The sequence below is a fragment of the Planktothrix serta PCC 8927 genome (assembly GCF_900010725.2).
Classification (GTDB): Bacteria; Cyanobacteriota; Cyanobacteriia; order Cyanobacteriales; family Microcoleaceae; genus Planktothrix; species Planktothrix serta.
In genome coordinates this window covers 19,013-76,683 of the sequence record NZ_LR734876.1, presented here as the reverse complement: position 1 = coordinate 76,683, position 57,671 = coordinate 19,013, and the positions used below count along the sequence as shown (strand labels likewise).

Annotated in this window: 47 protein-coding genes (1 of these 47 cut by a window edge); 24 read left to right on the top strand and 23 right to left on the bottom strand. The window is 40.2% G+C overall.

The window, feature by feature from the left end; genetic code table 11:
• The 4 genes from PL8927_RS16280 to PL8927_RS16265 all read left to right on the top strand — a co-directional run.
• Nucleotides 1-475 carry the 3' portion of a PD-(D/E)XK nuclease family protein gene (locus PL8927_RS16280; protein WP_083623548.1) on the top strand. The gene continues 335 nt to the left of window position 1, outside the view, so only the last 475 of its 810 coding nucleotides appear in the window; its start codon lies off the left edge, out of view; it ends in the stop codon at nucleotides 473-475.
• A gap of 60 nt (nucleotides 476-535) precedes the next feature.
• Nucleotides 536-2,920, top strand: a complete 2,385-nt coding sequence (recJ, locus tag PL8927_RS16275; protein ID WP_083623547.1) for a single-stranded-DNA-specific exonuclease RecJ — start codon at nucleotides 536-538, stop codon at nucleotides 2,918-2,920.
• Between the two features lie 80 nt (nucleotides 2,921-3,000).
• The gene (locus tag PL8927_RS16270; protein WP_083623542.1) at nucleotides 3,001-5,052 is read left to right on the top strand and encodes a serine/threonine phosphatase; all 2,052 of its coding nucleotides are present in this window, start codon (nucleotides 3,001-3,003) and stop codon (nucleotides 5,050-5,052) included.
• 71 nt (nucleotides 5,053-5,123) lie between these two features.
• On the top strand, nucleotides 5,124-6,335 hold the full coding sequence (locus PL8927_RS16265) for a protein kinase domain-containing protein (RefSeq protein WP_083623539.1): 1,212 nt from the start codon (nucleotides 5,124-5,126) through the stop codon (nucleotides 6,333-6,335).
• 163 nt (nucleotides 6,336-6,498) lie between these two features.
• On the opposite strand, the gene PL8927_RS16260 is transcribed toward PL8927_RS16265, so the two are convergent.
• Nucleotides 6,499-6,723 (bottom strand): DUF4327 family protein, encoded by a 225-nt coding sequence (locus tag PL8927_RS16260; RefSeq protein ID WP_072721045.1) that lies wholly within the window; start codon nucleotides 6,721-6,723, stop codon nucleotides 6,499-6,501.
• A gap of 786 nt (nucleotides 6,724-7,509) precedes the next feature.
• Entirely contained in the window at nucleotides 7,510-8,133 is a 624-nt protein-coding gene (locus PL8927_RS16255; protein WP_156093215.1) for a hypothetical protein, read from the bottom strand.
• 138 nt (nucleotides 8,134-8,271) lie between these two features.
• On the opposite strand from PL8927_RS16255, the gene PL8927_RS16250 reads away from it, so the two are divergent.
• Together PL8927_RS16250 and PL8927_RS16245 are read left to right on the top strand one after the other, a co-directional pair.
• Complete coding sequence (locus PL8927_RS16250) at nucleotides 8,272-9,132, top strand: EndoU domain-containing protein (protein ID WP_083623534.1); 861 nt, start codon at nucleotides 8,272-8,274, stop codon at nucleotides 9,130-9,132.
• A gap of 126 nt (nucleotides 9,133-9,258) precedes the next feature.
• A complete protein-coding gene (locus PL8927_RS16245) occupies nucleotides 9,259-10,632 on the top strand; it encodes a 2-succinylbenzoate--CoA ligase (RefSeq protein WP_083623531.1) in 1,374 nt (457 codons plus the stop codon).
• On the opposite strand, the gene PL8927_RS16240 is transcribed toward PL8927_RS16245, so the two are convergent.
• Both PL8927_RS16240 and menA read right to left on the bottom strand, forming a co-directional pair.
• Nucleotides 10,610-11,026 carry a DoxX family protein gene (locus PL8927_RS16240; RefSeq protein WP_231506038.1) on the bottom strand — a complete coding sequence of 139 codons (417 nt, stop codon included), beginning with the start codon at nucleotides 11,024-11,026 and terminating at the stop codon, nucleotides 10,610-10,612. The two genes, PL8927_RS16245 and PL8927_RS16240, sit on opposite strands and share 23 nt — an antisense overlap.
• Nucleotides 11,027-11,208: 182 nt before the next feature.
• Complete coding sequence (gene menA / locus PL8927_RS16235; RefSeq protein WP_083623527.1) at nucleotides 11,209-12,108, bottom strand: 2-carboxy-1,4-naphthoquinone phytyltransferase; 900 nt, start codon at nucleotides 12,106-12,108, stop codon at nucleotides 11,209-11,211.
• Between the two features lie 655 nt (nucleotides 12,109-12,763).
• Between menA and PL8927_RS16230 the strand changes: the two genes are divergently transcribed.
• Together PL8927_RS16230 and thiL are read left to right on the top strand one after the other, a co-directional pair.
• The gene (locus PL8927_RS16230) at nucleotides 12,764-14,221 is read left to right on the top strand and encodes an isochorismate synthase (protein ID WP_083623525.1); all 1,458 of its coding nucleotides are present in this window, start codon (nucleotides 12,764-12,766) and stop codon (nucleotides 14,219-14,221) included.
• Between the two features lie 320 nt (nucleotides 14,222-14,541).
• Nucleotides 14,542-15,537: a thiamine-phosphate kinase gene (gene thiL / locus PL8927_RS16225; protein ID WP_083623727.1), complete on the top strand. Its 996-nt coding sequence runs from the start codon at nucleotides 14,542-14,544 to the stop codon at nucleotides 15,535-15,537.
• 153 nt (nucleotides 15,538-15,690) lie between these two features.
• Here the strand turns inward: thiL and PL8927_RS16220 are convergent, their stop codons facing one another.
• From PL8927_RS16220 to apcA, 6 genes are all read right to left on the bottom strand, one after another.
• Nucleotides 15,691-16,710 (bottom strand): type I glyceraldehyde-3-phosphate dehydrogenase, encoded by a 1,020-nt coding sequence (locus PL8927_RS16220; protein WP_083623523.1) that lies wholly within the window; start codon nucleotides 16,708-16,710, stop codon nucleotides 15,691-15,693.
• 212 nt (nucleotides 16,711-16,922) lie between these two features.
• Nucleotides 16,923-20,480 carry a WD40 domain-containing protein gene (locus tag PL8927_RS16215; protein ID WP_083623521.1) on the bottom strand — a complete coding sequence of 1,186 codons (3,558 nt, stop codon included), beginning with the start codon at nucleotides 20,478-20,480 and terminating at the stop codon, nucleotides 16,923-16,925.
• 62 nt (nucleotides 20,481-20,542) lie between these two features.
• Entirely contained in the window at nucleotides 20,543-22,669 is a 2,127-nt protein-coding gene (locus PL8927_RS16210; RefSeq protein ID WP_083623519.1) for a hypothetical protein, read from the bottom strand.
• A 184-nt stretch (nucleotides 22,670-22,853) separates the two neighbouring features.
• Nucleotides 22,854-23,057 carry a phycobilisome linker polypeptide gene (locus PL8927_RS16205; protein ID WP_072720266.1) on the bottom strand — a complete coding sequence of 68 codons (204 nt, stop codon included), beginning with the start codon at nucleotides 23,055-23,057 and terminating at the stop codon, nucleotides 22,854-22,856.
• A 675-nt stretch (nucleotides 23,058-23,732) separates the two neighbouring features.
• The gene (gene apcB / locus PL8927_RS16200) at nucleotides 23,733-24,218 is read right to left on the bottom strand and encodes an allophycocyanin subunit beta (protein WP_083623514.1); all 486 of its coding nucleotides are present in this window, start codon (nucleotides 24,216-24,218) and stop codon (nucleotides 23,733-23,735) included.
• 68 nt (nucleotides 24,219-24,286) lie between these two features.
• Nucleotides 24,287-24,772, bottom strand: coding sequence for an allophycocyanin subunit alpha (apcA, locus tag PL8927_RS16195; RefSeq protein ID WP_083623510.1), 486 nt, complete (start codon nucleotides 24,770-24,772; stop codon nucleotides 24,287-24,289).
• A 768-nt stretch (nucleotides 24,773-25,540) separates the two neighbouring features.
• On the opposite strand from apcA, the gene PL8927_RS16190 reads away from it, so the two are divergent.
• The 12 genes from PL8927_RS16190 to PL8927_RS16135 all read left to right on the top strand — a co-directional run bounded on the left by PL8927_RS16190 (nucleotide 25,541) and on the right by PL8927_RS16135 (nucleotide 34,381).
• Complete coding sequence (locus tag PL8927_RS16190; RefSeq protein WP_083623725.1) at nucleotides 25,541-26,065, top strand: thylakoid membrane photosystem I accumulation factor; 525 nt, start codon at nucleotides 25,541-25,543, stop codon at nucleotides 26,063-26,065.
• 120 nt (nucleotides 26,066-26,185) lie between these two features.
• Entirely contained in the window at nucleotides 26,186-26,368 is a 183-nt protein-coding gene (locus tag PL8927_RS16185) for a DUF3285 domain-containing protein (protein WP_083623507.1), read from the top strand.
• A gap of 37 nt (nucleotides 26,369-26,405) precedes the next feature.
• Complete coding sequence (gene ybeY / locus PL8927_RS16180) at nucleotides 26,406-26,960, top strand: rRNA maturation RNase YbeY (protein WP_083623722.1); 555 nt, start codon at nucleotides 26,406-26,408, stop codon at nucleotides 26,958-26,960.
• Between the two features lie 98 nt (nucleotides 26,961-27,058).
• Nucleotides 27,059-27,574 carry a diacylglycerol kinase family protein gene (locus tag PL8927_RS16175; RefSeq protein ID WP_083623504.1) on the top strand — a complete coding sequence of 172 codons (516 nt, stop codon included), beginning with the start codon at nucleotides 27,059-27,061 and terminating at the stop codon, nucleotides 27,572-27,574.
• Nucleotides 27,575-27,577: 3 nt separating this feature from the next.
• On the top strand, nucleotides 27,578-28,165 hold the full coding sequence (locus PL8927_RS16170; protein WP_083623501.1) for an anthranilate synthase component II: 588 nt from the start codon (nucleotides 27,578-27,580) through the stop codon (nucleotides 28,163-28,165).
• Nucleotides 28,162-28,965 carry an MBL fold metallo-hydrolase gene (locus tag PL8927_RS16165; RefSeq protein WP_083623498.1) on the top strand — a complete coding sequence of 268 codons (804 nt, stop codon included), beginning with the start codon at nucleotides 28,162-28,164 and terminating at the stop codon, nucleotides 28,963-28,965. Before PL8927_RS16170 ends, PL8927_RS16165 begins: the two co-directional genes overlap by 4 nt.
• A gap of 307 nt (nucleotides 28,966-29,272) precedes the next feature.
• Nucleotides 29,273-29,833 (top strand): fasciclin domain-containing protein, encoded by a 561-nt coding sequence (locus PL8927_RS16160; protein WP_083623720.1) that lies wholly within the window; start codon nucleotides 29,273-29,275, stop codon nucleotides 29,831-29,833.
• 27 nt (nucleotides 29,834-29,860) lie between these two features.
• Nucleotides 29,861-30,457, top strand: a complete 597-nt coding sequence (locus PL8927_RS16155) for a fasciclin domain-containing protein (protein WP_083623496.1) — start codon at nucleotides 29,861-29,863, stop codon at nucleotides 30,455-30,457.
• A 48-nt stretch (nucleotides 30,458-30,505) separates the two neighbouring features.
• Nucleotides 30,506-31,699: a tetratricopeptide repeat protein gene (locus PL8927_RS16150; RefSeq protein WP_083623494.1), complete on the top strand. Its 1,194-nt coding sequence runs from the start codon at nucleotides 30,506-30,508 to the stop codon at nucleotides 31,697-31,699.
• 144 nt (nucleotides 31,700-31,843) lie between these two features.
• Entirely contained in the window at nucleotides 31,844-32,905 is a 1,062-nt protein-coding gene (argC, locus tag PL8927_RS16145; RefSeq protein WP_083623491.1) for an N-acetyl-gamma-glutamyl-phosphate reductase, read from the top strand.
• A gap of 177 nt (nucleotides 32,906-33,082) precedes the next feature.
• A complete protein-coding gene (locus PL8927_RS16140) occupies nucleotides 33,083-33,601 on the top strand; it encodes a DUF262 domain-containing protein (RefSeq protein ID WP_083623489.1) in 519 nt (172 codons plus the stop codon).
• Nucleotides 33,602-33,634: 33 nt separating this feature from the next.
• Entirely contained in the window at nucleotides 33,635-34,381 is a 747-nt protein-coding gene (locus PL8927_RS16135; RefSeq protein WP_083623487.1) for an MAE_28990/MAE_18760 family HEPN-like nuclease, read from the top strand.
• A 43-nt stretch (nucleotides 34,382-34,424) separates the two neighbouring features.
• Here PL8927_RS16135 and PL8927_RS16130 read toward each other — a convergent pair whose 3' ends face one another.
• From PL8927_RS16130 to PL8927_RS16120, 3 genes are all read right to left on the bottom strand, one after another.
• A complete protein-coding gene (locus tag PL8927_RS16130) occupies nucleotides 34,425-35,207 on the bottom strand; it encodes an SDR family NAD(P)-dependent oxidoreductase (protein ID WP_083623483.1) in 783 nt (260 codons plus the stop codon).
• Nucleotides 35,208-35,389: 182 nt separating this feature from the next.
• The gene (locus PL8927_RS16125; protein WP_083623481.1) at nucleotides 35,390-37,165 is read right to left on the bottom strand and encodes a sensor histidine kinase; all 1,776 of its coding nucleotides are present in this window, start codon (nucleotides 37,163-37,165) and stop codon (nucleotides 35,390-35,392) included.
• Complete coding sequence (locus PL8927_RS16120; protein WP_083623478.1) at nucleotides 37,162-38,097, bottom strand: phosphate/phosphite/phosphonate ABC transporter substrate-binding protein; 936 nt, start codon at nucleotides 38,095-38,097, stop codon at nucleotides 37,162-37,164. Before PL8927_RS16120 ends, PL8927_RS16125 begins: the two co-directional genes overlap by 4 nt.
• Nucleotides 38,098-38,375: 278 nt before the next feature.
• On the opposite strand from PL8927_RS16120, the gene PL8927_RS16115 reads away from it, so the two are divergent.
• Nucleotides 38,376-38,780, top strand: a complete 405-nt coding sequence (locus tag PL8927_RS16115; RefSeq protein WP_083623475.1) for a hypothetical protein — start codon at nucleotides 38,376-38,378, stop codon at nucleotides 38,778-38,780.
• A 50-nt stretch (nucleotides 38,781-38,830) separates the two neighbouring features.
• Here PL8927_RS16115 and PL8927_RS16110 read toward each other — a convergent pair whose 3' ends face one another.
• The gene (locus PL8927_RS16110; RefSeq protein ID WP_083623473.1) at nucleotides 38,831-39,883 is read right to left on the bottom strand and encodes a glycosyltransferase family 2 protein; all 1,053 of its coding nucleotides are present in this window, start codon (nucleotides 39,881-39,883) and stop codon (nucleotides 38,831-38,833) included.
• Between the two features lie 308 nt (nucleotides 39,884-40,191).
• The gene (locus PL8927_RS16105; protein WP_083623470.1) at nucleotides 40,192-41,820 is read right to left on the bottom strand and encodes a glycosyltransferase family 39 protein; all 1,629 of its coding nucleotides are present in this window, start codon (nucleotides 41,818-41,820) and stop codon (nucleotides 40,192-40,194) included.
• A gap of 1,505 nt (nucleotides 41,821-43,325) precedes the next feature.
• Between PL8927_RS16105 and PL8927_RS16095 the strand changes: the two genes are divergently transcribed.
• Nucleotides 43,326-44,297, top strand: a complete 972-nt coding sequence (locus PL8927_RS16095; RefSeq protein ID WP_197047444.1) for a SinI family restriction endonuclease — start codon at nucleotides 43,326-43,328, stop codon at nucleotides 44,295-44,297.
• A 4-nt stretch (nucleotides 44,298-44,301) separates the two neighbouring features.
• Here PL8927_RS16095 and PL8927_RS16090 read toward each other — a convergent pair whose 3' ends face one another.
• From PL8927_RS16090 to PL8927_RS16050, 8 genes are all read right to left on the bottom strand, one after another.
• Nucleotides 44,302-45,555, bottom strand: a complete 1,254-nt coding sequence (locus PL8927_RS16090) for a DNA cytosine methyltransferase (protein ID WP_407947423.1) — start codon at nucleotides 45,553-45,555, stop codon at nucleotides 44,302-44,304.
• Nucleotides 45,556-46,542: 987 nt separating this feature from the next.
• Nucleotides 46,543-47,385: an ABC transporter permease gene (locus PL8927_RS16080; protein WP_083623461.1), complete on the bottom strand. Its 843-nt coding sequence runs from the start codon at nucleotides 47,383-47,385 to the stop codon at nucleotides 46,543-46,545.
• Nucleotides 47,386-47,404: 19 nt separating this feature from the next.
• The gene (locus PL8927_RS16075; protein ID WP_083623459.1) at nucleotides 47,405-48,316 is read right to left on the bottom strand and encodes an ABC transporter permease; all 912 of its coding nucleotides are present in this window, start codon (nucleotides 48,314-48,316) and stop codon (nucleotides 47,405-47,407) included.
• A gap of 202 nt (nucleotides 48,317-48,518) precedes the next feature.
• The gene (locus PL8927_RS16070) at nucleotides 48,519-49,562 is read right to left on the bottom strand and encodes a polyamine ABC transporter substrate-binding protein (protein WP_083623716.1); all 1,044 of its coding nucleotides are present in this window, start codon (nucleotides 49,560-49,562) and stop codon (nucleotides 48,519-48,521) included.
• 295 nt (nucleotides 49,563-49,857) lie between these two features.
• Nucleotides 49,858-51,423: a B12-binding domain-containing radical SAM protein gene (locus PL8927_RS16065; RefSeq protein WP_083623457.1), complete on the bottom strand. Its 1,566-nt coding sequence runs from the start codon at nucleotides 51,421-51,423 to the stop codon at nucleotides 49,858-49,860.
• 52 nt (nucleotides 51,424-51,475) lie between these two features.
• Nucleotides 51,476-52,801 carry an aminotransferase class I/II-fold pyridoxal phosphate-dependent enzyme gene (locus PL8927_RS16060; RefSeq protein WP_083623455.1) on the bottom strand — a complete coding sequence of 442 codons (1,326 nt, stop codon included), beginning with the start codon at nucleotides 52,799-52,801 and terminating at the stop codon, nucleotides 51,476-51,478.
• The gene (locus tag PL8927_RS16055) at nucleotides 52,794-53,270 is read right to left on the bottom strand and encodes an acyl carrier protein (RefSeq protein ID WP_083623453.1); all 477 of its coding nucleotides are present in this window, start codon (nucleotides 53,268-53,270) and stop codon (nucleotides 52,794-52,796) included. Before PL8927_RS16055 ends, PL8927_RS16060 begins: the two co-directional genes overlap by 8 nt.
• Before the next feature lie 121 nt (nucleotides 53,271-53,391).
• On the bottom strand, nucleotides 53,392-55,197 hold the full coding sequence (locus PL8927_RS16050) for a fatty acyl-AMP ligase (RefSeq protein ID WP_083623451.1): 1,806 nt from the start codon (nucleotides 55,195-55,197) through the stop codon (nucleotides 53,392-53,394).
• A 71-nt stretch (nucleotides 55,198-55,268) separates the two neighbouring features.
• Here PL8927_RS16050 and PL8927_RS16045 point away from each other — a divergent pair, with 71 nt between their 5' ends.
• Nucleotides 55,269-56,627, top strand: a complete 1,359-nt coding sequence (locus tag PL8927_RS16045) for an SGNH/GDSL hydrolase family protein (protein ID WP_083623447.1) — start codon at nucleotides 55,269-55,271, stop codon at nucleotides 56,625-56,627.
• Nucleotides 56,628-56,791: 164 nt separating this feature from the next.
• The gene (locus PL8927_RS16040) at nucleotides 56,792-57,382 is read left to right on the top strand and encodes a PRC-barrel domain-containing protein (RefSeq protein WP_083623445.1); all 591 of its coding nucleotides are present in this window, start codon (nucleotides 56,792-56,794) and stop codon (nucleotides 57,380-57,382) included.
• The last annotated feature ends 289 nt before the right edge of the window (nucleotides 57,383-57,671 follow it).

Genomic DNA, 57,671 nt, shown 5'->3' with positions numbered 1-57,671 from the left:
AGTTGTTATTTATGATTTAATTAAAGCCGAGGAACAACAGGCGCAAATTTTTGATTGGAAAACCTATCCTCGACCTCAAAATCACCAAATTTTAGAACAAAGTTGGCAAACTCGTTTATATCTTTATACTTTAGTCGAAACCAGTCAATATTTACCCGAACAAGTTTCGATGACCTATTGGTTTGTCAAGTCTCCTCAGAAAAAACCTCCTCAATCTTTATATTTTCCCTATAATAAACAACAACATCAAAAAAATCACGAGGATTTAACCCAACTTGTTGATCAATTTCATCAGAATTTAGATTGTTATCAACAAGGTGAACCTTTTCCCCAAGTTGATATTAATCAAGGATGTTGTAAATCCTGTCAATTTGCCATCCGTTGTCAACGAGTTCCTGAAGAATTATCTCTTTCTCAACCCTTAGAGGCTATAAATTTATATAATATTGATCAAATTCAAGAGGTTACAATTTAAGGGAATAATCTTTTTTCCCTGTTCCCTGTTCCCTGTTCCCTGTTCCCTGTTCCCTGCTATATGTGGCAAATTCAACCCAATTTAGATATTCCTGAGTGGATGATTCCTATCATTCAAGAGTATGCACCTCAAATTTCAGGAAAATATATTGCTCAATTATTATTAAATAGAGGAATAAAAACCCCTGAACAATTAATCGGGTTTTTAAATCCTCAATGCTATCAACCTGCGAGTCCTTTTGAATTTGGCATTGAGATCGAAAGGGCAATAGATCGATTAATTTTAGCCCGAAATCGTCAAGAAATTGTCATAATTTGGGGGGATTTTGATGCCGATGGCATTACGGCAACTTCTGTATTATGGGATGGATTAGGACAATTTTTTAATCGAGAAAATCAGCAATTATCTTATTATATCCCCAACAGATTAACGGAATCTCATGGGTTAAATTGTGCCGGAATTGATCAATTATATCACCAGGGATGTCAGTTAATTGTTACTTGTGATACTGGAAGTACAAACTTAAAAGAAATTGAATATGCTAACCAATTAGGCATTGATATTATTGTTACCGATCATCATACTTTACTTGAAGAAAGACCTCCGGTTATTGCGATTATTAATCCCCGTTATTTATCCCCAGATCATCCTTTATATCATTTATCAGGAGTTGCGGTTGCTTATAAATTAATTGAAGCTTTATATGAAACCTTACCCCATATTCCCCAACGTCCCTTAGAAGATTTATTAGATTTAGTTGCGATTGGTTTAATTGCCGATTTAGTTCAACTCAAAGGAGATTGTCGATATTTAGCTCAAGTTGGAATCGAAAAATTACAACAACAATTGCATAAACCTACCCGTCCAGGGGTCGCTAAACTGTTAGATTTATGTAAACGAACAGGCGATCGCCCAACGGATATTTCCTTTGGTCTTGGCCCCAGAATTAACGCTGTGAGTCGCATTTATGGGGATGCTAAATTCTGTGTTGAATTGCTAACGAGCCGAGATCAAAAACGCTGTCAACAATTAGCCTTAGAAACCGAATTAGCCAATACTCGCCGCAAAGCATTACAACAGGATGTTACCCGTGATGTCACGGCAAAATTAAGAAAAATTGACCTATCCACAACCCAGGTAATTGTATTATCCGATGCTCAATGGCCGGGAGGCGTTTTAGGTTTAGTGGCCGGTCAAGTGGCTCAAATATACTGCCGACCGACGATTTTATTAAGTACAGAAGGAACCCTTGATTTAGGCAGTTATGAGGATCAAAATCAGCAAGATTTAGAAGTTAAATTAGCTAGAGGTTCGGCTCGATCTGTTAATCAAATTGATCTCTATGAATTAGTCAAAAGTCAATCCCATCTTTTACATCAATTTGGGGGTCATCCCTTAGCAGCCGGGTTAAGTTTACCGATCAAAAATCTTCCGATATTTATTGATGCGATTAATCGCCAAATGCGAGAACAATTAGAATCGAGTTTAGAGGAAGTGGGTCAACGAAATATTGAAATTGATTTAGTTTGTACCGTTTCAGAATTAGGATTTGATTTATTTCAAGAGTTAAAACTCTTAGAACCCTGTGGAATGGGAAATCCGGTTCCTAAAATATTAATTCAAAATTGTTGGTTTGTTAATCCTTGGCATTCTTTAGAACAAGATTTAAGAGGGCGAAAAGTTCAATATATTAAAACTACTTTTGAACTCTGGGACAAGTCCACCTCAACGGGATTTTCGGGGGTTTGGTGGGGACATTATAAAGATGACTTACCCGATGGACGATGGGATATTATTGTGGAACTGGATTTTAATACTTTTAAAAAACAATATGAGATTCGCTTATTAGAGTTACGTTCTGCTCAAGATCACGCTCCTCTATCGTCAATTAATCTTGCTGATCACCCAATTTTAGATTATCGAAATCAAAACCTTGATGAAATTTTATCTGATTCTGGAATAAGTGAAAATTCATTAATTCTCAAAGACTGTCCGACTTGCTGGGAAGATTTACAAGCTTGGTTTCGACGTGCTTATATTCAAAAACGACCCTTAGCGATCGCTTATACGATACCCGAATTATTACCTCCTCAAAAAATTTGGGAACAACTGATCGGAATTGCTAAATATCTCAGTCGTACCCATCAACCCGTTACTCGTCAACAACTCCGAACTCAATTAAATTTAGGAGAAATCCCCCTAAAAATTGGTTTTGAAAGCTTAAAATTATTAGGATTTAAGATAGAATATCGAGATCATGCCTTTTATATCACCTGGCAAAATTCACAAACTTTAAATTCTTCCCCAACCCTGGCTGAATTAATCCCAACCTTCTTAGCTACCGTTCAAGAAGAACAGTTTCGCCGCCAATATTTTTGTCATATTCCTCTATCGACTCTGGAATCAATCGCTGTTCAAACCATTAGAAATGAAGGATTTCAGTGAATTGATGCTATTATAGACTTAACTATAAATAAAAAGCCCTCCTACAAAGACGTGGCTTTAAACCCATTTTTTTGGTAACTATGGTTGTTTGTCCCCAGTGTCAATTTGAAAACCCCAATCTCAACAAGTTTTGTCAACGCTGTGGTACTTCTCTCACCCAGAAACCTTGTCCTGAATGTGGAACAACGGTTCCCTTGGATACGCTTCAATGTCAAAACTGCGGGACATTAACCGGAACGGTTTATCTAGCGGTGGTTCTCCCTTCGTCTTTAGCTACTTCTCAACCTGAACCCGCCGCCGAGTCCTTAAATAATGACCATTTAGAGGGGGCTAACACAGCCTCTGACCCTACCGCCGAATCGGTTTTAGATCGGATTGATACCGAACCCCCCGCCTCCCTTCCAGACGCTCAGGAGCCAGATTCAACCCCATCCCCAGATCAACCCGGAGAAGAAATTTTCTCCCCAACAGACCTCGAATCCATCACCATTCCGGCTAAGGATGCCCTGGAACCCCCCCAAGAGCTACCCCCCGACCCCCCCGGTATTGAACCCCTGGAACAGCCCAGTGAGGCTTATTTAGACCCCCAGGAACGTTATCAACTTTTAGACCCTCTCCCCCCCCTAAAAGCGGGTGAAACTCTCACTGTTAAGGTTTTAGATACTCAACCGTTGCAGGTTTCCCCGTTAAAAGCTTTACAAGACCAAACTTCTACCCCCTCAAATCCAGAGGTAGAGACGTTTATTATTGCGGCGGCTCAACCCTATTTTTCCTTAACCTCTCAAAAGCCGAACTATTTCCCTCGGTTACAAGATGCTTGGGAAAATCCATCTTATAGTGTGATTCTATTAGAAAATTTTGCTGATTTTCCCCTATTATCTGACCTGTGGAGTAACAGAAAAACTACACCCCAACAAATTGTTTATTGGTTAGGGGATTTAGTTGAATTGTGGGTATTGTTAGAACCTTGGGGCTGTCGTCAAAGTTTACTAGAAATCTCAAATTTACGAGTCTTTTCTCAAAATTCTCAACAGTTATGTTTACAACAACTGTATTTTGAAAAGCTTGATGATCCCCTGAATTTATCAGATTTAGGGCGAATGTGGCAGGAGTTATTTCAACAATCTCAACGAACTTTGGTCGGTTCCTTAACAGAAGTATTACGGGATTTAATTGAAGGAAAAACTCAAACCGTTGAACAACTCCGAACCGATTTAATGGTCGTTTTAGATGAAATTAATTTTCCCTCTACCTCGACTCCTCTACAAGCAGACTGTCAGGAACTCCCCAAACCCTCTTTAAATCAGGCTCCAACGGTGATTCCAGTTCAACAACTCAGACATTTAGAAGCCATTGGACGCACGGATGTTGGACGTCAACGCGATCATAATGAAGACTGTTTTGGCATGGAAACCCACATCAAGATTCAAGAAACCCCCAGGGGACAGATATTGTCAGCACGGGGTTTATATATTCTTTGTGATGGCATGGGAGGACACGCCGGAGGAGAAGTGGCGAGTCAAATGGCCGTTGATACCCTGAAGAACTATTTCCAAAATCAAGGTTTACAAGCACTTCCGACGGAGGAAACTTTACAAGATGCCATTTTACAAGCCAACGCAGCGATTTATACTGAAAATCAACAAGGGGTACGTTCCGGGAGTGGCCGCATGGGAACTACATTAGTGATGGCGCTAGTGGTTAATCATCAAGTCGCCGTTGCCCATGTTGGTGATAGTCGATTATATCGTTTAACCCGCAAACAAGGGTTACAACAAATTACCGTTGATCATGAAGTTGGACAACGAGAAATTCAACGGGGAATTGATCCCGCTCTCGCCTATTCTCGCCCCGATGCCTATCAGTTAACACAAGCATTAGGCCCTAGAGAACAACAGTTTGTTCACCCCGATATTCAATTTTTGGAAATCGAGGAAGATACAGTTTTAATATTAGCCTCCGATGGTTTAACCGATCATGATGTCCTCGAAAGATTCCGTGAAACTCAGCTTGACCCTTTATTAAATCCTGAAACCGATTTAGCCACAGGAGTAGACGATTTAATTGCTTTGGGTAATCAATATAATGGTCACGATAATATTACGGCTGTTGTGGTTCGAGCTTGGGTGTAGGTGGGTGTCGGGTGTCGGGGAAGAATACAGCCAATAGTCAACAGCCAACAGTCAACCGCTAACCATAATCAATGCTAACCCTAACGTTGTTAGATCCCCAACAAAAAACGCCCCTGAGACAGTGGACATTTGCACAGGAAGCAATTATCCGCATTGGACGAGCAGCAGATAATCAGGTTGTCATTGTTGATCCCTTAGTCTCCCGGTATCATCTGGAGTTACATCATCCCTCAGACGAAACCCAGAGTTCTCCTTGGTTAATCGTGAGTAAGGGAACCAATGGTACTTTTATTAATGGTATTCTCACGACTCAGGGATTAGTGGGAGATGGAGCTTTAATTGAATTGGCCAAAGGTGGCCCTCTATTACAAGTTAAACTCCAAGCCAGCGTGATTGTGATTCCAGCTAACGCCCCTGCTTGTAACCATGAGGGCAACACGGGGGGAAATCTATTTTGTATCCATTGTGGGTTTCCAATTCAGGTAGAACGCACGGTACGACAATATCAAGTGTTGAGAACCATCGGACGAGGAGGGATGGGAACAACAACTTTGGCGTGGGACTCCACCACCGCCAAATCTGCCGTGCCTGTTGTCGTCGTTCTCAAAGAAATGAACGCGGATATGGCACAAATTGCCAAAGCGCAAGAATTATTTGAACGAGAAGCCCGTACCCTAAAAGCCTTAAACCATCCGGGTATTCCCAAGTTTTACGACTTTTTCGTGGAAGAGGGTAAAAAATATTTAGTGATGGAAATGATCCATGGAACGGATCTCGAACAGTACATCCATCAACGGGGGCCAGTGATTCCCCAACAAGCCATTCAGTGGATGATGCAAACCTGTGAGGTATTGGACTATATTCACTCACTCGATCCGCCCATTATCCACCGAGATATCAAACCTGCCAATTTACTCTTGCGACGACGAGATCACCGCATTGTGGTTTTGGACTTTGGAGCCGTGAAAGAAATTGGAACCCCTCCGGGAACCCGAATTGGTGCAGAAGGATACAGCGCTCCTGAACAGGATCGGGGACAACCGATGATCCAGTCGGACTTATATGCGATCGGTACAACGTTAATTTTTTTACTGACCGCCGAAACACCCTTAAAATTTTATGGCAAACGGGGGAATAGTTATGGTTTTGAACTCGATAACGTTCCCACGATTACACCGCAACTGCGAAAAGTTATTGAACAAGCCACAGAATATCGACCCAAAGATCGGTATCAAACGGCTTCAGATCTATCTCAAGCTTTAGCCCATTGCCTAAATTCATGAAATCATGAGGAACAATTACGCAAAGGAAGGGGAAAGGGCAATGGACTAAAAGCTTATAGAAAGAAATACAAAACTTGAAACAGCAGATTTAATTTAATTACAGGGTAAATTCGAGATTGAGTGCAGACCGACTGACATCAGGAAGGGTTTGAGAAATAGGCTTCTACTCTTCGTCTTCATCCCAGGCTTCAACGGCTAATAACTCGCTGATGGGATCTTGCATGGAGAAACCAAACTCTAACAATTCCTGCTTCCAAAATTTCCATTCATCGCCATAGAGAAGGGCAATTTTCCACAGACTCTCGGAAGGTTTGATAATGTCAGACTTGACCAGGGAATGCACCTGACGTTGAAACTTATCCATCGGGTGTATAACCTTTTGGCTCATAATACCTCTTAAGTTGTTCTAATTCTAAAGTGTTAACGCTTTCCCGCCTGAACGTTTGCCTTTGCGTAGATGGTCGATGCCGTTAAAAGCAACTTCCTCATTTTTCAATATAGCATAAGCTGGGAAAAATGGAATCTTTTTTTGCAAAATCCAGGGGTTGATTCCAGTAACGAAGGAGGAAGGGTTCCTGCTTGTATTCGTCTGAGTGCCTTCAGCAGCAGGATTAAGGGATCGGATTGACCCTTAGATCCAATGGGTGCTCCCGCCTCAGAGGACTGAAATCCTCAAAATTCCCTTGAACTGAATTCAGGATTACAACGTCAGGGTCACTGGATAGGAAAATTTTTTCCCTAGAAAATTGACATTGCAGCCCTAATTCCAGATCGGGAAAAATTGCTCTAATCTGACTCTGGAGCCTATCATAATTGGGAAAAGCATTGACTGTAATCCCTATATGGACAGATTAAATTTACAGCAACTCTCAGGAGATCCGCCGATGCTACTTACGTTTTGAATACAAGGGGAACGCTGTGAAATTTCAGGTGTAGCTCAACAATAATACTGCTAATCCGGTACAGATCATCTTTCTTGTTGTTGCTTCTGTTGTAGCCTATTTTTGGAGAGTTGTAACCAATTTTTTTAGGGTATAGCAGTCGCGCCGGGGGTGTTAGGACATAGACTGATGCTAAAACCGCGCCCAGAGAACTCTTTTCCTGCGATGTTCCCTGTTCCCTGTTCCCTGTTCCCTCCTACAAAAGGATAAAATTGGCCAGGAACTCTCTCTAACTAATCCGTATCGGTAATACATAATACCCAAATTTGAGAGTTTCGCTTATCAACTCCGAACCAAGTTACATCCCAAGCCACATCAGCAAACCACTCTGTCCAAGGTTCTTGAGAAATATACATCTGAATTTCATCATAACGACTCTGAAACAGGGCCTCACAGAATTTCATCCCTAAATCCTTGGCTTGTTTCGCTGTCCCTTGAAATTCTTCATACGCACCCCCAAATACTAAAATTTCTCCTAATTCTCCATCCAGGGTGAAGGCGCTCGTATCGTCGGTTAAATCTAAGGACGTTGCTAAGGGGGTTTCAATTTCTAAAGCTGATAAACCATCCATCACCGAGGGTAAGGTAACAAATTGTTCAAAAAAATTAATTTCATTCAGTAAATCTCGTGAACCAAACCACTCTAAGACGGGATGAGGAGAAAGTTGAAACCGAGCAAATTCTGCACCTCCATTTTGATGTGTTTTTCGTAACTGTTTTAAGAGTTCATCAACAGCAGGGTCTTTTAAGGGAATAGATACAACTTCTAATTCCTGCCACATTTGTTCAATCTCTTCCTCGGAAGGACGGTGTTGCTCTCGATTGGGGACTAACATTAACTCAGATCTCCAGATCACAATATTTTTCTACACTTTACTGGAATCTTTAAAAAATCACAATATGAAGCGGAAAAATATTATAAAAATTAATAAAATCCAATCGGATTTAACGGTACTTTTAGTGATATTACTTTAACCGAACAACCCTAGGAGAATATGGCTAAATTTTTCATCAAAACACCGAGTCATCTGGGAACTAAACTATTAAATTGGATGGGCAGATTCACGGGATTAACTCTATTACTATTTCTTAATCTTTTCCCGAATGCTGCTATTGCCAGTTATTCCCCTAAATCGGAATTTTTACCTTTTTTTGATACCGTTAATAATCCGGTTTCTGTAGCGGTCGGAGGTCAACAAGATTTAACCCCAGTTCCTCCCCGTTTAAATGAATTTGATCAAGCGGTTAATAAAATTTGTGGTTTACCAGGAAATGTAGTTAGTCCGACTGAGTTTAAAATGATGATCAAACAGTTTCCGGGTGTATTCGCTAATATTAAACAGAATGTCGGAGGCTTTATTATTTCTGGGCGAACTTCTAATCAAGAATTCCTGGATGATTTTACTAATGCTTGGTTTGTTGTCAAGGGATTTGATCACGTTTTCTGTGGAGAACTGGATTATCAAGAAATCGGAGGATTACACTATGTCGGACGTTATTTAGACTTACAAAATAAAAAATTAGCCGGACGTTTACCGAATTCTGATTATCGGGCGGAAGTTCTTCCGGGTGCGGTTTATTCTATGGGAGTTGTGATGAAAGTACGCAATCAATTAGTCCAATCTCCTTTTAAGGGATATGCCTATACTTTGAATGCGGAAGAAATATTAACTATTGCTACTAAAGCTTTTAAAAATAACTCCGTTAATCACCCTCAAACTAATGCTTGTTTGCTCAGAATAACGGATAATGGAAAAACGTTTACTAATGTTTTTGTTTCTAAAAATAGAGGAATTCGCACCTTTTATAGTGATGTGACTCCTGATTATAAAAAAGAGCCTGTTTGTAAGCGTTAGTAAAAATTTGGGATTTTCATGTACTTAGGGTGATACTTTTTAATATTCAAAGTTATCCGGGTTAAGGCGATGCCATAAACTCACGCTTAAGGCTTACTTAAGGGGAGATTTAGGAAAATATTTAATATGAATTTAATCGATGAAATTAACAAAAAAAATCTGATTTTTTTAAACAACAAAGAATCTTTCGTAGATATTTGTAAAACTCAATTAAACGATCTTAATCAATGGATTAATTCAAATAAAAATTATCCCAAAATTTTACTATCTGAATCTGATCCTATTTTATTTTTATCGGCTTTTGTGGCTGCGGTGACAGCAAAATGTCCGGTATTTTTATGTAATCCCCATTGGGGAGAACAAGAATGGATGCAAGTTTATCAATTAGTTCAACCTAATTTATTAATATCTCAAGGTCAAATCTCAGATTATCAAAACCCCTGCAATAATAATCATGAAATTCTCCAAAATTTGATTATGATTCCCACCGGAGGAACGTCAGGAAACATTAAGTTTGCTGTTCATACTTGGGAAACCTTAACGGCTTCAGTTCGAGGTGTTCAAGAGTATTTTCAAACTTCTACTATTGATTCTTTTTGTACTTTACCGCTTTATCATGTTAGTGGATTAATGCAGTGGATGCGATCGCTTTTAACAGATGGACAATTAATTATTACATCCTTTAAAACTGTAGAAGCAGAAGACTGGATTAATTTTAATCCTACTGATTATTTTATCTCCTTAGTTCCGACCCAACTCCAGCGTTTATTACAACATCCCTCCTTAATTGATTGGTTATCTCAATTTCAGGGAATATTATTAGGAGGAGCACCGCCTTGGTTAGACTTATTAGAACAAAGTCGTTTCCATCAAATTCCTCTCGCCTTAACCTATGGAATGACAGAAACCGCCTCCCAAATTGTCACCTTAAAACCTTCGGATTTTTTATCAGGGAATAATAGCTCTGGAAAGGTTTTACCCCATGCTCAAATTAAAATTTATGATGAAAATCAAGAAGAATTAAAACTTAATCAACCGGGACTAATTAAAATTGAATCAGATGCTTTAATGTTAGGATATTATCAGGAGAATTTTGACCCTCAATTGCGAATTAATTGTTTTATACCGGATGATTTAGGCTATTGGGATAAACAGGGATATTTAACATTAGTGGGGAGACAGAGTAATAAAATTATTACTGGGGGAGAAAATGTATTTCCTTCCGAAGTAGAAATGGTGATTCGTTCTACGGGTTTAGTTGAAGATATTTGTGTGATTGGAAAACCGGATCAATACTGGGGTGAAATCGTGGTTGCGGTGTATGTTTCTGGCTTTAAACAGGTTAATCTGGTGGATTTAAAACAGGCAATTATCGGAAAATTATCTAAATTCAAACATCCTAAATTATGGATTTCTTTAGAACAATTACCTCGCAATTCCCAGGGAAAATTAAATCAAAAACTGATTCAAGAATGGGTTAGGGATTATCAGGATCAGTAAAATCAGTATTACTCATGGTAATATGTTCATCAACACTCACTGGCCCAGCACCAAAATAGGTAATCATCAGTAACCCGCCCATAATGGATAAATTTTTGAAGAAATCAATTTTTTCTGAAGGTGCATCCCAAAAATTATGAAACACTAAAGTTGTCGGAATTAAGAATAGAATTAAAAGCCAAGCCCCCCAACGAGTTTGATAACCAACAACTAAAGATAATCCTCCTAAAATTTGAACAATAATGGTTCCTACTAATAATACAGCCGCAAACGGTAATCCTTTTTCTGCCATCAGGGTTTGAGTATTAGCAAAATCAAAGATTTTATTAACCGCAGCGTGGATGAAAATTGTTGCTAAAAATGTCCGTCCTATTAACGGAATAAATTGCATCATCATTTAACCTCTATTGATAACAGGGAACAGGGAACAGGGAACAGGGAACAGGGAACAGGGAACAGGGAATGAGTTTGCTGGATTTAGAAGTGTCCTCACTGTAATGTGTAGTGCTATATAACCTGGAATTTTTTGGGGTGGGCTTTGCCCACCCAAACAATAAATTATAAAGGGTGGTTCATTTAATGCAAAATCAACCCCACTCCTAATAATAAGCTACTCCAAAATTGTAGAGAAATCGCAATAAATTTGCAATTGCTGACTAAGTTGGGTTGGTTATGATATTGGCTGACATGACGACAGAGTTTAATAGCCGAGGGAATAGCAACAAAGCTGAGTAACGTCCAAATGGGTAAAATTCCTAAGAGTACAAATCCACCCGTGAGCACAAAAATACTCCCACAAACCCCAGGTAAAAGTTTTGCACCCCGTTCGGTTCCTAAGCGAACAATTGGGGACTTTTTACCCGCTAAAATATCATCTTCCACTTGATGAAAATGGGAACAAAATAGAACTAAGGTGATTGGAATTGCCACAATAATTGATGTGAGTAAACAAACCCACGACCAGCTTTGAGTTTGACTATAATAGGCGGCAGAAACCCCCAACGGCCCAAAGGCAAAGAAACATAAAAATTCTCCTAATCCTTGATAACCTAAACGAAAAGGAGGCCCTTGATATAAATAGCCCAACCCACAACAAAGGAGAATTAACCCTAAAACCGTTAAATCATTTTGCCACCAACAAATTGCTAATAAACCTAAAATGGCTAAGGCTAAACAACCATTGCCTATTGCCAAAACAAATAATTTATTTCCGGTTAAATTGACTAAAGAATGATGTTTGTTTTTGTCAATTCCAGTTTCTGAGTCAAATACATCATTCAGAAGGTTTTCCCAAGCTAAAATTAAAATAGCGGCGGTCATGAAGGTACTAAAAATCTTCCAATTGATTGTAGAAGTTTCAAATACAGCAACAGCAGTACCCACCCAAATCGGCATAATTGCCACACTATACATCGGAGGCTTAATTGCCGCTAACCATAATTTATTTTTTGATGCTGTAATCAATTCTGTGGTCATAGCAAGAAGATTTAAAACGATGACATCCTATAATTCAACACATTTTTAACCCATCAAACCCCTAGAATTTTGCCTTCTAACTTCCCTCGAATGAAAGGTGCTAGACGGCCTAATTATGATTCTTTGTCCCCCAGGTCTGACTGGCTTATTGTCCCATAAGAATAACTGATCACGGTAGAGAACTCCACACCATCGGGACAAGAGGTTGTCGGTCAATACTTGTAGGGGCGGGGGAACCCAAAGCGTGTCAACTTAAGGCTAGAAGTAGGCGCTCAAACCCGAATTCACGCGCTATCTGATTCCCAGTCAATGATCCCCCCTCTTAACAAGAGGAGATCCAAGTCCCCCTTTTTAAGGGGGATTTAGGGGGATCTAATCTCGGCTGTAATCACGGGTTTTCGGCTTAAGTTGACGGACTTTGGGGGGAACCCCACCCCTACCGGTCAACGGTCAACGGTCAACCGCCAACGGTCAACACCCGACCCCTGCTATATATAAACTTTTTTTACAGACTGAAGGGAAGATTTTTACAAGAGAGATTATGAATAAAGGGTAAATCGCTGGGAAAGTCGTTAAGTTATATTACGATAACAGAAGTTAACGATTTTTCGGTAATACTTTTCCCTGTTCTAACCTTTTCTTGTTCGTTTTTTATATGCCAGTTTTTCCTTCTGCAACCCCGTTATTGCAAGATCGCCAAGAACTGCATCGCTTTTTGTTAGAGTTTCAGCATCATGGATTACAAGACTATCAGACTAAAATTCTGAGTATTGCTCATGAAATTCAATGGATTGATCCTTTAGCAGTTTTACAGGAGTTTTATCATCCGAATTTAATTCATTTTTATTTTGAGAAACCTCAACTTGAGGAGTCCTTTGTGGCGGTTGATACGGCTCTTAAATTTACGACGACCGGAAAGGATAGATTTTTGGAAGCGCAAAACTTTATTCAATCTTGTTTAGATAAAACCGTTATTATTGGTTCCAAAAATAGTAATTTACCTAAACCTTATTTTTGTTGTAGTTTTACCTTTTTTGATCAACATTTTAATTCTAATTTATCGCTTCATCAAGAGGCGGTTCATTTTCCGCCGACTACCATATTTTTACCCAAATGGCAAGTAATTAGAAAAAAGAATCGCTGCATTTTAATTGTTAATATTGTTTTAAAGAAAAACTCTAAAATTGAAAATATTTTGAGTGATGTTTGGTATAAAAGTCAACAAATTAATGCCTTAGAAAAAACCTCGATTCTTTCGGTTGCTTGTGAAATACCTAGTTTATTATTAACAAAACAAGTAGAAACTGATCCCAAACCCTATTTACAGTTTAAACAGTCTGTTCATTCGGCTTTAGATTTAATTCAAGCTAAATCTTTAAAGAAATTAGTCCTCTCTCAACCGATTGATGTGGTTTCTAAAAAGCCATTTAATCTGATTAATTCTTTAAATAATTTACGATTTCTATATCCAGATTGTTATATCTTTTCAACCGCAAATGGTAAGGGTCAACAATTTATTGGAGCCAGTCCAGAACGGTTAATTAGTCTAAAAAATCAGGAGTTAATCACCGATGCACTAGCGGGTTCAGCACCTCGCGGCAAAACTCCCCTGGAAGATATTAATTTAGGTCAAGAATTACTGAACAGTGAAAAAAATCTGCGCGAACATCAAGTGGTGGTAGATTTTATTGTTGAACGGTTATTAAGTTTAGGGTTAACTCCTAATTTAACAAGTTTACCTCGGTTAAGACAACTTACCAATATTCAACACCTATGGACTCCAATTCAATGTCAAGTTTCTGCGAATATTCATCTGTTGGAAATCTTAGCACAATTGCACCCAACTCCGGCTGTGGCGGGAACTCCTAGGGATATTGCTCAACAACAAATTCATCATTATGAAACCTTTGATCGTTCCCTTTATGCGGCTCCCATTGGTTGGATTGATCATCAAGGAAATGGAGAGTTTGTTGTGGGAATTCGTTCGGCTTTATTAGATGGAAATCGTGCTAGACTCTATGCTGGAGCCGGAATTGTTGCTGGGTCAGAACCGGAAAAAGAACTCGCTGAAATTCAGTTGAAATTACAAGCTTTATTAAGAGCGTTAGTTTAATTGTTGTTATCGGTTGTAGGGGCGGGTTCCGAGACGAGCTTTAATGATCAGTAATTATCTCCCTAAACCCGCTTTCTTTCTTCTGAGCAGCGATCGCTTTTTAGATCCGAGAATGAAACAGCCCTGGGCCTTAATCAAGGGGGANTAATCAACAATTAAACCGTAGGGGCGGGTTCCGAGACGAGCTTTAATGATCAGTAATTATCTCCCTAAACCCGCCCTTTCTTCTTCTGAGCAGCGATCGCATTTTAGATCCGACTTTGAAACAGCCCTGGGGGTATCCCCCCGCCCGTACCCATCAACACCTCAACACCTCAATAATGTTAGTTAAAGAGATTGGAGAACAAGGTTTATTGGCAATTGTGCAGGGTTTTTGTCCCCCCGAAATGGTGGGAGATGATGCGGCGATTTTGTCGGTTCCTGGGGATCAATCCTTAGTCATTACAACGGATATGTTAGTGGATGAAGTGCATTTTAGCGATCGCACAACTTCCCCAATTGATGTGGGATGGCGTTCAGCCGCCGTTAATTTATCCGATCTCGCCGCTATGGGTGCTTTTCCTATCGGAATTACCGTCGCATTAGGAATAACAGGTGATAAATCTGTTGCCTGGGTTGAACAACTTTATCAAGGATTAACCGAATGTTTAAGCCACTACAATACCCCAATAATTGGCGGTGATATTTGCAAATCTTCAGTAACTTGTATTTCAATTACCGCCTTTGGTACTGTTAACCCCAAATTAGCAATTAAGCGTTCTGTAGCGCGTTCTGGGGATATTATTATAGTCACTGGATATCATGGCGACTCCCGTGGCGGATTAGAATTACTGTTGCATCCTGAACTCGGAACAGCGTTAACTTCCGATCAACGATCATCTTTAATCCGAGCCCATCAACGTCCTCAACCCCGCTTGGATATTTTACCGAAACTGCAAACTCTGTTAGCCTCCTATCCTTCCACTGCTATTGCTGGAATGGATAGTAGCGATGGACTCGCGGATGCGATCGTTCAAATTTGTCGCGCATCCAAACTCGGCGCCAAAGTACAACGCCGTCTAATTCCGATATCAGAAACCTTACAAACCTTTGTTACCCCTCAACAAGCCCTAGAATGGGCATTGTATGGCGGTGAAGACTTTCAACTGGTGTTGTGTCTACCTCCAAGTTTAGGTGAAACTCTGGTTCAACAATTAGGAACAGACGCCTCAATCATTGGTGAGATCACATCCAACCCCAAGATCCTGTTAATCGATGATGCTGAACCCTCAACTGTTGAAGAACTCTCTCTCAGCCGAGGATTTCAGCACTTTTAATCATAACCGGGAGTTATGAATGGTTAATTTAAAATTAAATATTCAAAACTCGAAGCCATCATCTGCCAGAATGAAATCGGAGTCGGGCGTTTAAAGTTCTGGTTTCCCCACTGAATCCACAAACTGAAAACGCAGCCTCTCTCCTGATTCAATCTACGCTTTCCAATTTTTAGCGACTAATTCGGCCAAGTCAACGACCCGTTGGCTATAACCCCATTCGTTGTCATACCAAGCCACCACTTTCACCATGTCGCCACCCATAACCATTGTTAAGCTGGCATCCACAATAGAAGAAGCATCGTGTCCCTTGTAGTCCGAAGACACTAAAGGCAGATCGCTGTATTCCAGAACTCCCTTCATGGGGCCGTTTGCAGCTTCTTTCAGTGCTAAGTTAACTTCTTCGACGAAGGTTTGTTTTTCTATCTGCACCACTAAGTCCACGATAGAAACGTTAGGGGTAGGAACCCGGAAGGCGATCCCGTTGAGTTTCCCTTTCAGTTCAGGAATTACTAAAGCAACAGCTTTCGCAGCACCCGTAGAAGTAGGAACAATATTCACCGCAGCGGCTCTGGCCCGACGCACATCCCGGTGACTAGCATCTAACAGACGCTGATCTCCGGTGTAGCTGTGGGTCGTGGTCATTGTTCCTTTAATAATACCGAATTTTTCATGCAACACTTTAGCAAAGGGAGCTAAACAGTTGGTGGTGCAACTGGCGTTACTCAGAATCCGGTGTTGATCGTGATTGTAGTCCTGGTCATTGACTCCCATAACAAAGGTATCGACACCTTCTCCTTTCCCAGGAGCCGTGATTAGAACTTTTTTGGCTCCGGCGGTAATATGCTTAGAAGCTCCTTCCTCTGTGATAAATACCCCAGTGGATTCAATAATTAAATCCACACCCCATTCTTTCCAAGGCAAATTTAATGGGTTACGATCAGAAACACATTTAATGGTTTTGCCATTGACGATAATGGAATTCTCATCGGCTTTGATGTCAACGCCTTTGAGTGTACCCAGCATGGAATCATATTTCAGCAAATGAGCATTGGTACTGGGATCAGAAGTATCATTGATTCCCACGAACTCTAAATTGCTATTTTGCCGAGTTAACCAGCAGCGTAAAACGTTACGTCCAATCCGTCCAAAACCGTTAATTGCGACTTTAATCACCTTGTTCCTCCTAACAATGGCATCGCCCAAACTAGGCTAAAGTTTAACTGGGTAGATGTTTCTATTCTATTGACCCCGATCATACCGTAAAGGCTGTCGCATTCTTCGGTTTTCTAGTAGGGAACAGGGAACAGGGAACAGGGAACAGGGAAAACCGAAGAAAAACATTTCACCACCCTCTCTCCCTGCTCCCGGTGCTCCCCCTGCCTCTCCTACCTCCCCTGCCTCCCCTGATCCCTATTCCCGTCTATCACATCGTCGCACAAATGTCTGTCGCTCTCTTCTAAGTCCCCATTGGTCTGTAAATAATCCCTTACCCAGTTACATCCATGAACAATCAAATGATCCAGCGATCGCACTTGCTGAAGATTCCACAGAACAACGGTACTATCCTCACTCGCAGAAGCCAGTTTCTGGCCGTCAGGACTAAAGGCGAGTTCCCAAATTCCTCCAGTGTGGGCTTTCAGGGTTGTTAATAAGGTTCCGTCTCGTTGCCACAGTTTAACGATGCCATCCCCACTTCCAGAGGCAAGGAGTTGTCCATCAGGACTAAAGGCTACCGCCCTCACAGGCTCATTATGTCCTTTTAAAGTATTGACTAAAGTGCCATTAAGTTTCCAGAGTTTCACCGTCTTATCATCACTGGCACTGGCTAAAAGTTGGGACTTTGGACTATACCCGATTGACCGAACCAGCATTTGACTGGCTTTAATCGTTCTCAACAACTGACCGTCTTTTGTCCAAAGTTTCACCGTGCCATCTCCACTACAGGAGGCGATCTCCTGACCATCGGGACTAAAATTAGCGACCCACAGACCCGCTTGATGTCCCTTGAATTGCCGGAGTAAAACCGGAGTTTTCCCCTCAACGTTCCAGAGTCCAACGGTTCCATCTCCACTGGCGGTGACCAGTCGGCTACCATCGGGACTAAACTGGCTTTTTCTCAGTGCCCCTTGATGTCCTTGGACGGTTGATAGCAATTTCCCATCCCTTGTCCACAATTGCAGCATTCCATTGATACTGGCAAGAGCTAACCGTTTGCCATCGGGACTAAAAGTGACTCCCATAAAGGCGTGATTGGTTTTTAAGATGCGTAGAGGCAGTAACGACTGTATCCCCTGGCTCATGTCCCAGAATTTGACTGTTCTATCCAGACTAGCGGAAGCCAAAATTTGACTATCGGGACTAAAGGCAACGCTAAACACTCCAGTTTGATGGGCTTTTAAAGATTTAAGTAAGGGGTTCTCTAATTTCCAGAGTTTGACTGTATTGTCCGAAGAGGTAGAAGCCAGGGTTTGACCATCAGGACTAAACTCTACATCCATGATCATCCCCTGGTGTCCAGCAAAGGTACTGCGGAGTTGGGGATGGTTCCAGATTGGCCCCACTCGTTGCCAGAGTTTAACGGTTTTGTCATCGGATACGGAGGCTAGTTGCTGGTTATCGGGACTGAAAGCCACATTCATGACCATGCCTTTGTGTTGTTTCAAAGTCGCCAGTAGAACAGGGATATCTCCCGAAAATTCCCACAATTTCAGGGTTCCATCCGCCGAGGCTGTGGCAATGGTATTACCTTGGGGATTAATCGCTATACCGAGAATTACAGCATTATGACCCGGAACAGTGGTTAAGAGTTGACCGTCAACCTGCCAAATCATCAGTTTCCCATCTTCTCGACTCGCCAGAATTTTTTGACTATCTGCGGTAAACGCCTGTGCATAATTAATCCCGTTCCCCGTGATCAAGGTTCTGATCAGGGTTCCATCTCGTCCCCAGAGTTTTACTTTCCCATCTTCACTCCCAGAAGCAATCCATTCCCCATTGGGACTAATCTCTACATTTTGAACCACCGCCTGATGACCCCTTAAGGTATGGAGTAAAGTCCCATCCCGTGTCCAGAGTTTAACCGTGCGATCGCCAGAACCGGAAGCGATCAGTTGACCGTCTCGACTGATGGCCACACCCCCCAATAGTGCCTGATGCCCTTTCAGGCTTTTCAACAGTCGGCCTGTTTTTGTCCACAGATTAACGGCATTATCCTGACCAGCGACGATCATCAGTTCTCCATCGGGGCTAAACGTAATTCCACGAGTTCCAGCCCAAGGTTTGGACAAGCGGTTATATTCATCGGCTCCTAAAATCCCTTGCTGAAGGGCTAATTCCACCTGGGTTTGAGTTTCAGGATCAACTTGACCTAACAACAATAGTTTTTTTCGAGCGCGTAATGCTTCAATTAAGGCATCTAAGCGACGATTAGAGGCAAATAACCCTTCGGAAGAGGAGGCTAAGGCTTGAATTTCACTAATTCGAGCTTTTCGTTCACTAATAACCACTTTTCGATATTGCCAAAAATTCGTTAATCCCAAACCCGTGACGGTAATAAACGCCACAATTAACGCCACCAAAAACAATTGTTGTCTCTTGGCATTTTTTTCCACTTCTTTGAGTCGTTGGGCTTCTAAAGCTTGTTGAACTTCTTGTCGGTCTATGGCCTCACTCGCGCTTAAAAATTGATAATCTAAATAACTTAAACTTTTGTCTTGTGCCCACTTTTGAGCATCTTTTAAGGCTTTTCCTCGTAATAAACGAGATTGATCTGTTTGCTCCGAGGCTACCCAATCTTCTAACATTTGCCAGTAAGGACGAAGTTTATTGAATTCTTTTTCTACCCATTTCAGATTAAAAACTTCTTGATAGATCCGATTTTTGACTTTTAGAGATTGATGATCTTGAATCACTAAACCTGATAAGATCAGTTCAATTTTTTCTCGGCTATCATCAACGGTTACTTCTATTCCTTTTAAAATTTGCTGATAGATACCGAGGAGTTTTCCGGCTTTATGTTCGTTTCTGAGCAGGCGATCGCGGATGGTTCTTAAATGTTCGGGTTCATCCTGTCTTTCCCAATTTTCGATTAGATATTGTCCCACAATAGACTCAACTATAAATGCTTCATTTCCAGGTAAAATTGTTAACTTAGAATGGGGATTTAGTGTAATTAATTGAAAGATTAATTGACAAAATTTATGGGTTAAAAAAGGTTGCCCTGCTGTCCAAGTTAAAATTTCGTTTAAAATTGCTGTTCCATTCTCACACTGATCATTTAATCCTAATGCTAAAGGTTGAGCTTCATCAAAGGTAAAGCCGGAAAGATGAATCGCTCTCCCAATATTAAACGGGGTTCGATTTCGATCTTGAATTAAATCGCTCGGTGTAGCTACTCCACAAATTGCCCAAGTAATTCGATAATATTTTAAATCAATTGATCTTTTATTATAAAAGGATCGAATCAGGGCAAACAAATCATCAACTTCAAATTTTAAACTTAAAACACTATCAATTTCATCAATTAAAATAATAATATTTCGCTCAGGAAAAGATTCTAATAAAATATCTTCAATAAAATATCCCAGTCTTTGAACTAAAGATAATTCTGCATTGTCCAACCACCAAGCTTTTAAATTGAATTGTCCAAATAAATTAAAATATCTACATAACTCGGCAACAATTCCTTTATACCACTGTTCGGGAGTAACCGTTTCACTCCCAATCACCGTTAAATCAACTGTCGCACACAGAAAACCTTGCTCTTGCAGTCGATGAGTTGTTCGCACTAAAAGGGAAGACTTCCCCACCTGCCGACAATTAAGAATATAACAAAATTCTCCCTTTCTTAAAGCTTCATATAATTCTTTATCTGCCCTTCTTTCAACATAACTCGGTATATAAGTGGCAAGACTCCCTCCGACTTGATAATAGGATTTAATCATCTCAAGTGTTGACGATTGACGGTTAACAGTTGACAGACAACAAACAAACACAAACCCCCAAATTAAAGGGGTAAAGAAGGCGAAGGTGGGGGATTAACTGAACCCTCGATGGTGATTTTGTTGCTTTCTCGTTGGGTTTGCATTTCAACGGCGATCGCTTCAAATAATACTTCTAAACTACTGTAAGGAATTTCTAAATCAATCGTGGTTTCAATTTGATCAAACCCATTCGGTGAAAATTCTGTTAACCACCGAGGCCCATCAACAACACTGCGCGTTTGTCGATCAAATAACCAAACTTTGACATAAATTCGGGGTAAACCATCGGGAAGTCGCACCCGAACTTTTACCAATCTTCCCGCAACAATTTCTGTAGTTAATACCTCAATTTCAGGATCTGGAACCTGTTGATCCTCTGGTAAAACGTAGGGAATGGGTTGATTTGGAGCCGGGATTTCGGGTTTAATTGCCTTGGAGGTTTTTCGTTTAGGAAAAAATGCCGAGGGAGATTCTAAAGGTTCATCATCTACTACAATTTCTTCTAATTCTTCCTGTGCATGAATGATTTCAGGGAAGGACGAAGGCGCTATTTCTGATGGGGTTTGATCGGAACGTTTAACAATATTAGTCGCAGCATTAAACGGAATTTCTGGTAGAGGATTAACGTTAGCGCGTTTAACCCATTGTGACCATTCTTGATCCTGCGCTAAGGAATTTAACCGCGACCAAAACCGATTATTCAGATCCAATGCTTGAAACGCTTGCTGAACTTCTGGAGCAGGTTTGGGTTTAGTTATGGGGTCGGATATTTCTACTGGATTTGGGGCGGGGATCAATTCCGATGAACTCCCTACCAATAGCGGTGAAATTGAAACTGGGGTATCTGTAGAAATTGATTCGGACATCTCAACATCCGTTGATGAACCCTCAGAGCCCGTAACCTGCTGAGTCGTTGAACCCTGGCCGAATGTCGGTAAATCTAAGGGTGTAGAAGGTCGAGATTCAGAAGCAGAATAATGAATTTTAGGAGGAAGAATAGCAGCCGTTTCCGAAGTTGAGGATACCGTAGAAACAGGTTCAACCGTCTTTGTATTATTCATCAAGTCGGGTAACTCCAAAACCCCCAGATCCAAGGTAGAAAGGTCAGGGAAGTCTTCTTGATCCGTTTCTGTGCTAAAACCCTGATCAATCGCTTCCAGGAGATGTTCAACCTGGGTAACAATGTTAAAGGATTGGGTCGTCACTGGAGCCCCATCATCAGAAAAGATCACTTCCCCTAAAATTAAACGGGTTTTACATTCAAAAGGAATATAAACTACACCCGAAAAAAATAGGGGAAAGTCAGAAAGGGGAAGGGGTTGGATCACCTCAAATAACGGTTCTGCGGTTTGGGGATCGCGTAAGCACAATTGCAGCGCTGGGGAAGCAAGGACAGGATAAGTAGAGGTAGAAGCTGGAGACGACGGGGTAGAGGTGGAAAGTTCGACTCGTCCAAATACGATTAAGGCTTGTCCCAAACGAGCCACAAAGGAATCTTGGTCTAAAATTAGGTGTAGAGAATTCAGAGACGTGTCATGTAGAGACGTGTCATGGCACGTCTCTACAGCATCAAGGGGTTGGGGGGATTCTTCGGGGAGTGGTGCTTCCGAGACTGGAGGCGTGGGTTGTGGGGGTTCAGAAACAGGATTGAAGCGAGAGGTCGGAAACTGGACAACTTTAGAGGAGGGTTCTGGTGTGACCTCAATGGAGGTTGTTTCTGTGGGAGTAATATTTACGGTCTGCGGTTCGCTATCCGCCCTATCGGCCGTATCCCCAAAGGGTTGATCAAAATCTTCGGCCTCTGTGGGCAAAACCCGTAATTGTATCGTTCTTTTACCAACGGTTGATAATAATCCAGACGTGAGTTGAGGCGAGCAAGAAAACTGCCAATTTCCCGGTTTTAGGGAGGTGTAAGGCATCACCACCATTAAGCCTTCGGAATTGGTGGTCAATGTCCGAGTTTGAACTTGTTGAACGGGTGGAACTGCATCCAGATCTTGGTAGATAATCCGAACATCGATGGAAGTGTTTGTATAGCCAGAACGGGCTACCATCCGGTAGCGTCCTTCTAAAATTTCAACATCGGGGGATTCTAAGGTCAGCCAACTATTATCCCCTTCTTTTTGGACTAAAAATTCCCAACTTGCCATTTCCCGCCTCTATTCAGGTGGTTTTTTGTCTCTCCAATATCATAGCGGAATAGGAGTCAGGAAATAGAAGGAGGCAGAAGGCAGGAAGCAGGAGGAATAAAGAATTAAGAATAAAGAATTAAGAATAAATCTTTTTTCCTTTTTTCCCATTTCCCTCTACCTTCTGTCTCCTGCCTCCTGCCTTCTACAGTAATCCTGTATTAGTTCCTGGCTTGCCAGTTGCCAGTTCCACTTTGACAATTTTACCGCCCATTTTCATGATCCGTTGTTGTTCTTTGAACCAATTGTCATAGGGAACTAACTTTGTAAAGTAAGTATTTTGTAATTCCCGTTGGGTACGAATCCGGGTTTGGCTTGGGACACAAGCTGTTACTTTAAACATCCGCATGAGGTTCGTCTCTCCTGAGCAAATTTAACAAGTTTTACATCAATTTGTGAACTACCCAACACCAACGCTCTTCGCTTAGGGTGTGGGCTGCTAATTTTTTCGGGGGTCGCCTCTAAAACTCCATAATTTATGTAGGTCTTACACTCCCTCAGTGAGCCAGAGTCCTTCCAAGACCCAATACTTTATTGCTGCACAGTCCGTTTAGCTGGGTTGTCGCTTAGGGTGATGCTAGGCAAAAGTTGATTCCAACTTGACACTCCCTGTGCCTGAAGGCGTGGGGATTCTGGGTTCAACGAAACCACTTAATCAAAGTACCTTTGGGTGCTTTAACTAGAGGTGGGATTCTCCCCCAGCTAAAGAGCGGATATGCCCTACCCTATTCGCATTGCTGCGAGTTCTTTTATAATTTGTATTTTTGGGTCGCCGCTCATCCTAATCCCAACGTTCCTGATGGTTTGAGACTTCTGGCTCCGATTTTGTTAAATGCTCAAAGGCCGGGAGTCAGAAGTCAATACTAGCTCGCTAAAACTTATCAGGAATAACAGACAAGCCTTTGGCGGTCTAGCACTCACTCCAGACTTCCCTAGCCTTGAAGGGGGTGTAGATTTTGGATTGGGAATTAAACGAGCAATGAATGCTTCGCCGAAATTCACCATCAAAAACCTAACATCGGTTTTAGCTTAAGCCAGAGGAGATATAGTCAAAGTAAATGCCCATCTCTTTGCCAGCATCAGCGCCCACTAAACTAGCGGTCACTTCTTTCATGGCTTGGATGGCTTGAACGGTAGAACCGATGGGAACGCCCAGAGAGTTATAGGTTTCTTTCAAACCGTTGAGAACGCGCTCATCGAGAATGGAAGGATCGCCAGCTAACATAGCGTAAGTGGCATAACGGAGGTAGTAGTCTAAGTCGCGGATGCAAGCAGCATAGCGACGGGTGGTGTACATATTTCCACCAGGACGGGTGACGTCAGAGTACAGCAGAGATTTGGCTACTGCTTCTTTGACGATGGTGGCTGCGCTAGCACTGATGGTGCCAGCAGCACGAACCCGCAGTTCGCCAGTGGCGAAGTAGGCTTTTAATTTGCCCAGAGCACTGGCATCCAGGTACTTACCTTGAACGTCAGAAGAATTAATTACGGAGGTAATGGCGTCTTGCATGATGGTTCTATTTCCTTGTAGTCGCTGAATCTAGGAATCGGTTAAAAAATGTGATAAAGCAATCGGAACTATGACATTGCACCGATCACATAGTCGAAGTAAGCTGAGGCTTCGGCTGCATCTTCACCAGATAGCAGACCAGCAGCAACGTTCTTCGTAGCACGAATTCCTTCGACAACGGCTTCAACGGGGGTACCTAGAGATCTGTACATTTCTTTAGCACCAACGATCCCGATTTCTTCGATGGGGGTGACATCACCCGCAACGATTCCATAGGTGACCAGACGTAGATAGTAGTCGAGGTCGCGTAAGCAGGTAGCGGTCATTTCTTGGCCATAAGCATTGCCACCAGGGGAGACCACATCAGGACGCTTCTGGAACAATTGGCTTCCAGCTTCTTTGATGATGCGCTCACGGGCTCCTGTCAGCGTTTCGGCAATGCGAACGCGACGCTCACCAGAGGTAACAAAGGCTTTAATCCGGTCTAATTCACCGGGGCTGAGGTAACGCGCTTCGGCGTCGGCATTAACGATGGATTTTGTGACGATACTCATTTTCTACAAAAAGCGTTTAGCTAACGTTTTCCAGATTGACACTCTCCCGAAAACCCATGTAACTGAGTTGGAGAGCCTCATCGTTACCGATGAGCGTTCCTGCTTGTTCAGATACATTCTGGATCAGGCATGATCTTAGAGTGTATCTGCTTTTTGACACTCTCAGGTCTAAAAACGCTGAGATTCTTGAAGAAGCTATAATCTGAGCTTCAAAGGTGCTGACAAACCACCTCCACCGATTGCGCTTAGATTTAACTCTAAGCACCGCCACTAATCGATTTCACCCAACTCTGATCGAGGGGTAATCGGCAACAAAAATCTATCGGTTCAAGATTTTTACTGCTTCTCTACTAGGGCGAGTTGGGTAGCTGGTGTGGACAGTTGCCCAATACCGTTACTACCTATCGCTTGTATTTTGAGGCATAGAGCCCACATTCTTAGCGGGATTGTAATAGTTTTTAACATTACAGGGGGATTGGGTGTTGACCGTTGACTGTTGAGCGTTGACTGTTGGGTGTAATTAAAAGGGCTGATATTACTCTTGTATTTAATATTTTGATCCCGGTTTTCTATATACAATTGGATTAATTCTGAAGGGGTACTCACTTTTGTAAAAGACACCCTAAAAATGTAACAATAGTTTCCGTTTCTGATTTCAATGACTGTCTTGATAATATGCGTTTAACTCGATTGAATTGTCTCCTGTTCAATGTCCTGCAACCCGGCTTTCAGGGTTTTAAGAGGTTCAAATCCCTCCTCATTGCTTTTGTGCTGACCAGTGTATTCTTTTTTACCGCTATACCCTCAGCATTAGCGGGGCTGGATGATGATCACTTTGATGGTAATATTTTTGCGCTCTATGCCGGGAATGGTTCTTTGGTTCCCCCCAGAGTCACCTTAACAGAATCCATGAACCAAGGTAGACCCTCATTATTAGTCTTTTTCTTGGACGATAGCAAAGATTGTAAAAAATATGTCACAACAGTATCTGAACTTCAGCGTTTTTACGGAAAGGTGGCTGACTTTATTCCGGTCAATGTTGATACCCTATTCCCCGATGCTCAAAATTCACCCCAGCAACCGGGTTATTATTACAAAGGCTATGTTCCCCAAACCGTATTAATTGACCAGTCGGGGAAAGTGATTTTGGATCAAAAAGGACAAGTTGCCTTTGAAACCATTGATGATGTGTTTCGCCAAGTCTTTGATTTACTGCCGCGTTCCGAATCCGTTGCCCTGCGGCGTCGTTCTTTCAACGAATTTAACACGGAGTTAGTCAAAACCCAAAATTAAATATCTCTGGGAGATTACGGAATATAGACTCGACCGAGCGATCGCTTCATAAAATGTAACATTTTTGTTAAGATCGAGTCAGTCGATCTATTTTCCCCTGTCAATCTTCCAACTCAAGCCATGAATACCCCATCTTCCCCTGACCTCCAACCCCAAGTTAAACCCAACGAACCCCCACCCAGCTATGTTAAATTAGCGATGCGAAATATGGTTCGCAAAGGGGGAAAATCCCTATTTCATTTGGGATTAACCACAATGGGTTTGTTAGGATTTCTAATTGGAATGGCTTACCTAACTCGCTAATCCTGTTGATTTTTATTAAATTTATCTACTAATGAGTGTGCAGGTTGAAGTTAATATACAGAACTGTTTTTGGGATGAGTCTGAGTTAGAAAACCCAGAAAATGACTCCAGTAAAGATAATATTATGGAGTCTTCCCCCGTTACGATTGATTGTCCATTGAACGTAACAGAATGGGAAAATTGGTTCCAAATTTGGTTAAATCATTTACACCCCTATCTTCCGACTGCATCCAGTTACGAGTTAAGCTTACGGTTAACGAATGATACGGAGATTCAAACCCTCAATACTGAGTATCGCTCCCAAAATCAACCAACGGATGTACTCGCCTTTGCGGCATTAGAGGTCAATTGTCCCCTACCCGCAGAACTATTGTCTTCTCAATCGCTGTATCTAGGTGATATTGTAATCTCGGTGGAAACCGCTCATCACCAAGCTCAACAGCAAGGACATTCCCTAAAAACCGAGTTAGGATGGTTAGCAACTCACGGTTTATTGCATCTTTTAGGTTGGGATCATCCTGATGATGAAAGTTTAACTCAAATGTTAAATCAACAACGGGTGCTACTAGAAACGATTGAGTTAACGGTTTAACAGGTGAATTCAAGTTATCAAGAAAACTGTGATCAATTGCTTCCTAGATTCAGATATAAACCGACTAAATGAAAGCGTAGTGAGTAAAGGATTTACTAATGAATGCCGAAAAACCCTCTCTTTCAACATTTTCCACTCCGTTGATTTCCCTTCCTCAAGGAACAACCCTATCTAAGTCTAATCTTTCAGATGCTATGGGGAAAAAATATGACCGGGAATTATCGTGGAAAATAGCTTCTAATTTATTAGTTAGCTTTAAATATGCTTGGACAGGAATTAGTTATACCTTTAGAACCCAAAGAAACTTTCGGATTCATACTATTATTGGAACCCTAGCAATTAGCTTGGGTCTTTTTTTGCATTTAACAATAATAGAAATAGCAATTATTGGCTTAACCATTGGTGCTGTCATGACCATGGAATTATTAAATACAGCCATAGAATCCGTTGTTGACTTAACCGTTGGACAGTCTTATCATGATTTAGCTAGAATTGCCAAAGATTGCGCGGCGGCGGCGGTTTTAATCTCGGCTATCGTGGCATTATTTGTGGCTGCAATTTTACTTTTACCCCCTCTGATTACCTGGATTAATGTTACATTAATAGGAGTTTAAACATTGATTATTGTTATCGATAATTACGATAGTTTTACTTACAATATTGTTCAATATTTAGGAGAACTGGGTGAAAAATTACCGATTGCTTCTGAGGTTCAAGTATTTAGAAATGACAAAATTTCTATAGAAGAAATTCGCCAGATGAAACCCGATGCGGTGGTGATTTCTCCGGGGCCAGGTCGTCCAGAAGATGCCGGAATTTCCCTAGAATTAATTCGAGAATTAGGGCCAACTTTACCCATTTTAGGCGTATGTTTAGGTCATCAAAGTATTGGTCAAGTGTTCGGAGGTAATATTATTTCCGCGCCCGAACTCATGCACGGAAAAACATCTCCCATCCATCATACAGGTGTGGGTGTTTTCCAAACATTAGAGAATCCTTTCACAGCCACTCGCTATCATAGCTTAGTGATTGAACGGGAAACCTGTCCTGATGTTTTAGAAATTACAGGATGGGTAGAAGACGGGACAATTATGGGCGTTCGTCATCGGGACTATCCCCATATTCAAGGAGTACAATTTCACCCCGAAAGCGTTCTGACCGCTTCTGGAAAACAACTCTTAAGAAACTTCCTAGAACAGATATGAAACGGCGAAAATTAATTCAATTAACAACAACAACGCTATTAACAACGTTAGCAACTGGGTTAACGTCTCAATGGCAAAAATCTATAGCCCAATCTGCTTCAGAAAATACTTTAACCGCCCAATGGTTAGGACATACTTCCTTTTTATTTACAGGGGGAGGATTAAGAGTTTTAGTCAATCCCTTTCGCCAAATTGGGTGTACCAGTGGTTATCGCAGTCCGCAACAATTTAAGACCGATTTAGTCTTAATTAGTAGTCGCCTATTAGATGAGGGAGTGATAGAAGGATTTACGGGAAATCCAGCTTTATTATATGAGCCCGGTGTTTATCAATTTAATGGGGTTCAAATTCAAGGAATTCGCACGATTAAAGACCGATTTGAAGGGCGAAGATTTGGCGTTAATGTCGCTTGGTTATGGAAACAAGCCGGAATTAAAATTTTACATTTGGGAGGACTAGCTGGCCCTTTGGGAATGGAAGAACGGATTTTAATTGGTCGCCCTGATTTAATGTTAATTCCGGTTGGCGGAGGTGCGAAATCCTATACTCCCGAAGAAGCGAAAAAAACCATTGAATTTCTCAATCCTAGAATTGTGATTCCTACCCATTATCGAACTTTAGCAGCAGATGTAACCACCTGTGATATTGAACCCGTTGATAATTTTTTAACCTTAATGGCGGGCACACCCATACAAATCCTACAAACCGATACAATCACCTTAAGCGCCGATAATTTACCGAAACAAAGCCCCGTAATTGATGTTTTAAGTTATAACTTTGATAATAATCCTAGGAGTTAGGTATGGGTTAATTGTTGACTGTTGACGGGTAGGGGCGGGGAGACCCAAGGAGTATCAACTTAAGGCTAAAAGTAGGCGCTCAAACCAGAATTTCCTTGATCTGATCCCAAGTCAATGATCCCCCCTAACCCCCCTTAACAAGGGGGGAACCGGAGATCCAAGTCCCCCTTTTTAAGGGGGATTTAGGGGGATCTGTTCTCGGCTGTAATCACGGGTTTTCGGCTTAAGTTGACACTCCTTGGGGAAGACACCGCCCCTACAAATCGGTGACAACTAACAACTGACAACCGACACCTCTATAACCATGATGACGATTCAAAATTACTTTCAAAAATTGAAACAAATAACTGCATTTTTGGGTGTTGTTGGAGTAACACTATTGGGGAGTTTTCCCGTTGAAGCTCAACTTTACCCTAACACCCTAACAAACTCCGTCAAAATTGCTCAAATTCCCGCTACAACTTCCCTGGATATTGTTGATACGGTGGTAAGTGCGGGAGAATTTACAATTTTGACCCAAGCCTTGCAATCGGCTGATTTAGTAGATATCCTGAAAGGAGAAGGGCCATTTACATTATTTGCACCGACGGATAAAGCGTTTTCAGAACTTCCGCCAGGAACTTTAGAAGAATTACTCAAACCGGAGAATAAAGCCCAATTGGTCAAGGTTTTGACCTATCATGTTGTTCCGGGAAAAGTATTGTCAACTGACCTCAAATCTGGGGAAGTTGAAACCGTAGAAGGAGATACAATTAAGGTCGAAGTGGGTACATCGGTAAAAATTGATAATGCAACAGTGATTAAAGCTGATGTTCCGGCGAGTAATGGGGTAATTCATGTCATTGATACTGTAATTTTACCGAACTAATTTAGACACTTTAGAGAGGATTTAAAAATGAACAACTTAACAGAATATCAAAACTCAGGTAAACGGGTCGGACTTCTTAGCATTTTGAGTCTCCTAATGTTAGGAACAATTTCCCCCGTTGTCGCCGCAGAAGTTCAGATGTCTCCTAATTCAAAACTCATTGACCGCCAAAATATTGCCCAACTTCCAATTCCTAAAGAAGTAATTAAAGCGGTTGGTGGAGATTTAGCTAGTATTATTTTATCCGATGACCGTTTTACAATTTTAGCCGCGATTTTACAAACAACCGGATTATTAGAGGCTCTAAAAGAGGGAGATTTTACAATTTTTGCCCCAACAGATGAAGCCTTTGCTAAATTACCCCAAGAAATTTTAGAGGCTATTCTACAATCAAAAGACTTGAGTAAAATCACTGACATATTAAAACATCATGTCATTCCAGGGAAAGTCACAGCAACGGATTTAAAAGCAGGAGAAGTAACAACTTTAGAAGGTAATTCTATTACCGTAGGGACGGATAATAATCAAATTCTGGTAGAAGATGCAACGGTGATTGATTCTGATATTCCGGCGAGTAATGGAGTGATTCACGTTATTGATAAAGTCATGGTATTACCCGAATAAGCTACAATTAATCTTGATTGCATCTAAAAAATAACTTTATTCTCGGTTATGAAATTAAGCCTTTGCATGATTGTCAAAAACGAAGAGGAGCATTTAGCGAAATGTTTAAACAGCGTTAAAGGCATTGTTGATGAGATTATTATTGTAGATACGGGTTCAACGGATAGAACTCCTAAAATTGCTCAACAATTTGGGGCGAAAGTTCATTCTTTTGACTGGTGTGATGATTTTGCAAAAGCCAGAAATGCTGCCTTAAGTTATGCAACGGGACAATGGATTTTAGTCTTAGATGCGGATGAAATGTTAGCACCGGGAATAGGGATGCAACTGCATCAAGTGATGCAAAACCGCGATTTAATTGTTATTAACTTAATTCGCCAAGAAATCGGCGCGAGTCAATCTCCTTATTCTTTAGTGTCTCGATTATTTAGAAATCATCCTCAAATTTGTTTTTCTCGTCCCTATCATGCAATGGTGGATGATAGTGTTGCCGAATTAATCCGCCAAAAACCTCAATGGAAAGTCGGAAATTTACCGAATATTGCGATTTTACATGAGGGATATCAAGCAGAAACTATCACTAAACGCAATAAATGGCAACTGGCAAAATCCTCAATGGAACGTTACTTACAAGAACATCCTACAGATGCCTATGCTGCGAGTAAATTAGGGGCTTTATATGTCGAAAATGGAGACTTATACCGAGGAATTGAATTGTTAAAATTAGGCTTATCTCAAGGAAGTGATGAAGGAGAGGGGGTTTTATATGAACTGCATTATCATTTAGGAATTGCTTATGGAAAACAACAACAATTCACTGAAGCAAAACACCATTATCAACAAGCTATTGATATTAATATTTTACCACAATTAAAGCTAGGAGCTTATAACAATTTAGGGAATATTTTTAAACAAGAAGGGGAGCTAGAATCGGCTAAAATAGCTTATCAAACCGCGATAGAAATTGATCCAAGTTTAGCGATCGCTCACTATAATTTAGGCATGACTTTAAGAGCAATGGGGGCTTATCGAGAAGCGATCGCAGCTTATCAAAAAGCCATTGAACTTAATCCCAATTCTGCTGAAACCTTCCAAAATTTAGGGCTTCTATTATTAGAAATTGGTCAACTCAGCGATAGCTTCATTATGTTTAAAGCCGCTATTGAATTACACGAACAAAACAACTCACCCGAAGCAAAACGCTTGCGGATGGGACTAGAGGAAATGGGTTTTCGAGTTTGAGAAATTCCAGAGAAATTCCAAAACAGTTTTCCAAACTTTTACAGAATCCGCTATCATGCAGCAAAAGCTTGTCCTGAACCCTGTCCTGAGCCCTGTCGAAGGATTGTCGAACGGATTATGTGATTTTCTTAGGAGTTAGGTAATATGGGTAGTGCAGAACGGATTCCCGTCGGAATTGTAGGAGCATCGGGTTATGGTGGTGTGCAACTGGTTCGCCTGTTACAGGATCATCCCCTGGTGAAAATTGCCTATTTGGGGGGTGATAGTAGTGCTGGAAAACCCTTTTGCAGCCTCTATCCCCATTTGAATGAATGTGTGGATTTAGTGATAGAACCCATTGATATTGATAAAATTGCCTCTAAATGTCAAATTGTATTTCTATCTCTACCCAATGGTTTAGCTTATCAAATGGCTCCAAAATTGCTGGAAAAAGGATGCAAAGTATTAGATTTATCGGCAGATTATCGATTTTCTAATTTAGACATTTATAAAAAATGGTATGGGGGGGATCGTCAGGATCAAGCGATCGCAGCATCGGCTGTTTATGGCTTACCTGAACTTTATCGAAATCGCCTTTCTACGGCGCAATTAGTCGGTTGTGCAGGCTGTTATGTTACCGCCAGTTTATTAGCCCTTGCACCCCTATTAAAACAGGGATTAGTTGATCCTGATACTGCTATTATTGACGCTAAATCAGGAACTTCTGGAGGCGGTAGACAGGCTAAAGTTAATATGTTATTAGCAGAGGCTGATAATTCTATTGGAGCTTATAGTGTGGGGGGTCATCATCGTCATACCCCAGAAATTGAAGAAATTTGTAGTGATTTAGCCGGACATGATATTTTAGTCCAATTTACTCCCCATTTAATGCCAATGGTACGGGGAATTTTAGCAACGGTTTATGCAACTTTACGAGATCCGGGGTTAGTTCGAGAAGATTTAATTACCATTTACAAAGCATTTTATCGCAATTCTCCTCTGGTGAAAATTTTACCCGGAGGTACTTATCCCCAAACAAAATGGGCTTGCGGAACAAATCTTTGTTATTTAGGAATTGAAGTCGATCAACGCACGGGACGAGTTATTGTTATCTCAGCTATTGATAACTTAATTAAAGGTCAAGCCGGACAAGGGGTGCAGTGTATGAATCTTATGATGGGTTGGGAAGAAACATTAGGTTTACCGCAATTGTGTTTCTATCCTTAAATCTTTGTAGAGACGTGCCATAGCACGTCTCTACAAAGGAATTATTTCTTAGGTTTAAACTGTTTTTCCACAATACTAACAATTGCACCTGAGCCCCGTTTTTTCATATTCGTTGTAATATTTTTATGATTTGGCTATAATTTTAAGAATGACTGTTTCAATGAAGGGCGAGGTCTTATGGTTAAAGCAATTCAGCAAGACAGAATTACTGCCGCCGAACAGCAAATTGAGGATAGAAGGCAAGAAATTGACTATGATACTAAAGAATTCACAATAGAGATGATCGTCAATAAATACTTAGAGAAGGATGATGATGATGAAAGCGAGATTTATATACCTGATTATAAAAGAGAGTTTGTATGGGATATTAATCGTCAATCTAAATTAATTGAATCTATTATTCTCGGTTTACCTATCCCTCCGCTCTTCGTGGCTGAAATAGAAGAATCTGGAAGGCTAGAAATTGTTGATGGCTCTCAAAGAATTATAACTCTTGCAGCTTTTCTCAGAAACCAGTTGCGATTAACTAATTTGAAAACATTAGATTCCTTGAACGGTTTTTACTTTAGAGATTTTGCACCATCACGCCAGAGAAAGTTTAAGAATACTCCTCTTAGAATGATTATTCTTTCAGACAAAGCCAGTGAAAGCGTAAGAAATGATATGTTTGACCGAATCAATACCACTAGCCATTGACGATGTTAAAGATACCCTGCTTAAGCACAGTCTATGAAAGATTTCATCAGGGAATTTCACAAGCGAGTAGCCGAGATTAATAAATATTTTGAGTTAGTAGATAGGATTGAAAACCTAGGGCCTTTTTCTACGAACTCAATCAGTTTTCCATCAGGTGAGTACACAGTTGATAGCGAGCTTCAGAAAATCCTGAAATCTCATTGCTATTTACTTTTATACAACTTAATTGAATCTTCGATTAGGAATGGGATAATTGCAATCCATGATGCGATTTTAATGGATCAGCTAACTTACCGAGATTTAAGTGAAAAAATTCAGAAGTTATGGTTATTAAATGATCAAAGCAAAAGCTTCATAGCTTCTAATATTAAAAAGGAAACTATAGCGAATAATCTTCAAGATACAATTAGATCAGTTATAAAGAATGAAATAGTTACATTAGATCAAACTAATATTCCCATATCTGGCAACCTAGACGCTAAGACAATTAAGAAACTTATAGATATGTATGGTTTTCACGGTAATCTAGGAGTTCCTGACAAAGAAATAGATGATATCCTTAACTTTATAGTTAAGATACGATGCGATTTAGCTCATGGAAACGTTTCATTTTGTGACGCATCAAATCAAATTATTTGGAAAAAGTCTGGTGACAATGCTGATGATCACAAAAGTGAATTCAGATACTTGATTGATGATAAAGAAAATGTAGTTAAGTATCTCACTCATCTACTAAAAAACATTAATGATTATATTGATAATAAGAAGTATAAGTTGTAGGGCTGAAGCCCTATAATCTTTGTGCTAAAGCCCAACAACAAGATTATTTCTTAGGTTTAAACTGTTTTTCCACAATACTAACAATTGTATCCCTGGGGAAAAATCGAGGTAAATTAACAATAAATTGGTTACTAAAGCCTCCCGTTACTAAGGTTGAAAAGTCTTTTTGTAACGCTTGTAACGTCTCTTCAACTACTTCCTCCGCCGTGGCATAATTTTGTCCGGCGCCTGCAAAGGTTTGAGGAAATTCTGCTTCTATAAAAAAGTTAGATTCTGTCGGCCCAGGACAGACGACTAAAATTCTCACCCCAGAGTCTTTATTTTCTGCCCATAATGCTTCAGTAAAGGTCAAAACAAAGGCTTTTGTTCCAGAGTAAACAGAAGAATAGGGTAAAGGTTGATAACCCGCAATAGAAGCCACATTAACAATTGCACCTGAACCCCGTTTTTTCATATCTGTTAAAAAAATATGAGTGAATTCAACTAAGGCTAGAATGTTTAATTGAATCATGCTTAACTGTTTTTCTAAGGGTCGATCAACAAAGGCTCCATAATCTCCAAACCCGGCATTATTAATCAGTAAATCAATGGTTAATCCTTGTTTTTGGATAGCATCAACCACAGATTGTACTGCACCCGGTTGGGTTAAATCTTGAGGAATGACATGAGCTTTAATCTGATATTGAGTTTGAAATTGTTCCGCCAGTTGTTCTAATTTATCTTGAGAACGAGCCACTAAAACCACATCCATTTTCCGAGAGGCCAGTTCCTTCGCAAACGCCGCCCCAATTCCAACAGACGCTCCTGTAATTAACGCAGTTTTCATTAATAATCAATCCTAGAATAACTTTCTTGTCAATAATTGTAACGCATTCTTAATATTTTGTTGCTGTTGAAACTGTTTTTATTGACACATCTTTGAGTTTAGTATTGGCGGGGTTAGGATTGTGGATTTTTAATAATTATAAAACGGTCAGAACCTCTGTTCAAGAAACTCAAAATTAATCTTCAGTTGAGTTGTTTGGTTTTAGGTTTTTCTATTATTTCTAAGGGTGATATTTTGGGGAGTTTGATGGGAATTTTGATCCTAAATTCTGTTTTTTGACCGAGTTGGGAATCACAGGTTAATTCTCCTCCGTGTTTATCAACAATAATTTGATAGCTGACGGATAACCCTAATCCGGTGCCTTTTCCCACGTCTTTTGTGGTAAAAAAGGGATCGAAAATTTTCGACTGAATTTCGGGAGGAATACCAGACCCATTATCAGCAATCCGAATTTCAATTTCATTGGGTGAAATTAGGTGAGTGCTAATTGAGATTGTGGGGGAGATCAGGGGAGTTAAATTAAGTTGTGAGTTGGAGGCTAAATTTTGAGGATGATTTCGGTCTTCTAAAGCATCAATCGCATTCACAATAATATTCATAAAGACTTGATTTAGTTGGCTGGGATAACATTCTACTAATGGTAAATCATCATAATTTTTAATCACAGTAATGGCAGAAGGATAAAAATTAGATTGTAAGCGATGATGTAAAATGAGTAAGGTACTTTCTAAATTTTTGTGAATATCTACTTTTTTACAATCGGCTTCATCTAATCGAGAAAAGGTTCTTAACGATTGCACAATATCTTTAATTCGAGTTGCGCCAAATGCCATTGATTCAATAATTTTAATAGCATCTTCTTGGAGAAAATCAAAATCAATTGCTTCTATAAATTCTTGAATTTCAGGGACAGATTCAGGATAATATCTCTGATAAATAGAAATTAAATAGATTAAATCTTGTAGATAATTATTGACATGGGTTAAATTCGCCGAGATAAAGGTGACAGGATTGTTAATTTCATGGGCAATTCCTCCCACCATTTTTGCTAAACTTGACATTTTTTCCAGTTGAATAATTTCTTGGGACAGTTGTAGTTGTTGCAAGGTTTTATGTAAATCGGCTTCAGTTTGAATGCGATCGCTAATTTCTTGATTGAGTAAATTATTGGTCTGTGTAATTTCTCTAATTTTCTCCTCTAAATTCTGATATAATTCTGATAATTGGGCTGCCATTTGATTAAAATAGTTGCCAACTTCTTCAATTTCATCTCCTGATTGAATTTTTACTTGATAATACCAATCACCTGCACCGAGTTTCTGAACACCCAATCGTAACTCTCGAAAGGAACGAATAACCGGAAGTAAAATTAAGGCAAATTGTAAGGCAAAAACCAGAAAAATTATTCCTAATATTAAGGTTTGAGTAAAAACAACGGTTTGTTGAATTTGCAAGACTTGTGCTTCAGCCTGTTTCTCTTGTTGTTGAATACTATCCACTAAAAAATCTAGGGAAATCTCAATATTTTTACTAAAGGAATTAATCGCTCTAATATCCTGTTGTAATCGCGGCAAATCAATTTTTTGATACTCTTTTAAGCTATCAGCTAACCGAATTAATTCTTGATGTCGTCTGTGAATTACTTCTAAATCAGCAGAAGCAGGAAGTAGAAGTTGCAGTTCTTGTAACGTGATCTGAAACTTAGATTTAGACTTCTGATAACGCACCATATCCGTTGGATTATTACCTAAAAGTAAATAATCCTTCAGAGCAACAATTTCATCTCTAGCTTCAATTTGTAAGTTTAAAATCCGATTTAAAGTTTGGCGAGTTTGTTCTCGACGCTCTTTTAAAGCCATCTCTGATTGCATAAACAAAGATTGACTACCATTAAACAAAATACAAACAAAACTAAAGACAAAAATTGAAGAGCCAATAAATTTAACAGAAATTTTCATGGGTTTTGAGTAGGTTTTTCTAAAAAGGTTTGAAGTTTGCGAATCGGCTCATAATCTTCATCTTGAACTACAGTGTAACCCGTTGCTGTTATTCCTCCTACATTCAATAACCCTTCGGGAGCATTAATTAAAGCTCGCTGCAATTTAGTTTTTAGTTCTGAGGGTAAACTGCTAGAAATTACAAAGGGAGAATTGGGGATTGGCTGAGATTCCCAAATAGTTTTATATTGGTTTTCAGGAAGTAGATTCTGTTGTACTGCTTCAATATAAGCTGATTTGTTAACAGCGATCGCATCGACTTTTCCCTCGGCTAAAGCGATAATATTTTTATCATGTCCACCCGCATATTGCACCTCAGAAAAATCCCGATCTGGTTTCATTCCTAATTTTTTAAATTTAGCACTGGGAAATAGAAAACCAGAGGTTGATGAAGGACTAACAAAACTAAAGCGTTTCCCCTTGATATCTTCTAGGGTAATAATTCCAGCTTGGCTATTTACCACAATAACGCTTGTATACCAAGGTCGGCCAGTGGTTTTTTCGATATGAGCAACAATCGGTTCTAAATTAGGATTCCGTTGTTTCGCTTGAATATATGATAAAGGGCCAAGATAAGCCACTTTAACTTCACCCTTAACCAATAAATTAACTGCTGTTTCATAATCTTTTGTTAACTGAATTTTAACGGGTTGATGTAGTTCTTGCTTTAAATATTCTTCCAACTGTTGAATTTTATCCTGTTGTTCGGTTGAACTAACCCACGGAATAATCGCTATCTCTAATTCTGGATTTTGTTGTGAATTAGAAGGATTAGGAGCATTTGTTGAAGAAGATGGAGATACAACGGATGGGGAAACACTAGGGGTACAAGCAACGCTTGAATAAATCACTAAGGTTAAAACCAAGTTAAAATTAATTCTTGACTTTTTCATAATTTTTAACCTCTAAAATTAGCCTGAATTTGAGATCAAGCTTTAAGTGCTAATTTATATTCTATGAGCAAAATTACCCTGAATAGTGATCCTTTCTAAATTCTTGTCATCTATGATCAGGCTGAGTAATGCTGCTTAACTCAAATCATCAATGTGAGCAAGTTCTGACATTACCCCTCGGTTTGCTTATCAATTTGATTAAAAATTTTGACCGATCGGAAATTAATAAATGTTAAACTAAAAAGTAAAGTATGTAACAGGTCAAGTAAGGACTAACCATGTTATCCCAACCTAAATTTGATGATCGTGCGCTCAACGAGTCTTTTTATCAGGCGTTAATTGAACGTTTCCATGATACCCTACCCAACTCAAGCCAATCTCAACTGTTAGAATGCCGATTTGGTTTTGCTCCCAGTCCCACAGGAGTCAAAACCTTTTTTATTGTTAGCCCATCTTTATCGGTGGCGGAACAGTTGTTAGTGGATATCGATCAGATTGTTGAACGAGTGCAAACCTTAATGATTGGAGTTGGACAGGTAGCTTTGTGTATTGAACCTCAAAACAACCCTGTAGAAACTCCTTCCTCATCTTCGGTTTGTCACTCGTCCCCAGCTTTTCATCCTCAATATATGATGTGTAAAATCTTCCCGGTTGAGAGTTATTCTCTCAATTTAGACGATTAACACTGCTCAAAAAAGCTTACTTTCATCTCCCTAGAGGAAACCAGAAACGATTAACTGTAGGTTTGCTTGTTAGCGTTGTCGTTAGCTTCAATGACTTCACGAACTCGATAAATGGGTCGATCCTGAGACTCGTGATAGGTTCGCATTGAAAGTTCAGCCAATAGACCAAAACAAAAGAGTTGAATTCCGGTCAGGGTCAGTAATACTGCAAAAATCAGTAAAGGGCGATCAGCAATTCCTTCACCCAAAACCAGGCGAACAAAGCTCAAATAAGCACCAACAATAATTCCAAAAGCAAAAGCTAACATCCCTAACAGACCAAAAACGTGCATAGGTCGAGTCAGGAATTTTTTGATAAAGGAAATTGTTAATAAATCCATCACCACGCGGAAGGTACGATCTAAACCATATTTACTCTGACCAAAACGACGAGCATGATGGTTAACCGGGATTTCAGTAATTCTCGCCCCTTCAATAAACGCTAAAGCGGGTAAAAATCGGTGTAATTCTCCATAGAGTTTCATGTCCGCGATTAATTCAGTACGGTAGGCTTTGAGAGAACAACCATAGTCATGTAGTTGTACCCCAGTCATTTTACTAATCAGCCAGTTAGCAATACGAGAGGGAAGCAAACGGGTAATTTTGGCATCTTGTCGATTTTTACGCCAACCACTGACCACATCGAAACCCTTACCCAACTCTGTTAACAGAAGGGGAATATCCGTTGGATCATTTTGTAAATCACCATCAATGGTAATGATCACCTGACCCTGGGAATACTTAAATCCCGCCGCCATCGCTGCGGTTTGGCCATAATTGCGACGCAGAATAATCGCTTTTAAATGAGAATTGATCGCTGCTTCCTGTTTGAGTAGTTCAGTCGAACCATCGGTTGACCCATCATCTACACAAATCAATTCATAACTTAAACCCAAGGAAGTCATACTGCTATCAATCGCTGCTATTAATCGCGGTATACTTTCTAGTTCATTGTAAATAGGTACTACGATAGAAACAGCTAGAGAGCGGGAACCAAAAATTAAATCTCCATATTGTTTCTGAGGTTCTGGCGTTTTTAAAATCGGGGGTTGTGAAATATCCATCTTATCCTCTGAATCCTTAAAAAAGGAAATAGTTTACGTTTATTGGTAAATTCTGGGAAATCAGGGAATTAGTTATCAGTTATCAGTTTCTAGCCTTAATTTAAAAATTGACAACTCTTTACAAATCGCTGATTCCTGTTTACTGATAACCAAGAGTATCCTTGGGTGAACCTGGAGAAAATTCCTGACTATAAAATAGCTGAGGAAAAGAATTATATCAAGGGTTTTTTGAAGATTTATCTTCTCGACTCAATCCCCATAGCCGAAAAACATCAACCCAGGAAGCAAAGGCTTGAGGTTATCAAATTTTACTGAGGGTTGGGGGATGGTGTCGGAATCACAACAGGAGTTACCTTAAATACTTGAATCGGTTGAAATTCAAGGCTACTAAATGTTTTTTTCTCTTCAACTTTAAATTGTTCTCCCTCTACTGTGGAGAATACTTGATTTATCCCCTTAGTTTCTTTACAGAATAGCCAACAAACAAACCAAAGATTCGACTTCAAAGGTAAAGTACCGCCCAACTGTTGTTGAATATAAGCTGGGGTTAACTTATCCTCCGAACCCGGATGGTTGAGGAGATAAACTTTATTTTTTTCGGGATAATAACGAGGGAGAGAAAGTTCAAAAAAGTTTGGTGTTGATTGCATAACAATCAAATCATTGGGTTTTTGATTTTGATAAATATATTGGGCTACTCCCTGCCAATCATTGCGATACAGTTTAGTATAGTAATCAAAAAGACCTCCTGTTACTGCTATCAAATAAGCAATGGCAATCACAACAGCAATGGGCTTTTTCCAGTTCCAAATCACGACAAATCCAGCAGCGATCAGAATTAGAAAATAGGGCGCAACTAACATCAGATAACGGGGAAACCAAACCGAATTTTTATAATAGGAAATAAACAACATTAACCCCGCAGGTATCATCGCCCAAGTTGCTAACCAAGCCAACCTTTCTGAAGGATATTTGCTGAAAAGATTTAACAAGGAAATCACTAATAAAACAATCAAAACGGCAGTAATCCCAGCATAAAAAAGCAGAGATAGGGTTTTAATAGTGAATAATTGACTTAACAACGTATTATCCGTTAACTCATTTTTGTTCAGGATAATTTGATTAGATTGAAGCAAATTTCTGAGGGGCCAATATACTGTAAATTGGGTCAACATTCCCACAATTTGAGTAATTCCGGGTTTAGAGTAGTCCTCAACTTGCTTTTTCATAAACTCATCCGATGTACCTCCGATGGTGAGCGACCATAAAATCGGCAGGAAAAACAAACTAATCACCGATAAACCTACACCAGAAGCCAGCAAATACTGAGGTTGTTTGCGAAATTTCCATCCTAATAAAACCGTATCAGCAATTAAGATTAAGATATTATTAGGATTCGTTAATATTAAGAAAATTCGGGCAATTACCCACCCTGTTAAACTTTTATAAGTCGGCTGTTCAAGAGTGTAAGTCAGCGCAACGGTTCCCGCCACACTGAGGAACGAAATCACCGTGTACATCCGAATTTCTTGAGCATGATTAATAAATAAAGGGGATACACTCGCCAGAAACGCAGCAATTAACCCCGTGGATTTACCGACAATGCGACATCCCAACCAATAGGTAAAATAAATGCTTCCTAAGCTAAAAACAATCGATAATCCCCGTAACCAAGCATCACTATCACCAAACAGCATCCAGAACTTGAGGAGCAAGTAGTAGAATGGACGCACATAAGGTAGAGTCAGGCGAAAGGTTTGAGCATCCTGAATACTGAGCATTTCATCAATCCAGACACTTTCGGTACTGAGTTGATATAATCGCAGTCCCATAGCTAGTAACAGAATCAATGCAATCGGTATCTGTTCCAGTAAAACTTGTTTAGTGTTTTTATGGGGGTCTGAAAATGTTAACTTGGGATCAATCTGGGATTCCACTGAGCGTCCCTCCTGAATAAGAAAAATAGGGGCGTATTATTACAGAAAACAGCCCCATTAAATTGTAATCTAAAATTTTTTCTACCACCACTCTTATATCTTGTAAAATTGATCAAAAAGGTTAAGCTCTTTTCGATTAGAGATTGGAGAGCTTTACATAGAGCCAGAATTCGTAAAGATAGGAGATATTCACCTTTACAAAAGACCTATTTTTATAAAGGTTATGCTTAAACTTTAACTCTGACTTTACAGTTACTTTAAAAAGACTCAATAGAATATAAATATTCTGTAAAAGCACCAAGCCGTTACTGTTCTGTCTTTCCAGGAAGTGTTAGCTTGAGTTCAGTGAATATACAGATAATAAATAAATTTTAGTTACTAGGCTGCATTTACCGAATACATAGATTAGGAGATTCAAAATGGCTACAACTCGTATAGAAGCTGAAATTTTAACCCGCGTTAACTACGTTAGTGAATCTAGCTCCTTTGCTTCTGGCAAACTGATTCGACTTGAGCGTGGGGCTACAATTGGCACGGTCACTCACGATTTTAACTTACCATCAGGAACCTATGATATTGTCATTCGTTACAATGATGAGAGTGACGGTGAATCTACCTTTACCCTAAAACACCGGGACGCTGCCAATCAAAACTGGGTGGTAGAGCCTAATTATAGCTGGGTTGCCAATCAAATTCTCGGCCCCGGTTACACCTCGCCCAAAAATGTAGCGGATTATAAGATTTCTGGTGTTTCCCTCACCCAAGGCGGTCAAGTCCAAATTCAGGGTGAACGCGAAGGCGGAGAAGAAGCAAGAATTGATTATATTGAATATATTCCCACCTCTATTATTCCCCCGGATACCACCGCCCCCACAGCCAGTGCGACAGCCAACGATATTATCCTGACATCAGGAAGTAATAGTAGTTACACCTTCACCGTTACCTATAGCGATGACAAAGGAGTCAAGGTTTCCAGTCTCGATAGTCAAGATCTGCGCGTCACTGGGCCGAATGGGTTTGATCAACTCGCAACCTTTGTGAGTGTCGATACCAATAGCGATGGCACTCCTCGCACAGCGACCTATAGTATTGACGCTCCTGGAGGGAGTTGGGATAGTGCTGAAGCCGGAAATTACAGCGTTNACAAGATTATTTCTTAGGTTTAAACTGTTTTTCCACAATACTAACAATTGTATCCCTGGGGAAAAATCGAGGTAAATTAACAATTAAACTAAGGCTATAATATTCAATGATCCTCTAATTAATGCAGTTTTCATTAAGTGAAGATCCTAGAATAAATTTCTCATCAATAATTGTAACGCATTCTTAATATTTCGTTGCTGTTGAGACTGTTTTGATGATAAAATAGCAATTATAAGTTCAGTTTTAATACTTTCATTAGTTTTATGCACGAGAACAGTATAGATAGTTCTGATTCGGAGATTGAAATATTTAGGGATTACGAAAATTTCCAGAAACAATATGAGCCTGATATTAAGAAGGCTATGGAAGATGCCATGCTAGAGTCTGAACATAAAGAAAAAGTTTGCCAGCTACTTTTCTTTATAAATCAGTTTCCTAAACTCCTAACAACAGTAAAAAAAAAGCAAGATGAAAACGACGTAACAACACAAGAAAAGACCAATAAAGAATACTTTGTAGATATTCTAAAAAAATATGAATATGGTAGAAAAGAACCTAATTTAAAAATCAATAAAGAGCCAGAAATTGGCGGAACTATTCCGGATCAGATGGTTCGATTGATACTTAAAAAGAGTGAAAAATGTACTGATGAGGAAGCTGAAGCCCACATCAATAGTCATATTCTCGCAATGTCAGCAGAAAATCTTCTTGGAAGTCTTCTTGAGAGATATATTGCAGGTGTAATTGAAAGTTATGGCTGGATTTGGTGTCGTAGTGAGATCATCCTTGCGACTGATTTTATAAAATTTCCTACCCCACCTCAAGAAGATACCACACCTCAAGAAAAATGGATTTGTTTACAAGTCAAAAATGGAGACAATACGGAAAATAGCTCTAGCTCAAAAATTAGGGAGATATTTAAAGATAAGGATTATAAGGATCGTATTGATAGTAAACTTTGGTGTAGATCTGATTCTAAATGGGAACTGAAACGAGATAGTTTAAAAAATAACATATACGAAAAATTAGGAATAGAAGTAACGGATAAGGGTACACTGGAAAAGCTTAAGAAAAAGCTTAAGAAAGATCCAAATTTAAAACATATTAAACCAATAGGAAGTTATCAACGGTTGGACACATGGATTGATTTAGCACGACAGCTTGGTTTTAATGATTTAGTCAACCCACCCGATAAGCGAAATACAAATTGGGACGAACTTAATGAGATGATCGGTTTATCTAGTGATAACTGTATGTCGGAAGAAAAATTAGAAAAATATATCTCAGATCTGTATAAAAAGGATGATAAAGAAAACCATGAGCAGGGTACTTAGTCACTCAGATTAGATTCAAAGAAAGTTGCTTTCCTAATGTTTCTTCAAGCTCACCTAGAGTTTCAACCATCCAACTCACATCGTCAGTCTTGTGGTAGCGCGAATAGGGAAAGTTTGGATAAACAATCGGTGTTTCTCCTTTCAAATAAGTCAATAACATTCTGGCGATAGATCTTCCCAAAGAACAGGGTACTGCATTTCCGACTTGCCGATATTGATCGAGTAAAGTACCCGTGATGATCCAATCATCAGGAAATTCTTGTATTCGCTTGTACTCTTCAATACTAAGGGGTCTATCCTCTTCTGGATGCGCCAGGTCAGTTGCAGGCATAGCTGGATGGGTTACTAGGGTCGGAGAAGGCTTATCCCAAGCTAACCTCCGGTAGAAACCAGTTTTCCCGCCACCTGTATGATAAGAAGCCCCAAGTGCTTCTTGGTGAAGGTCTGTTGGTAAGTCCCGCCAATATTGTCCAGGTTTCAACAGTCGATAGTATTTGAGTCGTTTTTCAGGAAACTTAACAAAGTGATGCCCATCTTTAGGTAGTCCTTCCAGTGCTTCTTGCAATGTTCGCCATCGTGTCAGACCATATAACTCTTTTTCTGAGTGAGTTGGTGTGAGATAGGGGAGTTTTTCTCCATCCCGGTTGCAAGTAATAATTACTCTTTCTCGCTGTTGTGGCGACCCGAAATTAGCAGCATTATATAAATTGAAGGAAATGCTGTACCCGGCTTCTTTGAGTCGTTGAATGATAAACAGGAGTGCGCCCCCCCTTTTTTCATCTTGAGATAGAGATGGAAAGTTCTTCCCCCTCATTTCATGGGGTCTGTGCTGTAACGGAGCAGATAGTAATCCTCGGACATTCTCAATTACTGCAAATCGGGGTTGAAGTTCAGTAATCAAATCAATAAACTTTAAGAAAACATTTCCACGTTCGTCATTAAATCCCTGACGCTTACCCGCACTACTAAACGCTTGACACGGTGGGCCGCCAACGATTATATCGATCTCTGTGGCTAAACTCAATCCTGCCTTTTCCCGAATTTCTGTCGCTGAATAATCTCTGATATCCCCAATAATGGCGAGATCTGGTCGATTTGTTTCAATGGTTTTTCGGGCTGCTCGATCAAGTTCACAGGCTAGAAGTATTTCGATTCCTTCTCTTTCTAGTCCCAAATCCAAACCCATGCAGCCTGAAAAAAAACTTAGCGCTTTTAGATATGGCTTCCTGAAATACCTTCGGCTATGACCAGGAATCAAGACATCATCTCCTTTTTTTAGGATATCTGCATAACTTAATGAGCAATCCATTCAACAATAGCCTCCCACTCAGGTTAATAAACTAAGCGACACTTATCCGTAGAAATCGTTGTAGGGCTTTAGCACAAAGATTATAGGGCTAAAGCCCTNTGTCGATACCAATAGCGATGGCACTCCTCGCACGGCAACCTATAGTATTGACGCTCCTGGAGGGAGTTGGGATAGTGCTGAAGCTGGAAATTACAGCGTCGCGGTAGAAGCCAGCCAAGTTAGCGATACCAGTGATAATACTGTTGTCAGTAGCAACTTAGATACTTTCGATGTGACGGTGGAGGTTCCCCCTGTTGATACCACAGCCCCCACAGCCAGTGCTACAGCTAACGATATTATCCTGACATCAGGAAGTAATAATAGTTACACCTTCACCGTTACCTATAGCGATGACAACGGAGTCAAGGTTTCCAGTCTCGATAGTCAAGATGTGCGAGTTACTGGGCCGAATGGGTTTGAGCAACTTGCAAACTTTGTGAGTGTCGATACCAATAGCGATGGTACTCCTCGCACGGCGACCTATAGTATTGACGCTCCTGGAGGGAGTTGGGATAGTAACGAAGCTGGAAATTACAGCGTCGCGGTAGAAGCCAGCCAAGTTAGCGATACCAGTGATAATACTGTTGTCAGTAGCAACTTAGATACATTTACAATTAACGTAGAGTCTTCCTCCACTCCACCCACAACGGTGAGAATGGAAGCCGAAGGCATGACCTTAGCCGGGTATAAAATTGAGATCGGAAACTTCGCCTCTGAAGGTAAATATATTGGTCTTTCAAGTTNGAGCAATTAATATTACTAAATACCATTTCTGATTTAAGAGTAACAAAAATTCTCCCCTCTCCATGCGGTCGAGGGGCTGGGGGATGTGTCCCACAAAGGAATCTGCCTTGAGAATGAAACAGCCCTGGGGGGATTAACCCCACTGCCCCATATCTAATTTTTAATTCGCTTTCCTTCCCCTTGACTGCGTAAATATTCCCCAAATAACGCTAAAAATCCAGACGCTAAAATCAGGATTACACTCAAGGCATTAATATCCGGTTTTACCCCTGTTCTAATCCGACTAAAGATTTCCATCGGTAAAGTATTAGCTCCACTTCCGGCGGTAAAACTTGCGATTAAAAAATCATCCATACTTAATACAAAAGCCAGTAAACATCCTGATACAATCCCCGGCATTAATTGAGGTAATAAGACTTGAATAAAAGCTTCTATTGGAGTTGCACCTAAATCTAATGCGGCTTCTTCTAAATAAGGATCTAAATCCGCTAACCGGGTTGAAACCACTAAAGCAACATAGGCTAAACAAAAAACAACATGGGCCGATACAATTGTCCATAAACTTAGAGGAATAGCAACGGCGGCTAAAAAGACCAGGGTAGAAACCGCGATCGCAATATCAGGAATAATTAACGGTAAATAGGAAATTCCTTGATATAATCCCTTCCCAGGGAAACGATAACGAGCTAACCCTACCGCCATTAATGTGCCAATAACTGCGGCAATTCCTACCGCACAAATTCCCACCGTTAAACTATTTTTTAAAGCACTTAAAATTCTCGTATCTTGGAATAATTTAATATACCATTCTAAGGTAAATCCCTGCCAACCAGCACTATATCGAGATTTATTAAAACTATAAAATGTTAATACAAAAATCGGCAAGTACATATAAAGAAACATCAAACCGACAAAAATCACCTGCCAAGAAATTCTAAACTTTGGTTTAGAAGCCATATCAAGCATCTCCTCTGGTTGTTGTTTAATTTCTTGCATAAATTTTTCCTAATTCCTCTTAGCGAGAAGGTCTAGCATCTCCATATTTAATTAAAAGTGCGATCGCAATACTCACCCCCAAAATTAATACCATACTCAAAGCTGAACCAAAACCCCAATTTTGAGTTGAGCCTAAAAATTGGTTATAAATTAATCGAGAAACCGTCATACTCGATGCTCCCCCTAATAATTCCGGGTCTACAAAATCCCCCATTGAACTAATAAAAACCAACAATGACCCGGCGGCAATTCCGGGTAAAGTTTGGGGAACTGTAACTTTCCAAAAAGTTTCTACAGGTTTCGCCCCCAAATCTGCCGAAGCTTCTAATAATCTCCCATCTAATTTTTCTAAAGAGGCATACAAAACCGTGACCATATAGGGTAAATAACTATAGGCCATGCCAATTAAAACCGCCGGAGTTCGATTTAAAAGTTCTAATCCAGGTAATCCAATTAATCCTAAGATAGAATTTAATACTCCTGTTGGTCTTAATATTGTAATCCAGGCATAGGTTCTTAATAAAGAAGATGTCCATAAAGGTAAAACAAACGCCAATAAAATCACATTTCGCCAGGGTTTCGGGGCTAATTGGGCAATCCAATAAGCGACGGGAAATCCTAATATTAAACAGAGAATTGTTGTCCCCAAGGCATAAAAGAGCGATCGCCCAATCACTAATAAATTAATCGGCTCAAAGACTCGTAAATAATTACCAATTCCATTAGGAATAACCAGATCCCCAGGACGAATATCTTCAACTAAACTCAGTTCAAAAATTAATAAAGTGGGTAATACTAATAATAGTAATAACCACAACCCAGAAGGCCCTAATAAGGTGAAAGGGCCAATCAGTTGAGAGGCGAGTTGTCGCCATCCCTTTTTAACAGGTGTTGGAGCAGGAGTCATCGGAGTTTTTGTTGAAATAGCCATAATTTGTTGTCAGTTATAGCAGGGAACAGGGAACAGGGAACAGGGAACAGGGAACACCAGAGGAAAAGACAGGTGTACGGTCTAGCTTTCAACATCAGTCTTTGTCTTAACGAGTCTGGTGACTGCTATAATAATCAACATTCAACGGGTTAATTGCGTTTTGTCAGTCAACAGTCAACAGTCAACAGTCAACACTTAACACTTAACTGGTTAATCGTGTCCAATACCGTTCATAAATTTCATTGGCTTTACCGACGGGGGAAATACTTTCACTCCTAGCAATCACTGATTCTGGTGGGAATAATGTCGGATCATTTCTTAAACTTTTCGGTAATTTTTGATAGGCAAATTTAGAAGGAGTGGCAAATTTTAACCGTTTAACTAAAGTTGCTGCTACATCGGGTTGTAACATAAAATTAATCCATTGATAGGCTCCATCGGGGTTAGGAGCACTTTTAGGAATCACCATTGTATCAATCCATAAGGATGACCCACTATAGGGGGTAATATATCTTAAATCCTCATTTTCTTCCATAATTTCTGCTGCATCGGAAGAATAACACATGGCAATTAATAAATCCCCCACAATCATTTGAGGTCGCCAGGAATCTGTAGTAAAAGAAGCGATCGCCGGACGTAATTTAACTAATTTTTCATAAGCTTGGCGAATTTGATTTGGATCAGTGGCATTATAGGAATATCCTAACATTCTCAAGGTGGCTCCCATGACTTCCCGAACGTCATTGAGCAAGGTTATCCGCTTTGATAATTTATCTTGATTTTGCCAAAGATAATCCCAATCTTCCGGGGATGTTTTCAGAGTATTCGGGTTAAAAATTAACCCCGTTGTTCCCCAACTAATCGGCACACTAAAACGACCGCCTGGGTCATAATTAGGGTCTTGAAATTGCGGAAATAAATCTTCTAATCCCACCAATAATGAGCGATCCAGTTCAGCTAATAGCCCTAATTTGATCATTTTCTGAGCCATATATTCCGAAGGATAGATGACACTATAAGCACCTGCTCCTCCTGCTTGTAGCCGAGCCAACATGGATTCGTTAGAGTCGAAGACATCCGCCACAACTTTTAACCCTGTTTCCTCTCGAAAACGATCTAATAAATCTTGATCCGTGTAGCCAGACCAAGTGTAGATGTACAAGGTATCTGAGGAAACCTGAGTGTTTGGGGTTGTTTTGACCTCAGCTAACGTCCAACCACAGCTTGAGAGGGACGATGCCACCATCGCTGCAACAGAAGTCTGCAAAAACTGGCGTCGTGTTTGAGCGACCCTAGAATTCCGATGTTTATGTAGATAAGTCGGAGGCACTGTTTTTTCTCAGTGGAAGTTTGACTAACAAAACAATTAGTTTTATTTTCCCTTATGATAGACTAAAAATGCCGAAAATCGAGAATTAGGTTCGGCCCTACATCATCCCAAAAACTGGGTTTCTGGCTGTTATCTAAGATCAAATCAAGATTTTCCCTGCAAAAACCCGGTTTTTGTAGAAGTACAGAAAATAAATTCCCTAAACTCTAAACTATTGAGCAATACTCGATAGCTGACGTTGGGTTTCTACTCGTTGCTCTTTAAGTTGTTGTTCAATTTCAACTTTGACAACTCGGCGATAATCATAGAAATGTTCTAACTGGGCACAAACAACTAAATAATGATCTAAAACCCTGGGTTTATGTCGAAGAATATTCCATAAATAGCGCCAAAATGTCCAACGAGTTTCCCGCACAACCCCTTGATACCAACATAAAATGAATAGGGCTCGCATAGTTGGCCAATCTACTAATTTACTGCCAATGGAATTAGTTTTCGGCTCTCCGATCATCATAAAATGACGATAGGTGCGATCTAAATACCGTTGTGGATCGTATAATTCAAAAAATCCATTTACATATTCACTCGCTATTTCTTCAAGCGGTCGAGTGGGAAGAAAATTCATTAATGTGGTTTGATTAGCATTCCCGGTTTCCTCAATTAATCGCCCTTCTTTTTTTAAACGATGCCAAAGGGCGGTATTCGGTAAAACTTGCAACATACTAAACATCGCAATCGGAATTGTTGTTTTTTCTACAAATCGCACAATGCGATCGCCTGCTCCTGTTTCTTCCCCATCAAAGCCAATAATAAATCCCGCCATCACCCGTAACCCAGACCGGATAATTTTTTCAACGGATTCACTCAGGGAAGTTCGAGTATTTTGATATTTTTTAGTTAAATTGAGGCTATCTTCATCGGGGGTTTCAATTCCTAAAAATACAGATCTAAAATTACACTCAACCATTAAATCCATTAATTCTTGATCTTCGGCTAAATCAATAGAAGCTTCTGTGGTAATACGGAAGGGATAATTATTTTCCTTCATCCAAACTTTTAATTCCTTAAGTAATAACTTTACATTGCGTTTATTGCCAATAAAGTTATCATCAACCAAGAAAACACCCTGACTAAACTTTAACTCTTTTAACCGATCTAATTCGGCTAAAAGTTGAGCCGGAGTTTTCGTTCGAGATTTGCGTCCATATAATACAATAATATCGCAAAATTCACACTGAAATGGACAGCCACGAGAGTATTGTAAAGAAATCATATCATAAGCTTCTTTATCCAATAAATCAAAACGAGGGATAGGAGTTCCTGTGACATCGGGTTTGTCTCCTTCTATGCGAAAAACACCCTTTTCATCCCCCCGTTGTATTGCTTCTACTAATAAAGGTAAGGTAATTTCCCCTTCATCTAAAACCAAATAATCCGCGCCTGCGACTTCTGCTTCTTGGGGTGTTGATGTGGGATAAGGGCCGCCAACGGCAACTTTTTTACCCCGCCGTTTTCCTTCTCGAATTTGCTCCAAAAAATCTTCTTTTTGGACAATCATGGCGGAAATTATTACCAATTCTGCCCAATTCCATTCCGCTTCTGTAATCTCTCGAACGTTACGGTCTACTAATTTAAACTCCCAATCTTGGGGTAAGATTGCCGCGACAGTAATTAAACCTAACGGCGGAAGTAAAGCTTTGCGGTTGACTAAAGCAAGAGCTTTTTCAAATGACCAGAAACTTTTGGGGAAAATCGGATAAATTAGAAGAACACGCATCATAATTAGAAATTTAGGGGACAATGCTCGAAGTCGGAAAAATCTCCGAAAATCATTGATTTTGTGGCAATTTTGCGACTTCTTCGGCAAGAGTGTCTACAGTATAACGAATTTGTTCTTCCGTGTGGTTACAAGTAATAAAAAATCGCAACCGGGCTGCATTTTTAGGAACTGAAGGATAAAACATAAAGGGTACATTAATTCCTCGGTGGAACAAATTTTGAGACAGTTGAACAGAGGCCCAAGAATCGCCTACAATAATCGGAATTACGGGAGAATCTTGACTCAACCCTGTATTTAACCCTTGATCTTTGGCTAAATTTAAAAAAAGTTTAGCCCGTTGATGTAACTGTTCAACCCGTTGAGGTTCGGTTTTTAACAGATTAATTGCTGCGATCACAGATGCTGCATTGGGTGGGGAAATTCCCACGCTAAAAACAAATCCAGGGGCGGTATATTTGAGATATTCAATTAATGCTTGAGATCCGGCAATATATCCTCCACAACTAGCAAAGGATTTGCTTAAAGTTCCCATCCATAAATCTACATCATGGGGATTAATCCCAAAATGTTCGACCATACCCCGACCGTGTTTTCCTAATACTCCAATCGAGTGCGCTTCATCCACCATTAAAAACGCTTTATGACGTTTTTTAACTTCTATAAATTCCGGTAAATTGGCAATATCTCCATCGGTACTATAGACTCCTTCTACAATAATTAAAACCCGTTGATAACGAGAACGCCGTTCTTGCAATATTCGACCTAGAGCTTGGCAATCATTATGAGGAAATGCGATGGCCGTTGCCCCAGATAATAACGCTCCTTGTAATAAACTATTATGACTCAGAGCATCATGTAAAATCAAATCATGTTGTCCGAATAAATGCCCGACCGTTGTAACATTAGTGGCATGGCCCCCAACAAAAACAATACTATCTTCTACCCCAATAAAATCAGCAATTGCTCGTTCTAATTCTTGATGAATAACCTTTTCACCCGATAATAACCGACTGGCGCAAGCGGAGGTTCCATAGCGATCAATAGCCTCTTTTGCTGCTTGGGAAACAATCGGATCGCCACACATTCCTAAATAATTATAAGTGGCAAAATTAATATAGTCCTGACCTTGAATCCTAGCTTGATCATTAGCAATTCCTTCCTGGGGAGTAAAAAAGGGATTTCCTAGTCCCAAGTCTGCTAGTTCTTGCTGTTGTTGTTTCAGGTGGAGATATTCGGGAAATTGTTCGATTTGATAATATTCAACCGCAATCTCAGGAAGAAGGACAGATTTCGCTTTTTTTTGAAGTAATTCCGCCAGTAGCGATCGCTTTTCTTCGGAGGACAACTGACTGACAGATTGTAATAAATTAATCATTGCTATCTTCCTGTTCCGATAATAAAATATTTAATAAAGTATCGACCTCCGCATCCGATAATTGATCTAAATGATGCAAGAGATGTTCAGCATCTTCGGGCGAAATTCCCTTTTGATATTGGCTGATATCTAGTGTTGCGTTAGCTGCTAAATATTCAGCCAAGGTACAAATATTAGGATAATCCCACAGCAGCGTGGGGGGAAGTCGGCGCCCCAAAATCGTTTCCAAGTCTCCAGAGAGGTTAATCGCTTCGATGGAGTTGAGGCCATAATTAGCAAAATCCTCCTCCACATCAATCTCTAGCTCCTCCAACTCCAACCGTTGTGCGAGTTGACTGACTAACCACTCTTGAATTGTGGCGACAGACTGGAAAGATTCAATCCCATTTACTGACCTCTCTGGATGATGCACCGTTACCGATGGTTGTTGGGGTTTTGACCCATTCATAGACGCATTTAACACTTGCATAATCTCACTCCTCCATCACCCTAAAACTTTAGCATCCCAAGATAGCAGAATCCGGTTTTCCGTTGGCTGTTGACGGGCGAGGAGGGACACAAGCCCCTACTTCCCCTACTTCCCCTGCTTCCTATTCTCCCCATTTCCCAGCTATAAAACTAGAACGACAGGCGTGGCGTTGAATTTTGCCACTGGAGGTTTTAGGTAATGTTCCCGGTTTGAGTAACACCGTTTTAAAAACCTGTAAATCATGATTTTGAGACACGGCGCGACGGATAGACTGAAGAACAGCCTGTTTAGGGGAGGTTTTTGCAGAACCATTGCCATTATCCCAGGTGCGGATTTGTTGCCAATATTGACGTTCCATTTCTACCGCGACAACTAACCGTTCTTCTCCCGACCCATCTATCGAAAATCCCGCTACTCCACTGGGACGAATTAGGGGGTGACTTTGTTCAACTGTCCATTCAATATCTTGGGGATAATGATTGCGACCATTAATAATAATAATGTCTTTAATTCGTCCGGTAATAAACAATTCTTCAGCGTCTAAAAAGCCTAAATCTCCGGTTCTTAAAAACGGCCCTTCTCCCGTTGTTAAATAGGCATTAAATAGGGTTTCTGTTTCCTGGGGTTTATTCCAATACCCCTGTCCAACACTTAGCCCAGAAACCCAAATTTCTCCAACCGTTCCCACTTCACAAAGATTAAAGGTTTCAGGATTGACAATTAATACTTTTTGATCTAATAAACATTGACCACAACCGACTAATGTTTTAGTATTAGTGATTAAATTATCAGGAGGTTGATCAACTTCTACAATCTGATGATTTTCTAACGAAATAGCATCAACCGTTTTAAAGATGGGCGGGGCATTTTTTAAGCCTCCCGTAATAATTAAAGTGGCTTCAGCCATGCCATAACAAGGATAAAAAGCTTCTCGCCTAAACCCATAGGTCGCAAAAGTTTGACTAAATCGTTCTAAGACTTCATGATAAATTGGTTCTGCGCCATTAAACGCCACTTCCCAACTACTTAAATCTAAATTATCTAACTGTAGGGGTGGGGTTCCCCCGCCCTTTAAAGTTCCCCCCTTTCCTAATACTTTTTTTATACATAAATCATAAGCAAAATTCGGCCCGCCACTGGTTGTGGCGCGATATCGGGAAATCGTTTGTAACCAGCGTAACGGATTTTGGACAAACATTAAAGGAGACATTAAAATTACAGGAAACCCCCCAAATAAGGGTTCTAAAACTCCACCAATTAATCCCATATCATGATAAGGAGGCAACCAAATTACCCCTTGACTTTCAGAAGAATGACCAAAACAATGATAAATTGCAGTTAAATTATGCAATAAATTCTGATGGGAAATCATCACCCCTTTGGGGGTTGCAGTAGAACCGGAAGTATATTGTAAAAAGGCAAGAGTCTGACTATTTATAGAGGGAGGTTGCCAATTTTTTTCGATTTCAGCCTCTAGGATATCCGTTGCAAACCAGTTTAACGGTGCAATATCAGACATTTGGGGAAAAAATCGTTGTAAACTGGATAATGTGGATTCTGTTGTTAAGGCAACCGTCGCATTTGTATCTTTAATAATTGCCTGTAAACGGGGAAGAGATCGATCCGGTCTAGGGGGATAGGCGGGAACTGCAATCACTCCGGCATATAAACACCCAAAAAACGCGCTAATATAGTCTAATCCGGGTTGATATAATAATAAAACTCGATCTTTCGGTTGACAAATGGCTTGTAATTTGGCTGCGATCGCTTTCGCTTTTTGGTTTAATTGTTGATAAGTTAAAGTTACTGTTTCAGATTCTCCATCAATTAAAAATGTATAACCAATTTGATTGGGTTGCTGAAATGCTCGATATTCTAAAAGTTCAATTAACGTTGTTGATTTAAACGGGTTAAATTGATCAGCCATATAAAAAATTAGGGTAATGTTTTTTAAATTTATCCTGATCATAATAGGATCAGGGGTTTACCGTATTCAGGATGTTGACAGTCGTAGGGGCGGGGGAACCCCATTANGTAGAAGCCAGCCAAGTTAGCGATACCAGTGATAATACTGTTGTCAGTAGCAACTTAGATACTTTCGATGTGACGGTGGAGGTTAACCCTGTAGATAATAGTGACACTGTAAACTACAGCCAAGCCTCCAAAGGAGTAAATGTCAACCTAGAACAAGGACTGGGTTATATTCCCGACTCCAACCAACCCCTGAAAATCATGCCCTTGGGAGACTCCATTACCGAAGGCAAAGAAAATAGCAGTCAACTCCGAGAGGAATGGAATGGCTATCGGATGGGTTTATGGAATCGCTTTCAATCCCTGGGTGTTCCGATTGATTTTGTAGGCAGTCAGTCCAATGGAACCACAAACCTACCCGACAAGAACAATGAAGGTCATGCAGGATGGAAAATTAACGATATTAAAAATGGTCAGTCTACGGCTCTGGGGAGTGGGGTAAATAACTGGCTTCCGGCTTCTGATCCTGATGTTGTGCTGTTGATGATTGGCACAAACGATGCGTCAGGAAATGTCTCGACGATGGGGAATCTATTGAGTAGTTTAATTGATACCATCATCAGCAATCCTAGCTTTGATAACGGAGATTTATTGGTTAGTACGATCGCACCCATCCATCGCAATAGTTCTTACTACGACTCCCGAAACGATAATGTGATTGCTTATAACGGTCTGATTCCTGGAATTGTAGCGAGTAAACCAGCTTCAGAAAATGTCAAATTTGTTAATATGTGGGAAGGGTCAAACAAAATCCTAGACACGGATATCACTGCTCCACCTGCGGATAATGGTTTACATCCTACGGCCAATGGTTACGAGAAAATGGCTAACTATTGGTTTGACTCTATTCTCGATGCTACCGGACAAAAACATATTCTAGCTGATAAAACTAGCGTTCAAGGTTCAGCTTATGATGATGTGATTGTCGGTAATGCTTCTAATAATAGCCTGGAAGGAGGCGATGGGGACGATAAACTCACGGGTAGCGGTGGCGCTGATACTTTTGTTTACAATAACCCCAATCAGGGTGAAGACACTGTAACAGATTTTAATCCCAGTCAAGGAGATATCTTTGCCCTTTCCGCCGCCGGGTTTGGTGCAGGATTAGTAGCAGGAACAGCGTTAAGCACGACTGCATCTGATACAGGGGTTTTTGTCAGTGGTACAACCTTAGATTATTTAGGAGACATGGCTACATTCTTCTATAACACCTCTACAGGTTTACTCGGCTTTGACCCCGATGGTAACAATTCTCAATCTCTAATTCCCTTAGCAACTCTCACCAATAAACCGACTCTGACCGCTAATCAGTTGATGATTGTTTAATGTTGACGGTTAACTATTAATCAAGAACCCGTTAAAAAGATGGATTCATATTTCTGAAAAAAGATGAGAATTGATAATCTTTCTTCAGAAAGATGAATCCACTCAATTGATCTTGCTAAATTAGGAAAGCTAAGATTTATCGTTTACAAATAAGGTAATCTAATATGGCTTTCCTAAGAATTGAAGATTTTGATCAAAATTATAAAGATGCGTTTGATGGAAAAGACTTCATCGGCTGGGAATTATATTCTGATATCCAAGAAGAAAAAATTGGCAGTATTAGCGATATTTTAGTTGATGAATCTGGTCATTTTCGTTATTTTGTCGTTGACTTAGGCTTGTGGATTTTTGGCAAAACAATTTTACTCCCTGTCGGTCGCTCCCGAATTGATTATCAGTCCCATCGTGTCTATACCAATGGATTAACAAAAGACCAAGCAGAACATCTTCCCACCTATGATCACTTAGAAACTAAAGGATACGATTACGAAGAACAAGTCAGAAAAGTTTATCGTCTCCCTTATATGGGTGAAGTTCCGATTCGCAGTGATCAAGAATATGTCATGCCTAATACTAGCGAAATTAACTCGGCTCCTGTGTTAGATTGGCGAGATGTCAATCCTGATCATTATAGTTATGATACTGAACCCGGTTTGTATCGATTAAATGAACGAGATCATCAACAATTAAAACGATATGAAGAACGGTTAATTGCTAATAATTCCCTCAAAAGATCCCATTCTGTGATTCGTTAGTTTAGTTGCGGATGTGGGGTTTCAGAAAAGATTAACCCCCAGGGCTGTTTCATGTTCTCCCAAAATTTGTATGACCTAACCCCCCAGCCCCCTTCCCTGCAAGGGAAGGGGGAGCAATTAATATTACTAAATACCATTTCTGATTTAAGAGTAACAAAAATTCTCCCCTCTCCATGCGGTCGAGGGGCTGGGGGAGAGGTCTCAGAAGAATCTGTCTCCAGAATCAAACAGCCCTAGCTCTGATAAACCACCCCTAAGCCCAACGATTTTCCTCATCGGCGGGATCTCC

Excerpts from the sequence above, each read along its gene's own strand:
- recJ (WP_083623547.1), top strand. The coding sequence starts at position 536 with ATGTGGCAAATTCAACCCAATTTAGATATTCCTGAGTGGATGATTCCT.
- PL8927_RS16270 (WP_083623542.1), top strand. The coding sequence starts at position 3,001 with ATGGTTGTTTGTCCCCAGTGTCAATTTGAAAACCCCAATCTCAACAAG.
- PL8927_RS16265 (WP_083623539.1), top strand. The coding sequence starts at position 5,124 with ATGCTAACCCTAACGTTGTTAGATCCCCAACAAAAAACGCCCCTGAGA.
- PL8927_RS16260 (WP_072721045.1), bottom strand. The coding sequence starts at position 6,723 with ATGAGCCAAAAGGTTATACACCCGATGGATAAGTTTCAACGTCAGGTG.
- PL8927_RS16250 (WP_083623534.1), top strand. The coding sequence starts at position 8,272 with ATGGCTAAATTTTTCATCAAAACACCGAGTCATCTGGGAACTAAACTA.
- PL8927_RS16245 (WP_083623531.1), top strand. The coding sequence starts at position 9,259 with ATGAATTTAATCGATGAAATTAACAAAAAAAATCTGATTTTTTTAAAC.
- PL8927_RS16240 (WP_231506038.1), bottom strand. The coding sequence starts at position 11,026 with ATGATGCAATTTATTCCGTTAATAGGACGGACATTTTTAGCAACAATT.
- menA (WP_083623527.1), bottom strand. The coding sequence starts at position 12,108 with ATGACCACAGAATTGATTACAGCATCAAAAAATAAATTATGGTTAGCG.
- PL8927_RS16230 (WP_083623525.1), top strand. The coding sequence starts at position 12,764 with ATGCCAGTTTTTCCTTCTGCAACCCCGTTATTGCAAGATCGCCAAGAA.
- thiL (WP_083623727.1), top strand. The coding sequence starts at position 14,542 with ATGTTAGTTAAAGAGATTGGAGAACAAGGTTTATTGGCAATTGTGCAG.
- PL8927_RS16215 (WP_083623521.1), bottom strand. The coding sequence starts at position 20,480 with ATGATTAAATCCTATTATCAAGTCGGAGGGAGTCTTGCCACTTATATA.
- PL8927_RS16210 (WP_083623519.1), bottom strand. The coding sequence starts at position 22,669 with ATGGCAAGTTGGGAATTTTTAGTCCAAAAAGAAGGGGATAATAGTTGG.
- PL8927_RS16205 (WP_072720266.1), bottom strand. The coding sequence starts at position 23,057 with ATGCGGATGTTTAAAGTAACAGCTTGTGTCCCAAGCCAAACCCGGATT.
- apcB (WP_083623514.1), bottom strand. The coding sequence starts at position 24,218 with ATGCAAGACGCCATTACCTCCGTAATTAATTCTTCTGACGTTCAAGGT.
- apcA (WP_083623510.1), bottom strand. The coding sequence starts at position 24,772 with ATGAGTATCGTCACAAAATCCATCGTTAATGCCGACGCCGAAGCGCGT.
- PL8927_RS16185 (WP_083623507.1), top strand. The coding sequence starts at position 26,186 with ATGAATACCCCATCTTCCCCTGACCTCCAACCCCAAGTTAAACCCAAC.
- PL8927_RS16175 (WP_083623504.1), top strand. The coding sequence starts at position 27,059 with ATGAATGCCGAAAAACCCTCTCTTTCAACATTTTCCACTCCGTTGATT.
- PL8927_RS16165 (WP_083623498.1), top strand. The coding sequence starts at position 28,162 with ATGAAACGGCGAAAATTAATTCAATTAACAACAACAACGCTATTAACA.
- PL8927_RS16160 (WP_083623720.1), top strand. The coding sequence starts at position 29,273 with ATGACGATTCAAAATTACTTTCAAAAATTGAAACAAATAACTGCATTT.
- PL8927_RS16155 (WP_083623496.1), top strand. The coding sequence starts at position 29,861 with ATGAACAACTTAACAGAATATCAAAACTCAGGTAAACGGGTCGGACTT.
- PL8927_RS16150 (WP_083623494.1), top strand. The coding sequence starts at position 30,506 with ATGAAATTAAGCCTTTGCATGATTGTCAAAAACGAAGAGGAGCATTTA.
- argC (WP_083623491.1), top strand. The coding sequence starts at position 31,844 with ATGGGTAGTGCAGAACGGATTCCCGTCGGAATTGTAGGAGCATCGGGT.
- PL8927_RS16140 (WP_083623489.1), top strand. The coding sequence starts at position 33,083 with ATGGTTAAAGCAATTCAGCAAGACAGAATTACTGCCGCCGAACAGCAA.
- PL8927_RS16135 (WP_083623487.1), top strand. The coding sequence starts at position 33,635 with ATGAAAGATTTCATCAGGGAATTTCACAAGCGAGTAGCCGAGATTAAT.
- PL8927_RS16130 (WP_083623483.1), bottom strand. The coding sequence starts at position 35,207 with ATGAAAACTGCGTTAATTACAGGAGCGTCTGTTGGAATTGGGGCGGCG.
- PL8927_RS16125 (WP_083623481.1), bottom strand. The coding sequence starts at position 37,165 with ATGAAAATTTCTGTTAAATTTATTGGCTCTTCAATTTTTGTCTTTAGT.
- PL8927_RS16120 (WP_083623478.1), bottom strand. The coding sequence starts at position 38,097 with ATGAAAAAGTCAAGAATTAATTTTAACTTGGTTTTAACCTTAGTGATT.
- PL8927_RS16115 (WP_083623475.1), top strand. The coding sequence starts at position 38,376 with ATGTTATCCCAACCTAAATTTGATGATCGTGCGCTCAACGAGTCTTTT.
- PL8927_RS16110 (WP_083623473.1), bottom strand. The coding sequence starts at position 39,883 with ATGGATATTTCACAACCCCCGATTTTAAAAACGCCAGAACCTCAGAAA.
- PL8927_RS16095 (WP_197047444.1), top strand. The coding sequence starts at position 43,326 with ATGGAAGATGCCATGCTAGAGTCTGAACATAAAGAAAAAGTTTGCCAG.
- PL8927_RS16080 (WP_083623461.1), bottom strand. The coding sequence starts at position 47,385 with ATGCAAGAAATTAAACAACAACCAGAGGAGATGCTTGATATGGCTTCT.
- PL8927_RS16075 (WP_083623459.1), bottom strand. The coding sequence starts at position 48,316 with ATGGCTATTTCAACAAAAACTCCGATGACTCCTGCTCCAACACCTGTT.
- PL8927_RS16070 (WP_083623716.1), bottom strand. The coding sequence starts at position 49,562 with ATGGTGGCATCGTCCCTCTCAAGCTGTGGTTGGACGTTAGCTGAGGTC.
- PL8927_RS16065 (WP_083623457.1), bottom strand. The coding sequence starts at position 51,423 with ATGCGTGTTCTTCTAATTTATCCGATTTTCCCCAAAAGTTTCTGGTCA.
- PL8927_RS16060 (WP_083623455.1), bottom strand. The coding sequence starts at position 52,801 with ATGATTAATTTATTACAATCTGTCAGTCAGTTGTCCTCCGAAGAAAAG.
- PL8927_RS16055 (WP_083623453.1), bottom strand. The coding sequence starts at position 53,270 with ATGCAAGTGTTAAATGCGTCTATGAATGGGTCAAAACCCCAACAACCA.
- PL8927_RS16050 (WP_083623451.1), bottom strand. The coding sequence starts at position 55,197 with ATGGCTGATCAATTTAACCCGTTTAAATCAACAACGTTAATTGAACTT.
- PL8927_RS16040 (WP_083623445.1), top strand. The coding sequence starts at position 56,792 with ATGGCTTTCCTAAGAATTGAAGATTTTGATCAAAATTATAAAGATGCG.